Genomic DNA, 56,152 nt, shown 5'->3' on the forward strand with positions numbered 1-56,152 from the left:
GTGAACCGCCGTGGTACGGACCCGTATGCCCGGTGGTGTGAGAGGACGGGGGAGGCGACTCCCCCTCCTACTCGATTTCGGCGGGTGTACTTCCTCAGCCGGCCCGCTCGAACAGCAGGTTGTTCTCCAAATGGATGTGCTCCATCAGGTCCTCGCGGAATTCGCGCAGGCCGGCATAGAGCGCGCGCCAGGTGGTGCAGGCGCCCTTGGGCGGGGTGATATCGTCGGTCAGCAGCATCACCTGCTCCAGGTTCTCGCCGTGGTCGTCGTGCTCCTGGCGCATCACCGCGATCGGCCCCTGGGCCTGGGCGCCCAGGCCGCTGCGCAGCATGGGGAACAGGATCTGCTCCTCCTTCTGCATGTGGCTCTCCATCTCCTGATGGACTGCCATCAGCAGGTCGGCCAGCCCGTTGGGGCAGCTTTCGCGCTCGCCGTGGACCTGCTCTACCCGCCGCGCCATGCGGATCAGCTCGGGCAGCTGCTGACGGTGCACGTCGTGGTAGCGAGCCAGGATATGATCGATCAGCTCGTCATTGCTGGCTTCGCGCCAGTCGTGCTGTTCGCTGCTGGCGGCCGGCAGCGCCTCGAGCTCGGCGAGCAGTTTGTCCACATGCAGGCCGGCGCGCTCGGCGGCCTGGCGCAGGCTGATACGCCCACCGCAGCAGAAGTCGATGTTGTGGGTATGAAAGATGCGGGTCGCGCCGGGTAGCGACAGGGCGATGCGGCCAACGGTTTGTTCGAGCAGGTCCATGTGAAGTTCCTCTGTAAATGGGATGTCACCCTGTACAGAGCAAGCGCCGTGCCAGCTTTTAAATCCCTTTATTTTCAATGTCATGGGATAGATATGGTTAAAATCACCCTATCGTAGTAGGGTTGTATTGACCCTGTAAGGTGCTTTTTACCATGCTCGATGACTCCCTGCTGGCCGACCTGACCGCCGATCTGCCCAGTGCCGTACGCCTGCAGCGGCTGGTGCGCACGCTGCGAGAAGGCTTTCGCTGCGGTGCGGTGTGCCTGTTGCGACTCCACGATGACGTGCTGGCACCCGTGGCCGTGGATGGGCTGGTGCGCGAGGCGCTGGGGCGACGCTTCGAGGTGGCCCGTCACCCCCGCCTGGCCACCATCCTCACCAGTCGCCGTACCACCTTGTTCCCGCCCGATTCGACGCTGCCCGACCCCTACGACGGGCTGGTCGAGCAGCAGCCAGGCGAGCCCCTGCACGTGCACGATTGCATGGGCATCAGCCTGCACGTGGAGGGCGAGCCTTGGGGCGTACTGACCCTGGACGCCTTGGTCGCTGGCACCTTCGATGAAGCCGCACGCACGATGCTGGAGCGCTATGCGCTGCTTGTCGAGGCCGCGGTGCGCGTTTCGCGACTGGAGCAGGAGGTGCGTGCGCTGCGCATGTCGCAGCACGGAGTGGTTGAACATGCCGTATCAGGTGAGAGTGGTGAGATCCTCGGCCATAGTGCCGGGCTGCAGCGTCTGCTGCATGAGCTCGACGTGGTGGCCGACTCGGATCTGCCGGTGTTGCTGACGGGCGAGACCGGGGTGGGCAAGGAGCTCTTTGCGCGGCGACTGCATCAGCGCTCGCCGCGGGGTGATCAAGCGCTGGTACAGGTCAACTGCGCGGCGCTGCCCGAGACCCTGGCCGAGAGCGAGCTGTTCGGTCACGTGAAGGGCGCCTTTTCCGGCGCCACGGCGGATCGTGCCGGGCGCTTCGAGACGGCCGACGGGGGCAGCCTGTTTCTCGATGAAGTGGGCGAGCTGCCGATGGCGATCCAGGCCAAGCTGCTACGCGCGCTGCAGAACGGCGAGGTGCAGCGCCTGGGCGAGGACACCCCGCGCCGGGTCGACGTGCGAATTATTGCCGCCACCAACCGCCATCTGGCCGAGGGCGTACGCGACGGCTTGTTCCGCGCCGACCTTTATCACCGACTATCGGTTTATCCCGTTGCCATTCCACCACTGCGCGAGCGCGGTAGCGACGTGCTGGTACTGGCCGGTCATTTTCTCGAGATCAACCGTGCGCGACTCGGCGTACGCAGCCTGCGCCTGTCCTCGGCGGCCGAGGCGGTGTTGCTGGAATACGCCTGGCCCGGCAACGTTCGTGAGCTGGAGCACGTGATCAGCCGGGCGGCGATCAAGGCGCTGGGTCACGGCGCACGGCGCAACGATATCGTCACCCTGCAGCCAGAGTGGCTCGACCTTCCTCATGTCCAAGCGTTGAAAGCCACTCAAGGCATGGCGAACGGCCCCCCTGCACTCGACATCCAGGAGGTGACGGTGAACGACGTCGAACCGCTACGTCGCCAAGTCGAAACCGCCCAGCGCCGAGCGATTCGCGATGCGCTGGCGGCGTGCGGTGGCAATTGGGCGAATGCCGCTCGCCGGCTTGCCGTGGACCCCAGTAATCTGCACAAGCTGGCGCGCCGCTTGGGGATCAAATAGTTACGGATTGCAAGCCCTAGCGTTAAAATAAAGACCACATGTGGTGCTTGAACGTGGGTCGTCGGCTATATATGGTAGCCAAGGCCCCGGTTGGGGGCATTGGCACAGGCTTGACGCATATCAGTGCAGGCAGCCCGCGCCGAGCTTAGGATGGTCGGTTTGGTGGCCCTGTGCCGCGCTGAATCCACTGGTTCGCTCCACCGGAGAGTCGCTATGTTTCCGCTGCCCCTTGCTCGCTTGCCGCGCCCGCCCGCCCCGACCCGTCTGATTCGCACTCTTGATCCTCGTGTGCCGCTTACCTTGAAGCGGCAGCTGATCGAGCCGCTGCTCAACCGCACCTTCGCCGAGCCGCTGGCCGAGGGCGAGTTCGATGCGCTCGAAGGCCGCCGGATCTCGCTGCACGTCGATGACCTGGGCGTTCAATTGACCTTGACCCTCGAGGGGGAGCGCTTCCGGCTGACTCGCGAGGCGGGAGAGGCCACGATTCGCGGCGGCTGGCGCGAGTTTCTGTGCCTGGCAACCCGTCGCGAGGATCCTGATGCCCTGTTTTTCCAGCGTCGCCTGGTGATCGAGGGCGACACCGAGCTTGGCCTGATGGTCAAGAACCTGCTGGACAGCCGCGAGGAGGGCCTGGCCCAGGGCCGCCTCGGCGAATGGCTGGTGCGTTTCGAACGCATGGCGCGCCACGAACGTTGACCGATTTGACTTTTTGACCCTTACTGGAGATCCCTGCATGAGTACTTCCACCAAGGCCGTCAAGACATCCCACGAGGTGCCTATGCAAGCGCCCTCACGCGATATCTGGGACTCCAAGTATCGTCTCAAGGATCGTCATGGCCGGCCCGTTGACAAGGATGTGGCAGCGACCTGGGAGCGCGTGGCGCGCGCCCTGGCGGCGGTGGAAGGCGACAAGGCCGAGGAGTGGCTGCCCAAGTTTCGCTGGGCGCTGGAAAACGGTGCCATTCCCGCCGGGCGCATCATGTCCAACGCCGGCGCCGAGGACTACAAGCCGGCGGTGAGCCTGATCAACTGCACCGTCTCGCGCACCATCCGCGACTCCATGCACGACATTCTCTCCTCGGTGGTGGATGCCGGCATGACCCTCAAGGCAGGCTGCGGCATCGGCTACGAGTTCTCCACCCTGCGCCACAAGGGCGCCTTCGTGTTCGGCGCCGGCGCCGGTACCAACGGCCCGTTGGCGTTCATGGATATCTTCGACAAGATGTGCTTTACGGTAGCCTCGGCGGGCGGTCGCCGCGGCGCCCAGATGGGCACCTTCGACGTTGGCCACCCCGACGTGCGCAGCTTCATCGAGGCCAAGCGCGAGGCCGGCCGGCTGCGTCAGTTCAACCTCTCGCTGCTGATCACCGACGAGTTCATGGAAGCGGTGAAGAACGACGCCGACTGGCCGCTGGCCTTCCCGCTGCACGCCGGCGAGAAGGAGGATGTGAAGCCCGAGGACCTGATCTATCGCGACTGGCCGGTGATCGAGGACGCCTATACCGTCGATGCCGAAGGCCGCGTGGCCTGCCGCATCGTCGAAGTCATCAAGGCGCGCGAGCTGTGGGACACCATCATGCGTTCCACCTACGACTTCGCCGAGCCGGGCTTCATCCTGATCGACCAGGTCAACCGCATGAACAACAACTGGTTCTGCGAGGAGATCCGCGCCACCAACCCCTGCGGCGAGCAGCCGCTGCCGCCGGAAGGCGCCTGCCTGCTGGGTTCGGTCAACCTGACCCGCTTCGTCATCGACCCCTTCGGCAAGAAGCCACGCTTCGACTGGGAGCGCTACCGCAAGGTGGTGGCGATCTTCACCCGCATGCTCGACAACGTGGTCGAGATCAGCGGCCTGCCGCTCGAGGGTCAGCGCCGCGAGATCGAGGCCAAGCGTCGTCATGGCATGGGCTTCCTCGGCCTCGGTTCGACCCTGACCATGCTCAAGATCCCCTACGGCTCCGCCGAGTCGCTGGCCTTTACCGAGGAAGTTAGCCGCAACCTGGCCATCGAGGGCTGGAAGCAGGCGCTGGAACTCTCCCGCGAGAAGGGCATGGCGCCGATTCTTGCCGAGGACTTCGAGATCACGCCGAAGATGCTGCGTGAGCGTCCGGAACTCAAGAAGGACGGCTACGAGATCGGCGACAAGGTGCCGGGTCGTATCCTGCACGCCCGCTACAGCCGCTACATGCAGAAGGTCGCCGAGGTGGAGCCGGAGCTGGTCGCCGCGCTGGCCGAGCACGGCGCGCGCTTCACCCACCACAGCTCCATCGCGCCGACCGGCACGATCTCGCTGTCGCTGGGCAACAACGCCTCCAACGGCATCGAGCCGTCGTTCTCGCACCGCTACTTCCGCAACGTGATCCAGGCGGGCAAGAAGACCAAGGAGCAGGTCGAGGTGGTCTCCTTCGAACTGGCCGCCTACCGCCACTTCATCGCCAGCGACGCGGTGGAGAGCGACCTGCCGGACTACTTCATCACCGCCGACGCGGTCAGCCCCAAGCAGCACGTGGCGGTGCAGGCGGCGGCCCAGGTGTGGGTCGACTCGGCGATTTCCAAGACGGTGAACGTGCCCACCGAGTTCCCCTTCGAGCAGTTCAAGGACCTCTACCTGGACGCCTACGAGAGCAAACTCAAGGGCTGCACCACCTTCCGCTTCAACCCCGAGGCCTTCCAGGGTGTGCTGGTGCGCGAGGACGACCTCAAGAACACCACCTATGTCTTCGAGCTGGAGGACGGCGAGACGCTGGAGCTTTCCGGCGACGAGAAGGTGATCTACGACGGCGAGGAACACAACGCGGCCAATCTCTATGACGCGCTAAAAGAGGGAACTTATGGAAAGTGGTAACCGCCCGATCCGTCCCTGCGTCATGAAGACAAGTATTGAAGGAGCCTGCTGATGGCCGTCGAAATCAAGTCCAAGATCGTTTCCTACAGCGTCAAGAAGGCGGTGCAAGAGGCGCCGCTGGCCGACGAGAACCCGCTCACGGTACGCATTCCCTCGCGTCCGGAAGGGACGCTGGAGGCCGTCTCCGAGAAGATCTCCTACGTTGGCGCCGAAGGCCGCAAGAAGGTCTACCTGCTGGTCTCCTTCATGCCGGTAGAAGGCGTGCTCGACGGCAAGCGGGTGGTAATCGAGCGCCCGGTGGAGTTCTTCTTCCCCTCCGGCCAGCTCTCCAGCGAGCACCAGTGGATCACCGCCACCATGCGCAGCCTGTCGCTGGCCGCCCGCGGCGGCTACGTCACCCAGGCGGTGGCTGATCTGCGTAAGGTGGCGTGGGACAAGGGCCTGGTCCGCTGCGGCATGAACCGCTGGGGCAAGCCGATGTTTCACGACTCCGAAGTGGCCGCCATCGCCTGGTCGATCCAGCAGATCCTCTACCGCCGTGGGTTCCTCGATCAGGACGGCAACCAGGTGCCGGTGGAGGAGCTGGTGCGCCGCTACGCCCACCGCCTGACCCACGGCCATCCCTGGCAGCCCCCCACGCCTGAAGAGGAAGCCAAGGCCGAGAAGCAGGCCAAGGCGGCAGCCGCCGAAGAGAAGGGCGACGGCCCCACGGTAGTGGGCCACTGCCCGGAGTGCCGCGGCGAGCTGATCATGATGGATGGATGCCCGACCTGTTATGCAGGTTGCGGCTGGTCCAAGTGCGGTTGAAAACTGTCTGCGCTCGGCCATACGTCGTTAAAAATCGGCTCAAAGTACTCATTTACAGCTTGTAAACTCCGTCCTTGGACTCGCGACATCCCTGTCGCTCGCTCTTCGAGCAGCGGAGCTGCCCAAATCGGCTTTCCTGCCGATTTGTCGCCGATTTTTGCCTAGTCTGGCCATCGCTCGACAAGTTTTCCGTATAGCAGTAACTGGCTGCGCTCGGCCATCAAGGCCCAGAAGCCGGACTTGTTCCGGCTTCGTCGTGTCTGGGGTCAGGCGGCGACGATTCTGGGGCCGCCGTCGGCTTGCGGTAGGGTCATGTCGCCGTCGGTGATCACCACGTCGAAGTCGTCGAGCTGGGCGAAGTAGGCAGGGCGGATCTGGCCGACCTTGCTTTCGTCCACCACCAGCAGGCGCTGCTCGGCGCAGGCGATGGCGGCCTGCTTGGGCGCGACCTCGTGGAAGTGGAAGCAGCTCACGCCGCGCTGGGCGTGCACCCCGGCGGCCGAGATGAAGGCGCGGTTGATGCCCAGGCGGCCGATCACCGCGTTCATGTCGTCGCTGCCGAAGGAGCGTGAACTGGCATGGAATAGGCCACCGAGCAGCACCAGTCGCACCCCGGGCAGCAGGCTGACGGCGTTGGCGACGTTGAGTGCATAGGTCACCACCGTAAGGCGCTCGTGGCTGGCAAGCAGGTTAACCAGCGGAAGCAGGGTCGTACCGCAGTCGACGAACAGGGTGTCGCCATCGGCGAGGAAGCCGGCCGCTCGTTCGCACAGCCGGCGCTTGGTCATGGCATGGCTGTATTGCTGCCGGTCCAGGTCGTAGACCGGTGCGAACTGCGGGTTATCGGCCATCACGAGACGACCGCCAAGCAGCGTCATGGCGCCATCGCTTGCGTCGATGTCGCGACGAATCGTCATCTCGGAGACACCACACAGGCGGGCAGCGTCACGCAGATGAAGGGTGCCACCGCCAGCCAGCGCCTGCTGCAGGCGGGCCAGGCGCGAAACACTGCGGGCATTCAATGGCTTGCCTCCAAGTTTTCCTACCATGTGACGCAATGCGAAGGTTGCTTAGGTTGGCTCCCTATGCTGAGCCAGATGCCAGGCATTTTCCACTGCCGACACCAAGGAGACATGTCGCCTGGCTCACTTGGTGACGATTTCTGTTCATGGCTTTCCGCTCAGTTCATGCCCGTGTTGGCATTATCACATTCAATGTTATATTTTTAACATTGTGCGTGACATCCATCCACTTCCTACCCTATTCAGGTGCGGTTCCAGCCAAGGCCATCGCAGCACCAAAGGAAGGATCCCATGACTGCCATCATGAGCCTGGTCGGCATGGCGACGTTGATTGCCATCGCCCTCATCTTCTCCACCAGCCGCCGCGACATCCGCCTGCGAACCGTGGGTGGCGCCTTCGCCATTCAGGCCGGCATCGGCGCCTTCGTGCTCTACGTGCCGTTCGGTCAGGCGGTGCTGCAAGCGATTTCCGCCGGCGTCAGCCAGGTAGTGCTCTACGCCAACGACGGCATCGACTTCCTCTTCGGCGGTCTCGCCGATACCGACAACATCGGCTTCGTCTTCGCCATCAAGGTGCTGCCGGTAATCATCTTCTTCTCCTCACTGATCGCCGTGCTCTACTACATCGGCATCATGCAGTGGGTGATCCGCATCCTCGGCGGGGCGCTGCAGAAGGCGCTGGGCACCTCCCGCACCGAGTCGCTCTCGGCTACCGCCAACATTTTCGTCGGCCAGACCGAGGCACCGCTGGTGGTGCGCCCCTTCATCGCCCGAATGACCCCCTCGCAGCTGTTCGCGGTGATGTGCGGCGGGTTGGCCTCGGTGGCCGGCTCGGTGCTGGCGGGCTATGCGGCGCTGGGCATTCCCATGGAGTACCTGGTGGCGGCCTCGTTCATGGCCGCACCGGGTGGGCTGCTGTTCGCCAAGCTGATCATGCCCGAGACCGAGAAGCCGGTGGACGATGTGGAGGAGGCCAGCGAGGTGATCGAGGCCGAGGACAGGCCGGTCAACGTGCTCGACGCGGCGGCGTCGGGGGCCTCGTCCGGGCTGCGCCTGGCGGCCAACGTCGGCGCCATGCTGCTCGCCTTCATCGGTCTGATCGCGCTGGTCAACAGCATGCTCGGCGGCGTCGGCGGCTGGGTCGGCGTCGAGCAGCTTAGCCTGGAGCTGATCCTCGGCTGGCTGTTCGCGCCGCTGGCCTTCGTGCTCGGGGTACCCTGGGAGGAGGCCACCCTGGCCGGCTCCTTCATCGGCCAGAAAATCGTGGTCAACGAGTTCGTCGCCTACATCAACCTGTCGCCCTATATCGAGGGTGATGCGATGGTGGCGAACACCGGCCAGGCCATGAGCGGCCACACCATTGCCATCCTCTCCTTCGCCCTGTGTGGCTTTGCCAACCTCTCGTCGATTGCCATCCTGCTCGGCGGCCTGGGCAGTATCGCTCCCAGCCGGCGTCACGACATTGCCCGCTTCGGGGTCAAGGCGGTGCTGGCCGGCACCCTCTCCAACCTGATGTCGGCGGCCATTGCCGGGTTCTTCCTCTCCATCGGTGGAGTGATCTGATGGCCACCGTAAATTCTTTGCTTCGACAGGTAACGTCATGACCGAACTGCAGCAGGCCGCGCGCCAGGCCCTGGCGCTGATGGACCTCACCAGCCTCAACGGCGACGACAGCGACGCCGTAATTCACGAGCTGTGCGCCCGCGCCAACACGCCGGCGGGTCATCCGGCGGCGGTGTGCGTCTATCCCGCCTTCGTGCCAACCGCGCGTCAGGCGCTGGCCGAGCAGGGCCTGGCCGGCAAGGTGAAGGTGGCCACGGTGACCAACTTCCCCCACGGCGAGGCGGACGTGGAGCGCGCCGCGGCCGAGACCCGGGCGGCCATCGCCGCCGGCGCCGACGAGGTCGACGTGGTCTTTCCCTACCGTGCGCTGATGGCGGGCGACGCCGAGGTCGGCCGCGAACTGGTCGAGGCGTGCAAGCGCGAGTGCGGCGACGCCGTGCTCAAGGTGATCCTGGAAACCGGCGAACTCGAGGACGCCGGGCTGATCGACCGCGCCGGCATGCTGGCCATCGACGGCGGCGCCGACTTCCTCAAGACCTCCACCGGCAAGGTGGCGGTCAACGCCACCCTGAATGCCGCCAAGATCCTGCTCACCGCGATCAAGGCGAGCGGCCGCGACGTCGGCTTCAAGGCCGCCGGAGGGGTGCGCACCGCCGAGGATGCCGCCGCCTACCTGCAGCTTGCCGAGCGGGTGATGGGGGCCGAGTGGATCACTCCGGCGCACTTCCGCTTCGGTGCCTCGGGGCTGCTCGGCAGCCTGCTCGACACCCTGGGCGTCGAGCAGTAAGACAAGGGCTCGACGGGAGGCTACTGATGGCTTTCCGTGCGCTTCCTCAGGAGCTGATCCGCGCCAAGCGCGATGGCCAGGCGCTCTCGTCCGAGGAGATAGGCGAGCTGGTGGGCGGCATCAGTGACGGCAGCCTTTCCGACGCCCAGGTCGGCGCGCTGGCCATGGCAATCTATCTCAACGGCATGAATGCCGCCGAGACGGTGGCGCTCACCGAGGCGGTGCGCGACTCCGGTGAGGTGCTGACGTGGCGCGGCCTGGGCCCGGGGCTCGATCTGCCGGGGCCGGTGCTCGACAAGCACTCCACCGGTGGCGTGGGCGACCTCGTCTCGCTGGTGCTGGGGCCGTGGATCGCCGCCTGCGGCGGCTACGTGCCGATGGTTTCCGGTCGCGGCCTGGGCCATACCGGCGGCACTCTGGACAAGCTCGAGGCGATTCCCGGCTACGACATCGCCCCCACGCGGGAGCGCTTGCGCAAGCTGGTACGCGAAGCGGGCGTGGCCATCGTCGGCCAGACCGCCGAGCTGGCCCCGGCCGACCGGCGGCTCTACGCCATCCGCGACGTCACCGCCACGGTGGAGTCGCTGCCGCTGATCGTCAGCTCGATCCTCGGCAAGAAGCTGGCCTGCGGCCTCGACGCCCTGGTGATGGACGTCAAGAGCGGCAGCGGCGCCTTTATGCCCACTCACGAGGCGTCGTTCGAGCTGGCCAGCACCATCGCCGAAGTGGCCAGCCGCGCCGGCACGCCGACCACCGCGCTGCTCACCGACATGAGCCAGCCGCTAGCGCCCTGCGCCGGCAACGCCGTCGAGGTGCGCGAGGCGATTGCGTTGCTGACTTGTGAAAAGACGGGAGATAAGAGGGGCGGGCGTCTGCTGGAGGTAACCCGCACGCTTGCCGCCGAGCTGCTGCTGGCCGGCAGGCTGGCCAGCGACCATGAAGGCGCCCTGGCCCTGCTCGACGAGCGGCTCGCCAGCGGCGCTGCCGCCGAGCGCTTCGCGCGCATGGTGGCGGGCCTGGGCGGCCCCGCCGACCTGCTCGAACGCCATGACCGCCATCTGCCCCGGGCGGCAGTGGTGCGCCCCGTATACGCCGAGCGCAGCGGCCGGGTCACGCGCATGGACACCCGCGCCCTGGGCCTCGCCGTGGTGACGCTGGGCGGCGGACGCCGTGCGCCGAGCGATGCCATCGATCCTAGCGTTGGCCTGAGCGATATCGCCGCCATCGGCGAAGCGATCGACGGCGAACGCCCGCTGGCCTGGGTGCACGCCGGCAGCGAGGCCGATGCCGAGCGCGCCTCCGGCCAACTGCGCGCGGCCATCGAAGTGAACGACGTCGCGCTCGGCGACGTCGTACTGCCTACACTCATTCAAGACGTGATCCGTCGGGAGGCGCCATGACCCGTGCCATCGTGCTGGTACTCGACTCCTTCGGCATCGGCGCGGCCCCCGATGCCGAGCGCTTTGGCGACGCCGGGGCCGACACCCTGGGCCATATCGCCGCCGCCTGTGCTCATGGCCACTGTGACGGCGCTAGTCGCCGAGGACCGCTGGCACTGCCCAACCTGGGCCGGCTGGGGCTGTTCCACGCCCACCGCGAAAGCACCGGCGCCTGGGCCGAGGGCATCGAGGTACCGGTCGAAGTGATCGGCGCTTACGGCCACGCCGGGGAGATCTCCTCGGGCAAGGACACCCCCTCGGGCCATTGGGAGATCGCCGGGGTGCCGGTGCGCTTCGACTGGGGCTACTTCCTCGACCGCGAAGAGAGCTTTCCGCCCGAGCTGCTCGCAGCGCTGATCCGCGAGGGCGAGCTGCCCGGCGTGCTGGGCAACTGCCACGCCTCGGGCACCGAGATCATCGCCCGGCTTGGCGAGGAGCACATGGCCAGCGGCAAGCCCATCGTCTATACCTCGGCGGACTCGGTGCTGCAGATCGCTGCCCACGAGGAGTCGTTCGGCCTCGCGCGGCTCCACGCCCTGTGCGAGACCGCCCGGCGCCTCCTCGAGCCCTACAACATCGGCCGGGTGATCGCGCGGCCCTTCGTCGGCCAGAGCGCGGCGGACTTCACCCGCACCGCCAACCGCCGAGACTACAGCGTCGAGCCGCCCGCGCCCACGGTGCTGCAGAAGCTGTGCGACGACGGCGGCGAGGTGTTCGCCATCGGCAAGATCGCCGACATCTACGCCCACTGCGGGGTGACGCGCACGCTCAAGGCCAGCGGCCACGATGCGCTGATGGACGCCACCCTGGCCGCCCTGGACGAGGCCGGCGAGCGCTCGCTGGTGATGACCAACTTCGTCGACTTCGACACCCTCTACGGCCACCGCCGCGACGTGACCGGCTATGCCGCTGCGCTGGAGGCCTTCGACGCGCGGCTGCCCGAGCTGCTGGCCAAACTGCGCGACGACGACCTGCTGGTGATCACCGCCGACCACGGCTGCGACCCCACCTGGCATGGCACCGACCACACCCGCGAGCGGGTGCCGGTGCTGGCATTGGGGGCCGGGCTCGCTCCCGGCTCGCTTGGCGCGCGAGACACCTTCGCCGATATCGGCCAGAGCCTGGCGGCGCATCTGGGCCTGGCGCCCATGGCCGACGGCACGAGTTTTATTGCCTCTCCGCCTCAACCCGACCCTCTCGCTGCATAGGAGCCTGACATGGCGACTCCCCATATCCAAGGCGAACGCGGCATCTTCGCCGACACCGTGCTGATGCCCGGCGACCCGCTGCGTGCCAAGCACATCGCCGAGACCTTCCTCGAGGATGCCCGCGAGGTGAACAGCGTGCGCAACATGCTCGGCTTCACCGGCCGCTATCGCGGCCGCGACATCTCGGTGATGGGCCACGGCATGGGCATCCCCTCGGTCTCCATCTACGCCAAGGAGCTGATCACCGACTACGGCGTGCAGCGCCTGATCCGGGTCGGCTCCTGCGGCGCGGTGCGCGATGACGTGGCGGTGCGCGACGTGGTGATCGGCCTCGGTGCAAGTACCGACTCGGCGGTCAACCGCACCCGCCTCATGGGCCACGACTTCGCCGCCATCGCCGACTTCGAACTGACCCGCCATGCGGTGGACGCCGCCGCGGCCCAGGGCGTGCCGGTCAAGGTGGGCAACCTGTTCTCGGCGGACCTGTTCTACAACCCCCAGGGCGAGCTGTTCGAACTGATGAAGCGCTATGGCATCGTCGGCGTTGAGATGGAGGCGGCGGGACTCTACGGCGTGGCGGCGGAGTTCGGCGGCCGGGCAATGACCATCTGTACCGTCTCTGACCACATCCTCAAGGGCGAGTCGCTGCCCAGCGAGGCTCGCGAGCGCAGCTTCAACGAGATGGTCGAGGTGGCGCTGGAAGCGGTGCTGCGCGACGACGCGGCGGGGGCGGCATGAGCGACACCGTCGACCCGGCCATCGTTGGTGCTTTGATCGCCGTGCGCGGGAATGCCTACGCGCCCTACTCCGAGCACCCGGTGGGTGCCATGGTGGAAAGTGCTAGCGGGGCGCGTTTTTTCGGCGCCAACGTCGAGGTGGCCCACTACAAGGGGCTGTGCGCCGAGGCCTCGGCTATTGCCGCCATGATCAGCGCCGGCGAGCGGCGCCTGCATGCCGTTTACGTCATTGGCCCGGGGGCTCATCGCTGCACGCCTTGCGGTGACTGCCGTCAACGGATCAGAGAATTTGCCGGCGCCGACACCCAAATTTACGTGCTCGATGCCGAGGGCAAACTGCTCAAGCGCTACACCATCGATGAACTGCTGCCTGATGCCTTCGGGCCGGAGAACCTCAGCCACTGGAATTTATGATGCGTTGCTGTCAGGTGGCGGTGATCCTGCCTCCGCGAGGTAGTACCTCGAGACTTGGGCACAGACCCAGAAGATGACGGCAAGGATGATGAAGAACAGGCTGCCCGACACCAAGTTCCAACTGATGGGATACTGGTCGATGGCGACGAGATAGAACAGACCGGCCACCAGAGCGAACATCACGACGATGGCAGCTGCCCAGAAAAGAAAATACAGGGCGATTCCCAACTTGTTGAGCATGTCCCTCTCCTCAAGCGGTTCAAGGATTCCCCCTCAGCATAGTTCATCCCGATGACGGTGGGTTGCGCGCCGGTATCCTCGGTTGGCGAGTCGCATGAAGGCCGTGGTGTCGCCTGGGTTCACTCGCGCAGCTCTATATTTTCGAAGTGGGGAGCGAGACGCTTGACCAGGCCGGCGAGCATGCCTCGCGGCGGGGCGTTCTCCACCGGCTGGCAGTAGGCCGGATCGAGGCACTGGCGGGTGCGAGCCATCTGGATGGCGTAGTGGCGTACGCCGCAGTCGGCCAGGGTCAGCGCCAGGCGTTCCACGTCGTTCAGCTCGAAGTCGCGCCAATGCACGGTGGTGCGACATTCGAAGGCGACACCGCTGTCGAGCAGAGCCATCAGGCTCTGGCTGTTGCGCTGCCAAATGCCCGGCCGGCCGCAGATGCGGTCGAAGTCACCGCCGCGGCCCTTGACGTCGAGCCCCACCCAGTCGAGCCAGGGCAACAGGCGCGACAGCCGCCCCGGGTAGGAACCGGCGGTGTGCAAGCCGACCTTGAAGCCCATTGCCTTCACCTCGCGTACCGCCGCCGGCAGGGCGTTGTGCAGGGTCGGCTCGCCGCCGCTGAACACCACCGCCTCGAGCAGCCCCTGGCGGCTCTCCAGGAACTCCCGTACCGCCTGCCACTCGCTCTCATCGCCGCGGCGCGGCGCCATCATGTGGCCGTTGTGGCAGTAGCCGCAGCGCAGCGGACAGCCCTGCAGGAATACCACGCAGGCCAGGTGGTCCGGATAGTCCAGCGTGGTCATCTGGGTCATGCCGGCGACGGGTAAGCGGATGCCGTCGAGGGAGGCCAGGTGAGTCGGGTCGAGGTCGGTGGCGATCATCGAGAAGCTCCAATGCCGGGCGCAGGGCCCGGCCGCTCAGTCGGTCGAATATCAGGGCGTCAGGGCGGCGGCCCGCTCGGTGAAGTGGCGGCGCTCGCGGTGCTCGGCGCGCTTACCGACATTGAACTGGCTGGTTGGGCGGTGATAGCCCATCACGCGGGTCCATACCTCGCAGCGCTGGCGTTGTTCGGTGGGCAGGGTGTCGATGTTCGTCATGGGTTGGCTCCTTCCAGTGGTTGCAGAGACCGTGGGTTTATGCACGGCGATTGGTGAAAACGCTCAGGCCGGTACGGCCGCGGCGCGTCTTGCCAGCAGTGCTTCGTCGCACTTCGGGCAGAACTCGTGTTCGCCGGCCAGATAGCCATGTACCGGGCAGATCGAGAAGGTCGGCGTCACGGTGATGTAGGGCAGGCGGAAGCGCGACAGCGCGGTGTGTACCAGCTTGCGGCAGGCGGTGGCGCTGGAGAGCCGCTCGCGCATGTAGAGGTGCAGCACGGTACCGCCGGTGTAGCGGGTCTGCAGCGGGTCCTGGTGAATCAGCGCCTCGAAGGGGTCGTCGGTGTGCCCCACCGGCAGCTGGCTGGAGTTGGTGTAGTAGGGCGCCTCCGGCGTGCCGGCCTGCAGAATGCCAGGGAAGCGCTCGGCATCGGCGCGGGCGAAACGGTAGGTGGTGCCCTCCGCCGGGGTCGCTTCCAGGTTGTAGAGGTGGCCGGTCTCGGCCTGGAACTGCTGCATCCTGGTGCGCACGTGGTCGAGCACTTCGAGGGCGAGCTGGCGCCCTTCGGGGGCGGTGATGTCGTAGCGGTCGTCGCAGAAGTTGCGCACCATCTCGTTGAGCCCGTTCACGCCCAGGGTGGAGAAGTGGTTGCGCAGGGTGCCCAGGTAGCGCTGGGTATAGGGGTAGAGCCCCTCGTTCATCCACTGCTGGATACACTCGCGCTTGAGCTCCAGGCTGTCGCGGCCCAGCGCCAGCAGGCGGTCGAGTTCGCAAAGCAGGCCCGCCCGGTCGCCGGCGAAGCGATAACCCAGTCGTGCGCAATTGAGCGTCACCACCCCCAGCGAGCCGGTCTGCTCGGCGCTGCCGAACAGGCCGTTGCCACGCTTGAGCAACTCGGAGAGGTCGAGCTGCAGGCGGCAGCACATGGAGCGCACCATGTGCGGCTCCAGGTCGGAGTTGAGGAAGTTCTGGAAGTAGGGCAGGCCGTACTTGGCGGTCAGCGCGAACAGCCGTTCGGCATTGTCGCTCTCCCAGTCGAAGTCCGGGGTGATGTTGTAGGTGGGGATGGGGAAGGTGAACACCCGTCCCTGACGGTCACCGGCCTCCATCACCTCCAGATAGGCGCGATTGAGCAGGTCCATCTCCGCCTGCAGCTCGCCGTAGGTGAAGGGCTGCTCCTCGCCGCCGACGATTGGCACCTGATCGCGCAGGTCCGCCGGGCACACCCAGTCGAAGGTGAGGTTGGTGAACGGCGTCTGGCTGCCCCAGCGCGACGGTACGTTGAGGTCGTAGATGAACTCCTGGATCGCCTGCTTCACCGCTGCGAAGTCGAGGCCGTCCTTGCGCACGTAGGGGGCGAGATAGGTATCGAATGAGCTGAAGGCCTGGGCGCCGGCCCACTCGTTCTGCAGCGTGCCGAGAAAGTTGACCATCTGCCCCAGGGCGCTGGAGAGGTGGCGGGGCGGATCGCTCTCGGCGCGCCCGGGTACGCCGTTGAAGCCTTCGATCAGCAGCTGGCGCAGCGACCAGCCGGCGCAGTAGCCGCACAGCATGTCGAGATCGTGAATGTGCAGGTCGCCATCACGGTGGGCGGCGCCGACCTCGGCAGGGTAGACCTCGTCGAGCCAGTAGTTGGCGATCAGCTTGCCCGAGACGTTGAGGATCAGCCCGCCCAGGGAGTAGCCCTGGTTGGCATTGGCGTGCACGCGCCAGTCCGCGCGTTCGAGGTATTCGTTGACGGTCGAGGCGACGTCGATGCGGCGCGGGCCGGCCTGGCGGATGGGGGTGTTCACCGTAATCTCCCTATATGTGCTGCCGTTTTGCGTTTCTAACCACAACATATGGTGTGTGAAGGCTAAAGCCTTCGGCAGCGAGAGAAAATGATCCAGATCAGAAAAAGGCCAGTCGGAACGTCGGGAAACGACGAACCCCGCCGATTGGCGGGGTTCGAAGACGGGGGCAAAGGCGCTCATCGTGGGGCGGTTCAGCCGGCGGTCAGCCGGGTGTTGTCCATGCCCGGGCGACCGTGCCAGTAGCCGTCGCACACCTCGGCCTCGACCAGGGCCAGCGGGTCGGCGGTGGGCAGCTCGCCGCGGCGGGCGGCGTCGAAGGCCGCCACCACCTCGGCCATGCCCTCGGCGCGGGGGCTCAGCCGCGCCACGGCCACGCCCATTGCGGCCATGTCGCTGACCTCGTGGCGCAGGTCCTGACAGGCGCCAGAGAGGGTCTGTATGCCGTTGAGGGTGAACACCTCCTTGGATTCCTGTGAGCGCAGCGCCAGGCCTTCCGGGTACTTCTGGCACACGAACTGGCAGCGGTCCTTGGGCTTCTGGTGGCGCCGCGCGGTAAAGCAGCGCGACGACCAGGCCAGCGGCAGGTGGCCGTAGGCGAACACCTCGCAGGGCGCATCGAGCCCCTCGGCAGCGCAGTCGGCCAGCAGCCGGGCGAGATCGTCGCGAGACATCTCCACCGGCGCCTGCCAGCGGCGCATGCCGGCCCGGGCCATCACGCCGATGGCGGCCGGGTTGTAGAGGTTAAGTGCCGCCCCGGCAACGAAGGGCAGGCCGGCGGCGGCTAGGCGCTGCAGGGCGCTCTGGTCGTTGGCCTCGACCGTGAACTCGCCGTTGTCGCACAGCTTGCGCAGATCGCGCAGGTCGGCCTCGGACTCGATCAGGGTCTGGCTCGCCAGCACCACCTGCTTGCCGCTCTGGGCCAGCTCGCGGCCGATGCCGAGCCAGTCGTCGAGCTTCATGTCGCGGCGACGCGAGCAGACGGACTCGCCCAGGGTGACGATCTCCACCGGCCAGTCGGCGGCCTCACGGTAGAAGTCGGCGTAGCGCTCGCGGGTCCAGTAGAACAGCACTGGGCCCAGGGCGAGCTGCAGGGAATCGGATGACATGAAACCTCCTATTTCCAGCGGCGCTCGTAGGCACCCAGGGTGGTGGTGGCACCTTCGGAGACCTCGCCGAGGCCGGCCATCCAGGCGGGGTCGGGGTGGAAGCGCTCCGGCGTTCGCTCGAGGCGATCCAGCGCCTGGCGCCAGATACCGGCCACCTTCGACACATAGGCCGGGCTGCGCTGGCGGCCCTCGATCTTCACCGCGCTGATGCCCAGCTCTCGCAGCTCCGGCAGCAGCTCCAGAGTGTTGAGGCTGGTGGGCTCCTCGATGGCGTGATAGGTCTCGCCGCCGACCTCGAAGCGCCCCTTGCACAGGGTGGGGTAGCCGGCGCGCTCGCCCTCGCCGTAGCGATCGATCAGCACGCCGTTCAAGCGCGACTCCAGCCCCTGGGGCGTCTCCTCCCAGCGCACGTGGGCCGCTGGCGAGCAGACACCGCGGGTGTTGGGCGACTCGCCGGTGAGATAGGACGAGAGATAGCAGCGCCCCTCGGCCATGATGCACAGGCTGCCGAAGGCGAACACCTCCAGCTCCACCGGGCTCTGCTTCGCGAGATCACGCACCTGGGTGATGGAGAGCACCCGCGGTAGCACGGCGCGCTTGATGCCGAACTGGTCGTGATAGAAGCGCAAGGCCTCGTGGCTGGTGGCCGAACCCTGCACCGACAGGTGGCGGGCGAGATCCGGGTGGCGCCGTGCGGCGTAGTCGAGCAGCCCCATATCGGCCATGATCAGGGCGTCGACGCCGAGATCGGCGGCCTGGTCCACGGCGCGGGTCCACTGGTGCCAGCCGTCGGGCTGCGGGTAGGTATTGATGGCGCAGAACACCCGCTTGCCGCGGGCATGGGCGTAGTCGATGCCTTCGCGGGCGCGCTTGTCGGTGAAGTTCAGCCCGGCGAACTGCCGGGCGTTGGTGGCGTTCTGGAAGCCGAAGTAGACGGCATCGGCGCCTTCATCCACCGCCCGCTTCAGGGCCGGCAGGTTGCCGGCCGGGCAGACGAGCTCCATGTCGCTCTCCTCGCAGTCTGGGTAAACCCGACCATGCTAGTCGACTATGCTCGGGCGGCTCTTGATGAAGGTCATGGCGAAGCGGGATTGTCGCCGGAAGCTGACTTGGCGGCCCTGCCGAGGCAGGGCGCATGGGACCGGATGCCAGCATCACGCCGCATCGAGCGGCCGCGACGGGCCGAAGTGTTCGAAGTGGCGGCGATCCGCCTCGATGCCGAGCTCCGCCAGGGCCTGGTCGACTGCACTCATGAAGCCCTGCGGGCCTACGAAATAGCAGCGCGGGTTGGATTCCGGCAGGTAGCTCCGCAGCAGCTCGCGATCAAGGCGGCCGCGATGGTCGGCTTCATCGCCATGTTCATGGATGGCGACGGCCTTGAGCCGTGACGGATGTGCCTGGCACAGTGCATCGACTTCCTCGCGAAAGGCGTGGTGCCTGGCATCAAGGGCGGCGTGCAGATAGACCACCTGCCTGCCCTGGGCCAGGGCCTGTCGAGCCAGCGGCAGGAGTGGTGTCTGGCCCACGCCGCCGCTGACCAACAGCAGCGGCTCGTTGCCCTGCTGCAGCGTCAGCTCGCCGGCTGGAGGAAGCAGGTTCACGACATCGCCAACGTCCAGTTCGTCGTGAAAGTGGCGGCTTACCCGACCTTCGACTTCGCGCTTGATCGAGATGCGATAGGTCCGCCCGTTGGGCAAGTCCGACAGACTGTAGTGGCGATAGACCGGCTCGCCATTGATGTCGAGACGCACGCCGATGTACTGGCCGGGTTGGTGATCCGCCACCGGACCGCCGTCTTCGGGCTCGAGCACGAAGGAGCGGATCACGGCGCTCTCCTGGCGCGTGGTCGCGATGCGGAAGCGGCGCAGGCCGCGCCAGCCGCCTGGCTGCTCGGCAAAGGCCCGGTAGCGCCGCTCCTCCAGCTCGATCAGCAGGCCGGCCAGCTCATCGTAAAGGGCAGTCCAGGCCGCGGCGATCTCCGGGGTCAGGGCGTCGCCAAGCTCCTCGCCGATCGCGGCCATCAGGCATTCGCCGACGATGGGGTACTGGTCAGGCTGAATGCCTAGCGACACGTGCTTCTCGACCACCGTGGCCAGTACCTCCCGCGCTCTGGCAGGGTCCTGGCGCAGCTGCACGTAGGCCAGTACGGCGCCGGCCAGGGCGCGCTGCTGGGCACCGCTCTGCTGGTGCGCGGCATTGAACAGTGACGCCACCTCGGGGTAGCGCGCAAACATCAGGGGGTAGAAGCGCTGGGTGATGGCGTCTAGGTGCTGGGCAACCACCGGGGCGGTGGCTTCGATGAGCTGCTCCTGCTGCTGGGTGAGCATGCGTCTCTCCTTCGTCTGGGGGGGGTTATAATATGCATGTAAAATACATCTTTAATCCCGCACCATCCTGAGGCGTATTGTCGCGGTGTTCACGCGGGTTATCGGATAGGTCTAGAGCGCCCAGACCAGGGCCAGCAGCACGCCCCAGGCCATCAGGCCGAACGCAGTGACCGTGTAGGTCGCCGACATGACCATGATATCGTGCTTCTCGCGCTCGCAAAGCGCTTGAAGACCGTGATAGATCAGCCCACAGGAGACCATCAGCGCTAGCAGTACGCCGCTGACGATGAACAGCATGTCGGGCACGAACAGGGTCAGCGAGGCAAACCATAGCGGCAGTGGGGCCATTGCCGCCAGCAGATAGGCGTCGTTCAGCGAAAGTTTCAGCCGATGGGCGCCGGCCACGCCGTGGATCAGCCAGCCCATGATCAGGAAGGTGAGCAGCTCGGCGGTCAGCAGCGTCGGGGCGATCAGTGCCCAAGGGCGTTCGCTCAGGCCCGGCAGCAGGGCGTTGCCGTGCTGGTGGATGGCGTAGTGCAGCATGACAGGCGGCAGCAGCGACAGCGGCAGCACCACACGCAGGATCAGGGCATTCAGGGAAGGGCGCTGGCGCCGCAGCTGCTGCCAGCCACCCTCCTGGGTGAAGGGCAGTTGCAGGATATGGTTGATATCCATCAAGAGGCTCTCGCGTCAGGAAAAAATCATTGTTTTCCTTGGTTTAGCTGCGAGACGAGAGCCTGTCAATACCCCCTTCCTACAAGCCTATCTTGTGGGCCCGGTGGGTGAAGAAGATGCCACTGGGCGACTCGGCCGGCAGCCTGGCCAGCTCCTCGAAGGTGCGGGTGTCGTAGATCACCACCTCGTTGCTGTCGCGAGCCGAGATCCAGATCTGCTCGCCGCGTGGAGTGAACTCCTTGTGCAGGATGGATTTGCCCGGCTCCAGGGTCTCGATCACCTCATGGGTCTGGGTATCTATCACCTGTACCTTGTCGTTGAGTGGATGGGCGAAGGTGACCCACACCTGACGCTCGTCGGGGCGGCTCATGACGAAGATTGGCTGGCCATGCACTTCGATGCGGTTAGTCAGCGACCAGTCGCTGGTGTCGGCCACCAGCACCTCGTTGCGGCCCACGGCGGGGAAGAAGGCCTGGGTACCGGCCATGGCCCAGCCCTCCAGGTGGGGCATCTTGAACACCGGCAGGCGCTCCTCGCCGCGACCGTAGTCGGGCAGGATGCGCTTCACGCCGTTCTCCGGGTGCCACAGATCGAGCAGCGCCATGCCGTCCTCGCCGAACAGGCCGGCGATGTAATAGCGGCCGTTGGCGGTGATAAGGGCGTCATAGGGCATGCTGCCCACGTCGCGATACTTGGTCAGCTCGGGCTCCTCGGTGGACATGTCCAGGGTCCATATCTCGCCGGCCTCGAACAGGCTGAAGACGAAGATGTTGCCCGGAACGTCCACCACGCCCACCACCTTGGCCTGGTCGGTGGTGCCGTCGGGGCGCTCATAGGTGGCCGGCACGTCGATGACGAGCTCCATGGTCTCGGTGTCGAACACCTTCACTCCGCCCGGCTCGTAGTTGCCCACCGCAACGAAGCGGCCATCCTGGGAGATGGCGCCGCCGATGCTGTTGCCCCCCTGGATGATGCGCCCGTCGACCTCGCCGGTGAGCAGGTCGAGGCGGGTCAGCCCGCCGTCACGACCGAAAACGAAGGCGCGGCGGGCGTCGCGGGTGAACTTGACCGAAGCGTGGGAAAGGTCGCCAAAGCCTTCGACATGCCTCAATACCTTCCGCTGGGTGGTGTCGACCAGCGCCACGCTGCCGGTGGCGCGTTCGATGACCACGCCGAGATCCCCCGTGCCGCGAAGCTCCGGCCCCGCAGAGGGAGTCTCGGCCTGGGCCTGGCCGGCGGTCATCAGGGCCAGGGCACTGGCGGCAAGCAGTGTCTTCAGCGGATGTGGCATAGGCATGGCAGATCTCCGGGTCAGTCTTGTTGCAGCGTTTCCAGGGAGTTGTCGGTACGCAGGTGGTCGGCAATCCAGCGCGCCTCCGCATCGCTGAGCAACGTTTTCCAGCCTGGCATGGCGCTACCGGGTATGCCGTGCTGGATGATGTAGGTCAGCGCCTCGGGGCTGAAGGCTTCCATACGGTCTCGGGGCAGCGCCGGCCCTAGCCCACCACGCAGGGTCATGCCGTGGCAGGAGCCACAGTCCTGGTAGAGCAATGTTTTCAGCTCTGCCTGGCGCTCGGAATCGAGCGTGTCTGCGCGGGTCTCCGCCAGGGCGGCGGCTGGGAACAGCAAGCCGATGAGCAACAGGGACAGGGCCGGCAGGTGCATGGGGAAGCCTCTCGGTGCAACGAATGGAAAGCAATCCTGGGCTCGAGCGGAGCGCAGCGTTCCCGCAGTGTTGCGTTCCGACACCGCCATTGTTTTGACGAATGTCAATGGCTTGGCAAGTAGCGGCTGGAAGCCGGGTTTAAAGGCGCTTTGAAAATACCTCTTTTGACTTGCGTCAACAGCAGCGTCAATGGCCACTTTCGTAGCTGAACTCACATGTAAGATACCGCTTAAGACCATGCATCCACCATCGTCAGGTAATTGCCCATGGCTGCACTCGACGAACTCGACCGTCGCCTCATCGATGCCTTTCAGCGCGGCTTGCCGCTGGACTCCCGGCCCTTTGCCGCCATGGCCGAGCGCCTGGGAGTGAGCGAGGCGGCAGTGATCGAGCGCCTGAGAGAGCTGCAGCAGAGCCAGGTGTTGAGCCGGGTAGGGCCGGTCTTCGACCATGCCCTGGCCGGAGCCAGCCTGCTGGCGGCGGTGGCGGTGCCCGAGGCCGAGCGCGATGCGGCGGCCGCGGTGATCAATCGTTCGCCGGGCGTCAACCACAACTACGCTCGCGAACACGACTTCAACCTCTGGTTCGTGATGACGGCGGCCGATGAGGTCCAGCTCGAGTCCCGCCTCGAAGCATTGGAAGAGGAGCTGGGCGTGCCGGTGCTGCGCTTGCCGATGCTCGAGGGCTTCCACATCGACCTCGGTTTCCCGATTCCCTGGGCTGAGCTGGAGACGCCATGAACAGCCTTTCGATGCCCTCCACCTTGCCCCATCGGGGGGCTTCGCCAGAGCGGCTTCGGGCGCTGCTCGAGCGAGGCTTGCCGCTCACCGAGCAACCCTGGCTGGCGTTGGCCGAGCAGTGCGGTATGAGCGAAGACGAAGTGCTGGGCTGGGTCGAGCGCTGGCAGCACGAAGGCTTGATCAAGCGCCTGGGACTGGTGGTGCGTCATCATGCGCTGGGCATTCGAGCCAACGCCATGGTGGTCTGGGATCTGCCCGACGACATCGTGTCGGAGGTGGGGCGGCGGCTGGCCAAGGAGTCCGCCGTGACGCTTTGCTACCGCCGACCGCGGCGCCTGCCCGACTGGCCCTACAACCTGTTCTGCATGATCCACGGCACGCAGCGTGATCGCGTGCTGGCGTCGCTGGCCGACATCATCGAGCGGCAGCAATTGCATCAAACACCCCATCGCGTGCTGTTCAGCCTCAAGGCCTACAAGCAGCGCGGCGGTCGCTACACCCGTGAGGACGACAGCCATGAGCGTCGAGCTTGCCCACCGGCCTGAGCCGGCCGACCTGGATAGCGCCGATCGGCGCATCATCAACCGCCTGCAGGATGGCCTGCCAGTGGTCGAGTCGCCCTATGCCGAAGTGGCGGCGGAACTCGAGCTCTCCGAAGGCGAACTGCTCTACCGCCTGGAGCGGCTGCTGGATGACGGGGTGCTGAGCCGTTTCGGCCCCATGTACCACGCCGAACGCCTGGGCGGCGGCCTGACCCTGGCCGCGCTGGAAGTGCCGGAAGCCGACTACGAGCGAGTCACCGCGGCGGTCAACGCCTTTCCCGAGGTGGCTCACAACTATCGTCGCGAGCATCGCCTCAACATGTGGTTCGTGCTGGCCACCGAGACGCCCGAGCGTATTGCCGAGGTGATCGTGGCGATCGAGGCCGCCACTGGCCTTGCGGTCTTCAACATGCCCAAGCAGGAGGAATTCCATGTCCGTCTCCACCTGCCCGTCTGAGCCGGCCGAGGCCGCCGAGGGCGGCCTCGACGCCATCGACCGCGCCATCGTGCTGGCCACCCAGTCGGGCCTGCCGCTGGTACCGGATCCCTGGGGAGCGGTGGCCAGGCCGCTCGGCCTCACAGGCGAAGTTGTCCGCGCACGCATGCAGCGCATGCAGGAAAGCGGCGTGATTCGAAGGATCGCGGCGGTGCCCAATCACTACCGGCTGGGCTATGTGGCCAATGGCATGACGGTGTGGGACGTGGACGATGCCCATATCCAGCGACTGGGTCGCGAAGTCGCGACGATCCCGGGCGTCAGCCACTGCTACCGGCGACCGCGTCACCTGCCCGAGTGGCCCTACAACCTGTTCGTGATGCTGCACGGCAAGAGTCAGGCCGAGGTCGAGCGCCAGGCCGAGGCGCTGCGCGAGCGGCTCGGTGAGGCCTGCCGCGACCACCGCATCCTTTACAGCTCCCGCATTCTCAAGAAGACCGGCTTGCGGCTTGCACGCCAGCCCGGTCCGCCGCGCTGAGACCCGCGCCGCGCCAGAGGAGGTACCTATGTTCCGCGTCACCCGCTACGTCAAGTCGCTGCTGGAACCCACGCCAGTGCCACCGGCCCACAAGCCCCCCGGTCCGGTGGTGATCTGGAACCTGATTCGCCGCTGCAACCTGACCTGCAAGCACTGCTATACGGTGTCGGCGGACATCGACTTCAAGGGCGAACTCTCCACCCAGGAGGTCTTCAGCGTACTCGATGACCTCAAGCGTTTCCGCGTACCGGCACTGATCCTCTCCGGCGGCGAGCCGCTGATGCGCCCGGATATCTTCGAGATATCGCAGCGGGCCAAGGAGCTCGGCATCTACACCGGGCTTTCCACCAATGGCACCCTGATTGACGAGAGCAACATCGAGCGTATCGCCGAATGCGGCTACGACTACGTGGGTATCAGCATCGATGGTCTCGAGGCCACCCATGACGACTTCCGCCGTCGCAAGGGGGCGTTTCGCGAGTCGATGCATGCAGTGAAGCTGTGCAAGCAGCACGGCATCAAGGTGGGGCTGCGCTTCACCCTGACCCAGCAGAACTACGAACAGCTCGATGACATCCTGGCGCTGATCGACGAGCACGACGTCGACAAGTTCTACCTCTCGCACCTCAACTACGGCGGGCGCGGCCATCGTCACCGCAAGCAGGATGCCTGGTACCAGATGACCCGCGACGCCATGACCCGGCTGTTCGATCACTGCCGGGCGGAGCTCGAGCGCGGCATAGAGCGCGAATACGTCACCGGCAACAACGATGCCGACGGCCCCTTCCTGCTGATGTGGGCGCGCGAGCACTTCCCCGAGCAGGCGGAGGCGCTCGAGCAGCGCCTGGTCAACTGGGGCGGAAATGCCTCGGGTGAGCATATCGCCAACATCGACAACCTGGGCACGGTGCATCCGGATACGTTCTGGTGGGACCACGATATCGGCAATGTGCGCCAGCAGCCGTTCTCCGAAATATGGAGCACTACCCAAGATGAGCTGATGCAGGGCTTCCGCCAGCGCCCGCGTCCGCTCAAGGGGCGCTGTGCCGACTGCCGCTTCCTCTCGATCTGTAACGGAAACACCCGGGTACGGGCATGGAAAGTCACCAACGACCCCTGGGAAGAGGATCCCGGTTGCTACCTCAGCAACGAGGAGATTGGCGTCGAAGCGGACCGCCAGCGGCGCGTAGCGGCGCCCCATGACGCCATTCAGAGCGTCGAGCTCTAGGCCGTGAACATAAATCAAATGAGTTGACGCTTCGGGGAGAGGCCGACCATGACCACACATCGCCATTCGAGACACCTGAGTTTCGACCTTGACGAGGCGCCGCTGGCGCCCGGCGAGGTCGCCATCGTCGGCGCCGGTCCCGGCGACCCCGGGCTGCTGACACTGCGTGCACTGTCACTTCTGCAGCAGGCCGACTGCCTGGTGTTCGATCGCCTGGTGTCGCCGGAGGTATTGGCGTTGGCGCGCCCAGAGGCGAAGCGCTACTACGTGGGTAAGGCCTCGAGCCACCATTCGCTGCCCCAGGAGGAGACCAATGCCCTGCTGGTCAGGCTGGCCCGTGATGGAGAGCGCGTGCTGCGGCTCAAGGGCGGCGACCCCTATATCTTCGGCCGCGGCGGTGAGGAAGCCGAGTACCTGATCGAGAACGGCATCGGTTTTCGCGTGGTGCCGGGAATCACCTCTGCCTCCGGCTGTTCCACCTATGCCGGTTTCCCGCTGACCCACCGCGATCATGCCCAGAGCGTGACCTTTGTCACCGGGCATGCCAAGGCCGACGGCGAGCTGACCCTGGATTGGGCCGCCCTGGCAGTTCCCCACCACACTGCGGTGTTCTACATGGGGCTGGCCAATGCCGAGCTGATCAGCCGTGAGCTGCAGTGCCATGGTCTGCCCGCAGACCACCCGGTAGCGCTGGTGGAGCGCGGCACGACCCCAGAGCAGCGTCATGTGCTGGCGACCCTGGGGAATCTGGTGGAGGTGATCGAACGCGAATCGCTCAAGCCGCCCACTCTGATCGTGGTGGGGGAGGTGGTGCGTCTGGCCGATGCCCTGGCTCCGGGCATGACGCGCCTGACGCGAACCGATACCGATATCGAGCCATCCATGGCCATGAGGAGGCTGGCGCTGTGAGATCAACCAAGTTTCTGCTGGCCGCCACGCTCGGCCTGGCCCTCCCAGCCGTGCCGGCCCTGGCCGACGAGCCCGATCCCAACGTGCTCTACAATCATCACTGCGCGGTGTGTCACGGCGTGAGCCGCCTGGGCGGCATCGGCCCGGCGCTGCTGCCTGACAACCTCTCGCGGCTCAAGCCCGCCGAGGCCGTCGAGGTAATCCGCGACGGTCGAGCCGCAACCCAGATGCCTGCCTATGACGCATTGCTTGGCGAAGCCGAGATCGCCGCCCTGGCCGAATGGATCTATGAGCCGCCCGAGGTCGAGCCCAGCTGGACCGACGAGGACATCCTGGCCAGTCACGTGGTCAATCACGAGTACGGCACACTGCCTGACGAGCCGGTCTTCGAGGTCGAGGATCTCAAGAACCTGTTCATCGTGGTGGAGATTGGCGACCATCACGTCAGCCTGCTCGATGGCGATACCTTCGAGCGCATCACCCGCTTCCCCAGCCGCTATGCGCTGCACGGTGGCCCCAAGTACACGCCGGACGGCCGCTACGTCTACTTTGGCTCTCGTGACGGATGGGTGACCAAGTACGATATCTACAATCTCGAGGTGACCGCCGAAGTGCGCGCGGGCATCAACATGCGCAACATTGCCGTCTCTGCCGATGGCAACTACGTGCTGGCCGGCAACTACCTGCCGCATACCCTGGTGCTGTTCGATGCCCGTAACCTCGAACTGATCGCCTCCATCCCGGTGGAAGGCCTCAACGGTGAAACCTCTCGTGTCAGCGCCGTCTACACGGCGCCGCCGCGCAACAGCTTCGTCGCCGCCCTGCGCGACATTCCCGAGGTATGGGAGATCCGCTGGCCCGAGGAGCGCGCCGCCGGTGACGAGGCGCTGGTGGGCGACTTCGCCCTGCACCGCATGGAGGCGCCGGACTATCTCGACGACTTCTTCTTCGACATGGAGTACCGCTATCTGGTCGGTGCCGCCCGCGGCGGCAAGGGCGGGCAGGTGTTCGACATGGACGAGGAGGTCAAGGTCGCCGACCTGCCGCTGGAAGGCATGCCGCACCTGGGTGCCGGTATCACCTGGGAGCTCGATGGCCGCCGCGTCATGGCGATTCCGCATATTGACCAGGGGCTGGTGTCGGTTTTCGACATGACCGATTGGTCGCTGATCACCAATATCGAGACCGATGGTCCCGGCTTTTTCATGCGTAGCCACGAGAACTCGCCCTACGCCTGGGTGGATGTCTTCTTCGGTCCCAATCACGACCGGGTGCACGTGATCGACAAGCAGAGTCTGGAGATCGTCGAGACCCTGATTCCCGAGCCGGGCAAGACCGCTGCCCACGTGGAGTTCGATCGCCGCGGCGAGACGCTGCTGCTCAGCGTCTGGGATGACGACGGCTACCTGCTGTGGATCGACGGCAATACCCTGGAGGAGATCGACCGCATGCCCATGAAGCGTCCCTCGGGCAAGTACAATGTGTGGAACAAGACCCAGTACGAAGAGGGAACAAGTCATTAAAGCTCATTGGCTGCGTGGCGATTAAAAAGAAGCATTCTTGATACTCGTCATGAAGCCGCCCGGCGCGAATCGCCATAATGGATTCATCCAAGCGTTCAAGTCGGGTATCACGTCATGAAATCAGCCGCAGCCGCTCCCAGCCAGACGCACCTGCCCGTGGCGCGTCTGGCCTTCCGTCCCTTCTTCCTGTTGGCCGCACTGTTCAGCGTGCTGTCCATGGTGGTGTGGTTCGCCTTCTGGCATGGCGACATCCTGCTGAGGCCCCATGGTGGACTGATGTGGTGGCACCAGCATGAGATGATCTTCGGCTTCGGCGCCGCCGTGGTGGTGGGCTTCCTGCTCACCGCAGTGCAGAACTGGACCGGTCGCAAGAGCCTGAGTGGCGCACCGCTGCTCGGCCTGGTGGCGCTCTGGCTGGCGGCACGACTGCTGTTGGCCTACCCCATGGGACTGCCGACGTGGCTGCTGATCACCCTTGACGTGGCCTTCCTGCCGCTGGCGGCGCTGGCCATGGGACGGCTGGTGGTGGCGGCCCGGCTGTGGCGCAACCTGATGTTCGTTCCGGTGCTGCTGCTGCTGGCAGGCGCCAACCTGGCGATGCATCTGGGTGTGGCCCTGGGTAAATTCGAGCTGATTCGCGAGGGCGGCTATCTTGGCGTGCTGTTGATTGCCATGCTGATGGTGCTGCTGGGCGGGCGGGTCATCCCCTTCTTTACCTCGCGCAAGCTGGGGCGGCCCCAGCCGCAGCCGGTCGTGTGGCTGGAGAAGCTCACCCTGGTCTCGATGCTGGCGGTGGTAGTGCTGCAACTGCTGGTACTGCTCGGCGTACCGGTTCCGTCACCTCTCCTGGCGGCGGTCATGCTGGTTGCGGCTGTGGCCAGCCTGGTGCGTCTGGTGCGCTGGGAGGGGCATCTTACCCTGCACGAGCCGCTGCTGTGGGGCCTGCACCTGAGCTATGCCTTCGTGCCGGTCGGCCTGGCCATGTGGGCCATGGCGCTGATGGGTGCGTTTCGCGTCGAGCTGGCCTTGCATGCGCTGGCCATCGGTGGCATTGCGGCGATGATGCTGGCGATGATGGCGCGGGTATCGCTGGGGCACACCGGGCGTGAGATTCGTACCTTGCCGGGCATCGGTGTAGGCCTTGCGTTGATGTTCGCCGGTGCTCTGCTGCGCTCGCCGGTGCTGGCGATGTTCCCCCAGATTACCCACTGGACCTACAACCTGAGCATCATCTTCTGGTGCATCGCCTATCTCATCTTCCTGTTTCACTATACCCTGCCCTTATTGAGCGCCCGCGTGGACGGGCAGGAAGGATAGCCGGGAGAGCGCTAGGGACGGAGCCAGCCGATGATCGAGCACTACTTTCTGATCAAGCACCTGCACATGACCACGGCGGTGCTGAGCATCGCCTTCTTCATCCTGCGCGCCTGGTGGTCGGTGCGCGAGATCTCCCTACTGCAGCGGCGCTGGGTGAAGATCCTGCCCCACATCAATGACACCCTGCTGCTGCTGCTCGGTGTCATGCTCATGACCATGCTCTCCATGTGGCCGCATCAGCACCCGTGGCTGGCCGCCAAGCTGCTGGGCCTGCTCGGCTACATCCTGCTCGGTACCGTGGCGATCAAACGCGGGCGTACGCCGCTGACACGCGGCCTGGCCGCGCTGGGCGCCATCGTGGTCTTCTTCTATATCATGGGCACTGCCATGACCAAGGACGCCTGGTTCTTCCTACCCTGAGGGGGCGGTGTGATTCTTGGGCCGGCTTTCTTCGACGCGACAGGCTTCTATACTGAAGGCCTGGCGAGACATTCACCGCAGTACGAGGAAAACCGCATGGCAAATCAAGATCTTCCTTCCGGTGCCGGCAAGGTGGCCGATGACTATCCCGAAGTGTGGCGGGCCTTTGCCTCGCTGGGCAAGGCGTGTGCCGAGTCGGGCCCGCTGGATGCCCGTACACGGCGCCTGGTCAAGCTGGCTCTGGCGGTGGGCGGAGGCTCGGAAGGCGCCGTGCATTCGCATATGCGACGCGCCATGGATGAAGGCATCGAGCCAGAAGCGCTCAAGCAGGTCGCGATGCTCGCGATTCCGACCCTGGGGCTGCCGGCGGGAGTCGCGGCTCTAACCTGGATCGAGGACATCACCGACGCCAGAGACTAGACGGTTACTATTGGCGGGCCTGCTCGGCCCGCCGTGCGACAATCGGCCGCTATTCCCCAGGCCTGTAATTCCGCGACTCCCTTTCCTCATGCCTGCCGATTTGACGAAGGTCAATGCCGCTTCCACCCCGGGGCTGTACTCTTAAGATGCATTGAAGATGCTTGTTTAAGGGGTGGGGCTCGCCGACTTCGGTCGCTGGTCCCTGAAGTGTCACCAGCAAGGGGGAAAGGCCCATGACCGAAGGCCTCACCAAGGCGGCGGCCCGTAATATCTTTTACGGGGGCTCGCTGTTCTTTTTCCTGCTGTTTGCCGCACTGACGGCACACAGTCATTTCTACATCGTCAACACCTCGACCCAGCCCATGTCGGACTCCGTTCGTCTGGGCAAGCATGTTTGGGAAGAGCACAACTGCATCAACTGCCACACCATCCTCGGCGAAGGTTCCTACTTCGCGCCCGAGGTAGGCAACGTCTGGACTCGCTTTGGTGGTCGCGACAATCCCGAGGGTGCACGCATGGCGCTCGAGGCATGGATGAATGCCCAGCCCACCGGTGCCCCCGGCCGTCGTCAGATGCCTGCCTTCGACATCAATGATGAAGAGATGCAGGCCTTGATCGACTTCCTGGAGTGGACCGATTCCATCGATACCAAGGGCTGGCCGCCGCACCCGGCAGGCTGATCCAAGTTCCAGGAACCAAGGAGTCGAACGATGAAATATGAAACGCAGAAGGTGGCCTTGCCCTTCTTCATGCTGGCCATGGCGCTATTCGCGCTACAGATCCTCTTCGGGCTTGCGGCCGCGGCAGCCTATGTGTGGCCGCACTTCATGGCCGAGGCGATGCCCTTCAACATCACCCGTACCAGTCATACCAACCTCTTGATCGTGTGGCTCTTGATCGGCTTCATGGGTAGCACTTACTACCTGATGCCGGAAGAGGCCGAGAACGAGATCTACAGTCCCAATCTGGCCTACTTCCAGCTACTGCTGTTTGCCATTGCCGGTGCCGGTGCGCTGATCAGCTACCAGTTCGGCATCCACGAGGGGCGGCACTATCTCGAGCAGCCGCTGTGGGCGAAGATCGTAATCACAGTCTCGTTCTTGATGTTCCTGTTCAACACCAGCATGACCATGCTCAAGGGCCGCAAGACCGCCATCAACATGGTGCTGATGCTGGGCCTGTGGCTGGCCGCGGTATTCTGGCTCTTCGCCTTCTACAACCCCGACAACCTGGCGCTGGACAAGCTGTGGTGGTGGTGGATCGTGCACATCTGGGTTGAGGGTGTGTGGGAGCTGATCATGGCCTCGCTGCTTGGCTACCTGCTGATCAAGATGACCGGCGTCGACCGCGAGATCATCGAGAAGTGGCTCTACGTCATCGTCGGTCTGGCGCTGTTCTCGGGCCTGCTGGGTACCGGTCACCACTACTACTGGATCGGCACTCCCGCCTACTGGCAGCCGATCGGCAGCATCTTCTCCACGCTCGAGGTGATCCCGTTCTTCGCCATGGTGGTATTCGCCTTCTACATGTTCTGGAAGGGCAGCCGCAACCACCCCAACAAGGCCGCCATGCTGTGGACCCTGGGCTGTGCCGCCGTGGCCTTCTTCGGCGCTGGCGTGTGGGGCTTCATGCACACCCTGTCGTGGATCAACTTCTACACTCACGGCACCCAGATCACCGCGGCTCATGGCCACCTGGCCTTCTATGGCGCCTACGTGATGCTGATCATGGGTATCATCACCTATGCCATGCCGCAGATCCGCCGCGTGCAGCCCTATAACCAGGTGCTCAACATGTGGGCCTTCTGGATCATGACCTCGGCCATGTGGTTCATGACCTTCACCCTGACTTTCGCCGGTGTGGTGCAGACCCACCTGCAGCGGGTGCTGGGCATGAACTTCATGCAGGTACAGGCGCAGCTCGAGCTGTTCTACGTGATGCGCTTCGGCACCGGCGTCTTCGTTGCCCTGGCCGCCGCCATGTTCTTCTACGCGGTCTTCGGGCCGGCGCGCCAGCAGGTAGGCGCTCACGTCAAGCACCCCTCCATCATCGACCATGAGGCCGCCACCAAGTGAGCCACTGACGGGGCGCATGCCGCCCCGTCCGAGAAGGCTGGCAAGCCCACCCGCGAGCCGGCCTTCTCGACCCACGCCCCCTGGAGATCGCCATGTCTCAATCTGCTATCGCTGCTTCAGCCACTACCGCCTTCCAGCGTGACCTGCCCTACTACGAACCGGTCGGCAACGAGTGTTCGCTGTTCGAGCAGGCATACCGGCAGCGCCTGCCACTGCTGCTCAAGGGGCCGACTGGCTGCGGCAAGACCCGTTTCGTCAGTCACATGGCGGCGAAACTGGGCCGTCCGCTGTTCACTGTTTCATGCCACGATGACCTGACCGCCGCCGACCTCACCGGTCGCTACCTGCTGCAGGGTGGCGAGACCCGCTGGGTAGATGGCCCGCTGACCCGCGCCGTGCGTGAGGGGGGGATCTGCTACCTCGATGAGGTGGTAGAAGCGCGCAAGGACGTCACCGTGGTGCTGCACCCCCTGACCGATGACCGCCGCCTGCTGCCGCTGGAGAGAACCGGCGAGCTGCTCGAGGCGCCGGACGATTTCATGCTGGTAGTCTCCTACAACCCCGGCTACCAGCACATTCTCAAGTCGCTCAAGCCGAGTACCCGCCAGCGCTTCGTGGCGATGTCGTTCGACTTTCCCCCGCCTCGGGTGGAGTGCGATATCGTCGCCCGCGAGAGCGGCCTGTCGCATGAGCGCTGCGCCGCCCTGGTCAACCTGGCCGGTCGCCTGCGCGAACTCAAGGGCCAGGACCTGGAGGAGGGCGTCTCCACTCGCCTGCTGGTCTACTGCGCCACCCTGATTAACGCCGGCATGCCGATCCTCGAGGCCACCCGCGCCACCCTGGTCGAGCCACTCTCGGACGATCTGGACGTGCAGGAAGGGTTGCTGGAGTCGATTCGCGCCACTTTCGGCTGAGGAAGCACTGACACATTACTGCGCTCGATATCCTGATCGCCGGCGGTGCTCGGAATCCTCGTGTAGCAGGCTACACTCCGGTTGACTCGGAACCTTCGGTTCCTCGCCCCTTCGGGGTCATCCTCCGGATGTTTGTCGCTTCGCTCGGTTCTGCGCTCCGGCGGCGCCCAGCCTATCTTCGCTCGTGACATGTCTCAGCGCTCCCTTAATAGGAGTAGGAGGATTGGCCATGCAGTTTCTCGAGCTCGAAGAGTTCGTCGGTCGCCACTGGCATCGCTGGGCCTCCAGTGCGGCCAGCTACCAGCGCTATCCGGAAGCGGCCGTTTCCATGGAGCAGATGCGCCACGTGCTCGGCGTATTCTTTCGCGCCAGCGGCGGCGAGGCGGGCGTGGAAGTGGCGGCGATCGTCGCGCGTAGCTCGAACCACCGGCTGTCGCTGCGCCAGCGGCTTGGCTTCGACGACGAGGCCATCGACCAGGCGCGGCGCGACGAGGAGAACCTGCTGCTGCCGCCGCGCATCGATCTCTTTCCTGACGCCGAACTCAACCGTGACCTCTACTTCTGGCTGGTTGCCTACCTGGCAGTGGCGCACAAGCCACCGCTGCAGGGCGACCCGCTGCGTGATGACCTGGCCCGCCTGCGTGAGGCAGTACGCGCTCGGGACGCAGCGCTCGAGCGATTCCCCGGGCTTGCCGAGCGCTATCGCCGGCTGAGCCTGGCGCTGCTGCTGGTGCGCCCGGAACGTAAGCGCCTGCCACCGATGGAGCTGGCGCTGGAGCAGGCGCTGCGCGTGGTGCTCGGCGAGGAACTCGAGCTCGAAGGCTGGGCGAGGGCAATTCAATGCGCCGTGCAGGACCCGTCACTTCCCCTGGACGAGTTCAAGGCCCCTCGCGGCTATCGCCCGCCGCTACCGGTGCCGCTGTGGGGGCAGGTGGTGACACTCGGTACCGGAGCGGGGCGCGACGAGAGTCAGGAAGACCCCCACGAGGGCGAGACCAACAGCGCCCAGACCGTCAGCGACGGCAAGCGCAAGGCCGAGCGCAAGCGCCAGGACCAGACCGAGCGCGACGATCCGCTGATCGCCAACCGCTTCGAGAAGATGCTCTCCTGGACCGAGATGGTGAACCTCAACCGTCTGGTGGAGGACAACGAGGACGAGGAAGCCAAGCGCGCCGCCGAGCAGATGGAGGAGATCATCCTCAGCCCGCACAAGCAGCGGGCGGCAACGCGTATCAAGGTCGACCTCGACCTGCCGCCGGACGAGGCGGTCGGCGAGCGCCTGCGCGGCAAGCACCCCTATCACGAGTGGAACTACCGCAAGCAGCGCTACCTGCCCGACCACTGCCTGGTGCACACCGAACTGCAAAGCGAGGAGGGCGAGCAGTGGGAGCCCGACGCCGCCACCCAGCGGCGTATCCGCCGCGTGCGGCGTGAGTTCGAGGCGCTGCGCCCACGCCGCGAGACCCTGCGCGGTCAGTACGACGGCACCGAGCTCGACATGGACGCGGTGATCCGCTCACGCTGCGACCTGGCCGCCACCGGCGAGTCCAGCGACCGGCTCTACCAGGCCACACGCCAGCAGGCCCGCGACCTTGCCGTATCGATTCTGGTCGATGTGTCGCTCTCCACCGACGCCTGGCTGGAGGATCGCCGCGTGCTCGATGTGGCCAAGGAGGCGTTGCTGGTGCTGGGCCATGGCCTGGCCGGCTGCGGCGACGACTACAGCATCCACTGCTTCACCTCGCACCGGCGGCATCGGGTGTGGGTCAATACCCTGAAGACCTTCGACGAGCCCATGGGCGAGCGGGTGGCCAGGCGCGTCTCGGCGCTCAAGCCCGGCCACTACACCCGCATGGGCCCGGCCATTCGTCATGTGGCCAAGGAGCTCTCCGAGCGGCCCAACCGCCACCGGCTGCTGCTGCTGCTCACCGACGGCAAGCCCAATGACACTGACTACTACGAGGGCCGCTACGGCATCGAGGACACCCGCCGGGCGGTGCTCGAGGCGCGCCAGCAGGAGGTGCGGGTGTTCGGCGTGACCATCGACAGCGAGGCGCACCAGTATGTCTCTCACCTGTTTGGTCGCGGCAGCTACGCCATCATCAACCGGCCGGAGCATCTCTCTCTCGCATTGCCCGGCATATACCGCCAGATCATTGGCCACTAAGGGGAGAAAGATCATGACCGCCAATCGCCCCGCTATCGCCCTCGTCCTCGGTCTACTGGCCGCCTTCGCGGTGGTCATTCCGCTGGTGTGGGTGATCAACACCCAGGACTGGGGCATCCTGATGATGTTCGTTGCTCCTTTCGCCGTCTACGGCCTGATCCGCCTGGGTCGAAGGCTGGCGGAGTGGGCCGGTGTCGGACCACCGCCACCCTCGTATTGAACCTGTGCCACAGCCAACGGCGCCGCTATCCTCGATAGCTGCGCCGTTTCGTTGAGTCCTTACACGGGCCAGACTACGCCAGTTGGGCAACGAGATACCCCGATGCCACCAGCACCAGCGTGGCCAGCACCAGCCCGACGAAGGCGCCGCGCCAGGCCGGCGAGGCATCACTGAGACCTAGGTAGACCATCAGCACCCGATGAGCCTTGAAAAAGGTGGTGGCCAGCAGCAGGCCCGCCGACCACAGCGGCAGGGCGGCCAGGCGGGCTTCTCCGCCGAGTTGGGCGGAGAGCATGGTGATCAGGGTCAGTCCCATCAGCACCGCCCAGGTGATCAGCAGCCGGCGCGTGGCGGCGTTGCGAAGGGCGTTCTGCATGGCTCCCATGGGCTCACCTCAGCAGGTAGATGATCGGGTAGAGCAGGATCCAGATCAGGTCGACCATGTGCCAGAAGGCAGCAGCGGTCTCCACGTTGGCGTGGGAGATGCGCCACGCGACCAGGGCGATCAGCCCCAGGCCGAACAGCACGTGGGCGAAATGGAACCCGGTCAGCAGGTAGTAGAAGGTGAAGAAGGTGTTGGTCTCGGGCATGAGCCCTTGGCCGAGCTTGTCGGCGTACTCCACCACCTTGACCACGCAGAACACCACGCCCAGGGCGAAGGCAGCCCACAGCCACTGGCGGCAGCGTCGCACGTGCCCCGCCTTGATGGCCTGAACCGCCAGGGCAGCGAACAGACCGCTGGTCAGCAGCACCATGGTGTTGAGGCCGCCGGCCACCGGGTCGAGGAGCTGCTGGGAGGCGTCGAAGACTTCCCGCTCCCCGGCGCGCAGCCAGGCGAACAGGCCGAAGAAGGCGGCGAAGACCACCATCTCGCTGAGGATCAACACCCACATCAGCGGGTTGCCGGGAAGCGCCGAGAGCGGCCCCCAGCCCGGGTTGGGCAGCGGCCGCGGGTCAGATGTCGGGTAGCGGTCCGTCACTCAGCCCTCCGCGGCGACGGGGGTTCTCTCGAACTCGGCGCGAACGGCAGGCGTCGTCAGCTTCCAGCCGGCCCAGGCGAACAGCACCACCAGCACCGTAGCTACCATGATCAGCACGGACAGGGCGCCGATCAGGCCCGTCACCGAATCCTCGGAGCTGGCCATGTTGCCTGTATCGGCCATGAAGCCGAACGTCAGCGGGGTCAGGGCAGCACCGCCCAGTACGCCGACGAAGCCGGCCGCCATCAGGCCGAGGAAGGCCGGTCGTGCCCAGCGCCGCCGTTGCAGCAGCGCGACGGAGAGCGCCAGGGTCACGGCAGCTCCCACCATCAGCAGGCTGGCGAAGGTATTGCTGCGTTCGATCAACCAGGCCGCCCCACCGGTGAGCCCGCCGCTGCCGGCTTCCACGCCCAGTGAGGCGACCAGCGCATCGCCGGGCAGCAGCGGCAGGGTGAGCAGGGCCACTGTCAGCGTGGAGAAAGCAATGAAGCCCCAGGCGAGGCCGGTGACGGCGCTCGAGCGCGGTGACAGACTGGGATCAAGCGAAACGGCAGTGGTCATATCGTTTGCTCCTCAATCTTCCAGCGAGACCTTGGCCCCGCCGAACAGCAGGCTGCGAGGGTCATCGATGGCACGGTCGTTCAGCAGCCGGTTGATGCCCACGCCACTGCGACCGATGGTCCAGCCCAGGCAGGCAGTGAAGAAACCGTAGCCCAGCACCCAGGAAGCCCAGGAGGGCGCGCCGATCAAGCCCAGCAGGTACCAGGCGGCCAGCACCCCGGCACCGGCCAGGGCGCCGAGCCAGAAGGTACGGATCTGGAACTGAAGGTGACTTGCCACCCAGTCGGCGGTATTGCGCCGGCGCAGATGCGCGAGCAGTACGCCGATGGGCGCGGTCACCACCGCCATGATGCTGCCCAGGTAGAGAACGTAGATGACGGCCGCCAGGGCGCGGCCTCGCGTATCGAGCGGTGCGTCGGTTTGCGCATTGGAGTACGAGATGGTGGACATCGCTCCCTCCCGTGGGTGTGTCGACAGTTAAGGGGTATTGAGAATGCTTGTTATGGCTACTATGCCTTGCGCGGTGCTGGCTGACCTTGCCTTGGGTCAAACTCCACCTTGTTAGCAAGAAGGTTGGCAATACACATACTCCCGAGAGGCTGGAGCCGCTATCACTCCGGAGGGGGCCTGAACGGAACTCCGTTCAGGGGTTACCAGGGTTATGAATTCTTGCGGAGTCGCCTATCTGGGGTTACTATAACTCCAAAATGCACGGCAAGGAGCCGGGTGTGAAGAGTGCAGACCTCATCAAGGAACTGGAAGCGGATGGTTGGAGGTTGGACAGGATCAAAGGAAGCCATCATCACTTTCGCCATCCCCACAAGCCCGGCACCATTACCGTGCCTCACCCCAAGAAAGACCTGAAGAAGGGCTTGATACAGGGAATCAGGAAGCAAGCCGGCCTCAAGTGAGGCAGGTAGCCCCGGCCACCACACAGGAGCGATACTCCATGCACTATCCCATTGCGATCGAGGTTGGTGACGAGCAACACGCTTATGGCGTGGTCGTGCCCGATCTGCCGGGCTGCTTCTCTGCTGGCGACACTTTCGACGAGGCAATCGCCAATGCCCGTGAGGCCATAGAAGGACATCTCGAAAGCCTGGCAGAGCACGGCGACCCCATTCCCTCGGCTACCGCTATTCAGCAGCATCTGGAGAATTCCGACTTCGCCGGGTGGGTGTGGGCCGCGGTCGAGATCGACATGACCCCTTACCTGGGCAAGAGCCACAAGATCAACGTCACCCTGCCCGATCTGCTGATCAAGCGCATCGACAGCACCGTGGCGAAGCATGGCGATTACAAGAGCCGTTCCGGCTTCCTGGCCCGTGCGGCGCTGCATGAACTCGAGCGTCACGCCGACTAAAGCTTCGCTCTGAGGAAATAAGCCTCACAAAAAAAGCGGCGACCGAAGTCGCCGCCTGGGTGAGCCTTACAGGGCTCGGTTCAACCCCCCATCATGTCTTGCCTTGCGCCTGGGCTTTGGCCAGTTCCTGCTCTTCGATCATGCGGTCCACCGAGGAGACGTAGTACTCCTCGTCGAACGCGCCTTCCGGTTCCTTCAGCCAGATCAGGCAGATCAGCCAGCTGAGGAAGGCGCCGCCGGCGATGATGAAGAAGAACTGGGTCGGGGTGACGAAGGTGAAGATGGTCAGGTATACCACCGCCCCCACGTTGCCGTAGGCGCCGGCCATGCCCGAGATCTGGCCGGTGATGCGGCGCTTGATCGAGGGAATGATACCGAAGGTGGCGCCCTCCGCCCCCTGCACGAAGAAGGAAGTGAAGATGGTGATGGCAATGGCGATGATCAGCGGCCAGCTGGAGTTGAGCAGGCCCATCAGCACGAAGCCGATGCCGATGCCGAACATGTAGCTGAGCATTACGAAGCGGCGGTTGCCCATGCGGTCGGAGACCAGACCGCCCATGGGGCGTGCCACCAGGTTGATGAAGGCGAAAGACGCGGCGATCATGCCCGCGGCGGCGGCGGTCAGTCCCCAGGTCTCCTCGAAGAACATCGGCAGCATGGAAACCACCGCCAGCTCGGCGCCGAAGTTGGCGAAGTAGGTGCTGTTGAGCGCAGCCACGCTGGTGAAGGAGTACTTGTCATCCTCCGGCACGCCTTTCTTGAGGATCGGTACGTTGACCCGCAGGATCTGCACGATCTGGTAGATCACTACCGCGGCAATGACCAGATAGCAGATCAGGGCGCCGGTGGAGGAGAGGTAGCCCATGCCCTCGATGCGCCATACCAGGATGGCCAGACAGCCCACCAGCGGGATGGTCCAGAGGATCAGCATGATCATGTCGCGCCAGGAGCTCACCTCCATGGCGGCGGCCTTGCGCGGCTTGCGGTGCGCCTTGGCGTCGGGGCCGTCGGTGATGGCGAACCAGTAGAACACGCCGTAGGCGGCCATCACGATGGCGCTCATGCCGATGGCGTAGCGCCAGCCGTCGGGTCCGCCGAACATCGTCAGGGCGATGGTGGGCAGGGTCATGGCGGCCACGGCGGAGCCGAAGTTGCCCCAGCCGGCGTAGAAGCCCTCGGCGAAGCCGATGTCCTTGGGTTTGAACCACAGCGCGGTCATGTGGATGCCGACCACGAAGCTGGCGCCGATGGAGCTCAGTACCAGACGCGAGATCAGCAGCTGCGACATGGTGTTGCCGAAGGCGAACACCAGCGCCGGGATCGCCATAGTCACCATCAGCACAGAGAACACCCGGCGCGGGCCGAAGCGGTCCAGCGCCATGCCGACGATGATGCGTGCCGGGATGGTCAGCGCCACGTTGACGATGGCGAACAACCGGATGTCGTCTCGGGTCAGCCAGTCGACGCTCTTGAGCATGCTCGATGCCAGGGGCGCCATGTTGAACCACACATAGAAGGTGATGAAGAACGCGATCCAGGTCAGGTGCAACGCCCTGATTTCCGGACTGCGAAACTTGAAGACGGCGGACACTTTCATGGTCGTATCATCCTGAAGTGAAAGCGAAATTGGCCACTTATGACGGGGTGGCCGTCATGGGCTCGGCAGGATCAAGAGCGGACATTCGACGCGTCGGGCCAGGAAAGAGCTGACCTTGCCGAAGGTCATGTAGTCGAGTTCGTCGACGAAATAGCTCAACGACTGGGCAATGATGCCGCCGTCGGGCTTGCTGCTGTGACGGGCGATGACCAGCAAGTCCGGTTCGTGCTTCTTGGTGGCTTGCAGCAGCATCTTGCGAGCGTCGCCTTCGGCCAGGACCCAGTCGACATCGAAGCCTTCCTGAAGCGCGAAATCGGCGCCCTCCATGAGGGCGGCCTTCATCTCCTCGTAGCCCTGCTGGAACAGCTCCTCGTTGGCATCGGTGGAGTCACCGGGGTTTTCCGCCACCCCGACCAGGATCAGTGTGGGGGCATTGCAGCGAAACAGGCTGACGGACTGTGCCAAAGCCAGCTTGGCGTTGCGTGAGCCGTCATAGGCGATCATGATTTTCATGGATTCCCTCCCTTGAAGGGCAGGTTGGGGCCGTACCCCTGGGATGTTCCCGGGGCACGGCTGACGGCGTCAGGGATTTTTGACGTAGGCGTTGGGGCGCAGGTAGAACCACCAGTTGATCACCAGGCACAGCGCGTAGAAGATCGCGAAGCCGTACATGGCGAGCTCGGGGGTGCCGGCACGGATCTGGCCACCCATCACCACCGGGGCGATGAAGGCGCCGTAGGCGGCCACGGCGGAGGTCCAGCCCAGTACCGGGCCCTTCTGCTGGGCGTCGAAGATCACGCCGATGCTGCGGAAGGTGGAGCCGTTGCCGATGCCGCTGGCGGCGAACAGGATCACGAACAGCAGCATGAACAGGGCAAAGTAGCTGTTGGGATCGGAGGAGTTGTAGGCCAGCATCATCACGTAGCCGGTCACCGCCGAGGCCACCACCATGATCACCGAGATCACCTGGGTGACGATGGAGCCGCCCACCTTGTCGGAGACCCAGCCACCGAAGGGGCGGATCAGGGCGCCGACGAAGGGCCCGATCCAGGCCCAGGTCAGGGCGCTGGGGGCATCGGGGTTGACCACGCGGGTGACACTACCGTCCGCGGCCACTTCCATCATGTTGCCGAAGATGACGTTGATCGACAGCGGCAGTGCCGCCGAGAAGCCGATGAACGAGCCGAAGGTCAGGATGTAGAGCACCGTCATCGACCAGGTGTGCTTGTTCGAGAAGATGGCGAACTGCTTCTGGATGTTGGGCTTGATCTCGCCGGGGATCAGGCGCATCAGGGCCAGGGTCAGCAGGATGGTCACCGGCAGGGCCACCCACATGCCCAGCCACTGCAGGGTGACGATGCCCACCACGGTGGCCACGATGCCCACGCCGTAGAGGCCGAGGATCTTTCCGAAGGCCTGCGCCGGCGTGCCCGGGTTGGGCGTGATCGGGCGCAGGTTGTTCATGCCGAACCAGCCGAGGAAGGCCAGCGGCACCAGGAACACCAGCCAGATGAAGCCGGCATTCTGGATCCAGGTTTCGGTGCCGGCATCGATGCGGCCAATCAGAGTGCCGCTGGAGCTCTGCAGCTCCATGGAGCTGCCGGCCAAGGCGCCGAAGAGTCCCACGGTCATCACCAGCGGAATCAGGATCTGCATGGAGGTGACGCCGAAGTTGCCCAGGCCGGCGTTCATGCCCAGGGCGTAGCCCTGCTTCTTCTTGGGGAAGAAGGTCGAGATGTTGCTCATCGAGGCGGCGAAGTTACCGCCGCCGATGCCCGAGAGCAGCGCCAGGACCTGGAACACCCAGAACGGTGTGTCGGGGTTCATCAGCGCGACCCCGGTGCCGAAGGCGGGAATCATCAGCAGCGCGGTGGTGAGGAATACCGTGTTGCGTCCCCCGGCGATACGGATCATGAACGAGGCGGGAATGCGCAGGGTGGCCCCGGAAAGGCCAGCTATCGCGGTCAGCATGAACAGCTGATCGACGCTGAAGGGAAAGCCCAGGTTCTGCATCTGGGTGGTGATCATGCCCCACATCATCCACACCGCGAAGCCCATCAGCAGGCTGGGGATGGAGATCCACAGGTTGCGGGAGGCGACCTTCTTGCCCTCCTGCTCCCAGAACTGTTCGTTTTCGATATCCCAGTGCTCGATGTCGGCATTCTTAGGCTTGCCGGCACCGAGCTTGCCGATATCGGCGCTCGATTTAGCCATGACGTTTCCCCTTGAGTTTCCGCTGACCCCGCTTGCGACATCCGTCCTGACCGGGATCAATTCAGGTTCGGTTGAGGCAAAGATACGCCTCGTGAAAGTGCCGCGAAACCGGATGAAAAAGCTGGAAAATCAGGGAAATACCCCTTGAGAGGTAGCAGGGGTATTAAGCTAAGTCATTGTTTTTTCGACAAGGGGGACAGGCGCGAGGCAAGAAAAAAGCGCCTTGCCGGCGCCTGGAAGTCTTTGGAGGTATCCACACAGAATCGGCTTCCCTATCCCCGTCTATCTGCCGTCGATTCCTTCTTGCACGGCCCAAACCGCGGCCTCCACCCGCGAGCGCAGATTGAGCTTCTTCAGCAGGTGCTTCACGTGCACCTTCACCGTGCCCTCGGAGATGTCGAGCTTGCGGGCAATCAGCTTGTTCGAGAGACCGGCGGCCAGCTCGCGCAGGATCTCGCGCTCGCGCTGGGTCAGGCTGTGGATATCCGGCGTGGCCGGTGCCGTGCGCTGGTTGCGCAGCGCCTCGGCCAGTAGCGCTGTGAGGCTCTCGCTCACCACCATGCGTCCCAGTGCCGCCTGGCGCAGCTGACGCACCATCTCCTCGGGCTCCATGTCCTTGAGCAGGTAGCCGTCGGCACCGCCGCGCAGCGCTGCCACCAGGTCTTCCTCGTTGTCGGAGACGGTGAACATCACGATACGTCCGGCGAAGCCCGACTCGCGCAGTGCCTTCAACGTCTGGATACCGTCCATGCCAGGCATGTTGAGGTCGAGCAGGATCATGTCGGGGTCGAGCTCGGCGGCCAGGCGTACACCTTGCTGTGGCTCGCCGGTATCGCCGACCAGCTCGAGGTCGTCCTCCAGCTCGAGCAGTTGGGCCACGCCGCGGCGCAAGAGCGGGTGGTCGTCGATGATCAGGATACTGGCGGGGGTCTCGCTCACTGACTGGCCCATGGGTCTCAGTTTCCTTGGTCGTGAAGAGTGGGTTCGATAGCCGGTTGGCGGGTGATCAGGCGTGCCGTCTGTGGGGTGAAAATCACTTCCACACAGGTGCCGCCCTCGGTCCGGTTGGAGAGCTTGAGCTCCCCGCTCAGGGTGTGGGCCCGATCGCGCATGATGACCAGCCCATAGTGCATGGGCGGCGAATCGTCGCTCTCGAGGCCCACGCCGTCGTCCTCGATGCGCAGGAAAATGCGCGCCTCGTGGAATTTCACCGTGACGGCGGCCCAGTGCGCCTGGGCGTGCTTGTGGATATTGCTCAACGCCTCGCGGGCGATCTGCAGTACGTGGATCTCCTCGTTGGGGTTGAGCAGGTGGGGCGGCAAGTCGTAATGCAGCTCCACCGGCGCACCCATGCGCTCGGAGAACTCGGCGGTGGTCTGCTGCAGGGCCGACTGCAGGCCGGGGCCCTCGAGCTTGAGGCGGAAGGTGGTCAGTAGTTCGCGCAGCTGGCGATAGGCGCTGTTGAGCCCGGTGCGAAGCTCGTCGAACACCGCCGCCTGCATTTCCCGAGGCGCGTTCTTTTGCTGCATTCGCTCCAGCCTCGCCACCTGCATCTTGAGGTAGGAGAGCGACTGGGCCAGGGAGTCGTGCAGCTCGCGGGCGATGATGGTGCGCTCGTTCATCAGCGAGATCTGCTGCTCCTCCTCGATACGGCGCTGCAGGTAGACCGCCGTGGCCAGCTGGTCGGCCATGGCGTTGAGCAGGCGGCGCACGCTGTCGGAGAGGCGCTCCCCCTTGGGGTGCCATACCTCCAGGGTGCCCAGCATCTCGTCGCCCACGCTCACCGGCAGCAGCACGCAGTCGCCCTCCTCGGTGTCGGTCAGGCGTATGGGCCGGGGGGCGATCAGGCAGGCATGGCAGTCGTGGTCGCGGCAGTAGTCGGGCCGCCGTGCCGCGTGGGTGGCAAGAATCGGAATCGAGCGGTCGTCATGGGGATCATTGAGAGACAGCCGAATGGGGCCGATACCGAGTAGCTCGGCCACCCGGCGCAGCATCGGTGCGGCGCTGGTGCACAGGTCGTTGCCGCCGCCGTAGAGCGAGCGGCTTTCGTCATGCAGCACCTGCATGACCTGATTGCTGCACTCCAGCTCCTGGGTCTTGCGTTTCACCCGTTCCTCGAGATCGGCATAGCTCTCCCCCAGCTCCTGCGACATGGTGTCGAAGGTGCGGCCCAGCATGGCCAGCTCATCGCTGCCCTGAAGCTTGGTGCGCAGGGAAAAATTGCGCCGGGCGGCCTCGCGGGCCAGCACCATCAGCTGGCGCAGCGGTGCTACCAGGTTGTGGCGAATGTCGTAGAGCGCGATGGCGACGACCACGGCCGTCAGCCCCAGGAACAGGATCTGCAGGGCGCTGAGCAGGCGGATCTTGGCCTCGGTGTTCTGCTCGAGCTGATTGACCATGGCGTCGATCTCGCCTACCAGGCCATCCAGGGTGCGGTTGAGCTGCTCGGTGCGCACGTACTGGCTGACTACCGCTTCGCTCACCTGAGGCGCCAGTTCGTTGTGCCAGCGGCTGAGGATTTCGCGGTACTGGCGGCGCAGCTCGTGAGCCTCGGAGACGGGAATCGCGCCGGTCAGCTCGTCGCTGGCAAGGCGTTGCTCGAAGCGCTGCTTGAGTACATGGACCTCGGCACGGTGCTCCAGCGAGGGCACGCGCTCGTAGCGCTGCAGGGCGGCCACGATCTGGTAGGTGTTCATGCGCAGCGAGCCGGCGACGTTGATTGCCGCGGCATCGCCGCGGCTGCCACCGGCGACGGCCATGGTCACCACGATGCTGATCAGGGCCATGGCGCTGATCGCCAGCAGCGAGGCGACGATACGGGCCACGAGGGAGCGTTGCAGCAGTTTCATGTAAGGCGTGAGGTCTCCGGTCCGGTTGAGGCCACTATACCTCAGAGGGTAACCACTATACGCCAACGGAGCTAAGGGCTGAGTCATCCAAAAGAGATACCTCCTATGCCCTTTTGACGCCTTGGCAGGGGGGAACGAGAATCTCTTCGACTTCTCCACGAGACGACCGTTCATGATGACAGTGGAAGGCGGCTCTCAGGCAGGCGTGCAGGTCGACTACCGTTCGCTGGTGGTCGTGCTGCTGTCGCCGCTGGCTTTTGCCCTGGTGTTCGCCAGCTGGACCATCTTCGCCGTGCTGGGCGTCGAGCTGAAGCAGGTACTCCATTTCGGCGAAGTGCAGTTTGCCCTGTTGCTGGCCATGCCGATGCTGACCGGTGCGCTGGCGGCCATGCCCATGGCGGCGTTGGCACGTCGGGCCGGCGGCCGGCGGGTGATGATCGGCAGCCTGCTGCTGATATGCCCGTTCCTGTGGGCGATTGCCTACTCTGACGCCTACCTGCACTTTCTGCTGGCCGGCGCCGGGCTGGGGCTGGGGGCCGGCTCGCTGGCCGCCGGGCTGGTCTACGTCGCCTCGCTATGTCCGCGTCGGCATGCCGGCCTGGCGCTGGGACTCTACGGCGCCGGCATGCTCGGTGCGGGGCTCACCTACTTCCTGTTGCCGTTGATCAGCCAGGCCTACGGCTGGCCCATGGCGCCCAAGCTCTACCTGCTACCGGTGCTGCTGGTGGCGCTTCTGCTGTGGGTATTCGCCGAGGATGCACCGAGGAAGGTCTCCCTATCGGCTGAAGCGCTCGATGATCTCGAGCCCTCGCCCGAGTACGTCCGGGTTTGTCGGCGCTGGCTGCCGCCGCCGGCGGTGTGCCGTCTGGCGCTCTACTACAGCTTCTTCTACGGCGCCTTCGTGGCGCTGGCACTGTGGCTGCCGGGGTATCTGGCGGTGCAGTATCAGCTCTCGCTCAAGCTGGCCGCCTTGTGGGCGTTGGCCTTCACCCTGCCAGGCGGGGTGGGCCAGATCGTCGGTGGAGCGCTGGCCGACCGGCGTGATTTCCGCGACCTGCGCTGGTGGGTCAGCGCCTGCGTCATGGTGTGCCTGTTCCTGCTCTCCTACCCCGACTTCACCATGCAGATCCACGGCGTGCACGGCGACCTGTCGCTGCACTTTTCCATGCCGCTGTACGGCTTCACTGCGCTGCTGGCGGTGATGGGGCTGGCCATGGGCATCGGCAAGGGCAGCCTGATGTGCCTGCTCTACCGCGAGCACGGCGATGACATGGTTCGTTCGGGTGGCCTCGCACTGGCCCTGGGCGGGCTGTTCGCCGCGGTACTGCCGTTGATGTTCGTCTTCGGCAACGAATGGATCGGCATTCGTACCGCGGGATTCATGTTCCTCTATGCCGCACTTGCGGTGTGCATGCTGGCGATGCTGTGGGATAGCGCTCGCGCCCAGGCCGGCACGCGTCACCAGCGGGACTAACCCCCTTTCCCTGGGCCATCTATCACCTTGTGGGTAGAGGGGGTGTATATGGAGGTAACCTGGCAGTAATCCGCTTTTCGATGCTCCAGAATTCGCTTCAAGAACCTGCCCCGGCGGTCGTGTGGAACACGTCGCACGACACGGCAGGCGGGGTGGCCCGGGTGCCACGCAACACTTCAAGAAGCCTGGAGATCGACCATGAGTCACTTCTTAGATCGGCTGAATTTCTTCCGCAAGGCCCGCGAGCCCTTCGCCAACGAGCACGGCGAGACCCGCGAGGAGTCGCGTGGCTGGGAGGACGGCTACCGTCAGCGCTGGCAGCACGACAAGGTCGTGCGCTCCACCCACGGCGTCAACTGCACCGGCTCCTGCAGCTGGAAGATCTACGTCAAGAACGGCCTGGTCACCTGGGAGACCCAGCAGACCGACTATCCGCGCACCCGCCCGGACCTGCCCAACCATGAGCCGCGGGGCTGCCCGCGCGGCGCCAGCTACTCCTGGTACATGTACAGTGCCAACCGCCTCAAGTACCCGCTGATCCGCAAGCCGCTGCTCAAGCTGTGGCGCGAGGCCAAGCAGCAGCACGGCGACCCGGTCGACGCCTGGGCCTCTATCGTCTCCGACCCGGCCAAGACCAAGCAGTACAAGCGTGCCCGCGGCATGGGCGGCTTCGTGCGTGCCAACTGGGACGAACTCAACGAGCTGATCGCCGCCTCCAACGTCTACACCGCCAAGCAGTTCGGCCCCGACCGCATCATCGGCTTCTCGCCGATCCCCGCCATGTCGATGGTCAGCTACGCCGCGGGCAGCCGCTACCTGTCGCTGATCGGCGGCGTGTGCATGAGCTTCTACGACTGGTATTGCGACCTGCCGCCGGCCAGCCCGCAGACCTGGGGCGAGCAGACCGACGTGCCCGAGTCGGCCGACTGGTACAACTCCGGCTACATCATCGCCTGGGGTTCCAACGTGCCCCAGACCCGTACCCCGGACGCCCACTTCTTCACCGAAGTGCGCTACAAGGGCACCAAGACCGTCTCTATCACCCCGGACTACGCCGAGGTCTCCAAGCTCACCGACGAGTGGCTGTCGGTCAAGCAGGGCACCGACGCCGCCCTGGGCATGGCTATGGGACACGTCATCCTCAAGGAGTTCCACCTCGACAAGCCCAGCGCCTACTTCACCGAGTACGTGCGCAAGTACTCCGACATGCCTTTCCTGGTCGAGCTCGAAGCGCGTGAGGACGGCAGCTTCGTGCCCGGCAAGCAGCTGCGTACCAGCGACTTCGACGGCAACATGGGGCAGGACAACAACCCCGAGTGGAAGACCGTGGCGTGGGACGAGCTGTCCGATAGCCTCGTCGTGCCGAATGGCTCCATCGGTTTCCGCTGGGGTGAGAACGAAGAGAACCAGGGCAAGTGGAACCTCGAGGAGCGCAGCGCCGACGGCGCCGAGATCAAGCCGCTGCTGACCCTGGCCGAGCGCCATGACGACGTGGCTCGTGTGGCGTTCCCCTACTTCGGCGGCATCGCCCACGAGCACTTCGACCACGTGGCCGGCAACGAGCTGCTGTTCCACAGCCTGCCCGCCAAGCGCCTGAAGAAGGCCGACGGTACGGAAATTCTCGCCGTCACCGTGTTCGACCTGATGTGCGCCAACTACGGCATCGACCGCGGCTTCGGTGAAGACGACGGTGCCACCTCCTACGACCAGGTCCGCCCCTACACCCCGGCCTGGCAGGAGAAGATCACCGGCGTGCCTGCCGAGCAGGTCGCTCGTATCGCCCGTGAGTTCGCCGACAACGCCGACAAGACCCAGGGTCGTTCCATGGTCATCGTGGGTGCCGCGATGAACCACTGGTACCACATGGACATGAACTACCGCGGCCTGATCAACATGCTGGTCATGTGCGGCTGTATCGGCCAGAGCGGCGGCGGCTGGGCCCACTACGTGGGTCAGGAGAAGCTGCGCCCGCAGACCGGCTGGACCCCGCTGGCCTTCGGCCTCGACTGGCAGCGTCCGCCGCGCCACATGAACTCCACCTCGTTCTTCTACAACCACTCCTCCCAGTGGCGCTACGAGAAGCTCGAGGTCAAGGAGATCCTGTCGCCGCTGGCCGATCCCAGCCAGTACACCGGCAGCCTGATCGACTTCAACGTGCGCTCCGAGCGCATGGGCTGGCTGCCCTCCGCGCCGCAGCTCAACAGCAACCCGCTGCGTCTGGCCAAGGCCGCCGAGGCCGCCGGCATGTCGACCAAGGACTACGCCGTGCAGCAGCTCAAGAGCGGCGAGCTGGCCTTTGCCGCCGAGGACCCGGACAACGAGCAGAACTTCCCGCGCAACCTGTTCGTGTGGCGCTCCAACCTGCTGGGCAGCTCGGGCAAGGGTCACGAGTACATGCTCAAGTACCTGCTGGGTACCCGACACGGTATCCAGGGCAAGGACCTGGGCGAAGCCGGCGGCCAGAAGCCGGAAGAGGTCAAGTGGCACGACGAGGCGCCGGAAGGCAAGCTCGACCTGGTGGTCACGCTCGACTTCCGCATGTCCTCCACCTGTCTCTACTCCGACGTGGTGCTGCCGACGGCCACCTGGTACGAGAAGAACGACCTCAACACCTCGGACATGCACCCGTTCATCCACCCGCTGACCGCGGCCACCGACCCGGCGTGGGAGTCGCGCAGCGACTGGGACATCTACAAGGGCATCGCCAAGGCGTTCTCCGAGGTGTGCGTGGGCCATCTGGGCGAGGAGACCGATCTGGTCACCCTGCCGCACCAGCACGACTCCCCGGCGGAGCTGGCCCAGCCCGAAGTGAAGGACTGGAAGAAGGGCGAGTGCGAGCCGATCCCCGGCAAGACCATGCCGGCGCTGATCGAGGTCAAGCGCAACTACCCGGAAACTTACGAGCGCTTCACCTCCGTGGGCCCGCTGCTCGAGAGCATCGGCAACGGCGGCAAGGGCATCGCCTGGAATACCGAATCCGAAGTCGAGCTGCTGGGCAAGCTGAACTACCGCAAGACCGAAGGCCCGCACAAGGGACGACCGAAGATCGAGTCGGCCATCGACGCCGCCGAGATGATCCTGACCCTGGCGCCGGAGACCAACGGTGCGGTGGCGGTCAAGGCGTGGGGCGCACTGTCCAAGATCACCGGACGCGACCACACCCATCTGGCCACGCCCAAGCACGAGGAGAAGATCCGCTTCCGCGACATCGTCGCCCAGCCGCGCAAGATCATCTCGAGCCCGACCTGGTCCGGCCTGGAAGACGAGCACGTCTCCTACAACGCCGGCTACACCAACGTGCACGAGCTGATTCCGTGGCGCACCGTGAGCGGCCGTCAGCAGTTCTACCAGGATCACCCCTGGATGCGCGCCTTCGGCGAGAGCCTGCTGACCTACCGTCCGCCGATCAACACCAAGACCATCACCGGCTTTACGATGCCGGAGGACAACGGCAACCCGACCAAGGCGCTGAACTGGATCACGCCGCACCAGAAGTGGGGCATCCACTCCACCTACAGCGACAACCTGCTGATGCTGACCCTCAACCGCGGCGGCCCGGTGGTGTGGATGTCGGAGAACGACGCCCAGGAGATCGGCATCGAGGACAACGACTGGATCGAGCTGTTCAACGCCAACGGCGCCATCACCGCTCGGGCCATCGTCAGTCAGCGGGTCAAGGACGGCATGGTGATGATGTACCACGCCCAGGAGCGCCAGGTGAACGTGCCGGGCTCCGAGGTCACCAAGACCCGCGGCGGCATGCACAACTCCGTGACCCGGGTATGCCCGAAGCCGACCCACATGATCGGCGGCTACGCGCAGCTCTCATACAGCTTCAACTACTACGGCACCGTTGGCTCCAACCGCGATGAATTCGTCCTCATCCGCAAGATGAAGAACGTCGACTGGCTGGATGGCGAAGGCAACGACAGCGTTCAGGAGACCGTGAAATGAAGATTCGTTCCCAAGTAGGCATGGTCCTCAACCTCGACAAGTGCATCGGCTGTCACACCTGCTCGGTCACCTGCAAGAACGTCTGGACCAGCCGTGAAGGTCTTGAGTACGCCTGGTTCAACAACGTCGAGACCAAGCCCGGTATCGGCTATCCCAAGGAGTGGGAGAACCAGGACAAGTGGAAGGGCGGCTGGATGCGCCGCAAGGACGGCAAGATCGAGCCGCGCATCGGCGGCAAGTGGCGGGTGCTGGCGAACATCTTCGCCAACCCCGACCTGCCCGAGATCGACGAATACTACGAGCCGTTCGACTTCGACTACCAGCACCTGCATACCGCCAAGCAGGGCGAGCATCAGCCGGTGGCGCGCCCCCGCTCGCTGATCTCCGGCGAGCGCATGAAGAAGATCGAATGGGGCCCCAACTGGGAGGAGATCCTCGGCACCGAGTTCGCCAAGCGCCGCAAGGACAAGAACTTCGAGCAGGTGCAGGCCGACATCTACGGCCAGTTCGAGAACACCTTCATGATGTACCTGCCGCGCCTGTGCGAGCACTGCCTCAACCCGGCGTGCGTGGCCTCGTGCCCCAGCGGCGCGATCTACAAGCGCGAAGAAGACGGCATCGTCCTGATCGACCAGGACAAGTGCCGCGGCTGGCGGATGTGCATCTCCGGCTGCCCGTACAAGAAGATTTACTACAACTGGAAGACCGGCAAGTCCGAGAAGTGCATCTTCTGCTACCCGCGCATCGAGGCGGGCATGCCGACCGTGTGCTCCGAGACCTGCGTGGGCCGCATCCGCTACCTCGGCGTGCTGCTGTATGACGCCGACCGCATCGAGGAAGTGGCCAGCTCGCCGGACGTGCGCGACCTCTACCATCGCCAGTGCGAAATCTTCCTCGATCCCAACGATCCCGAGGTGATCGCCCAGGCCAAGAAGGACGGCATTGCCGACAACGTGATCAAGGCCGCTCAGGAGAGCCCGGTCTACAAGATGGCCATGGACTGGGGGCTGGCGCTGCCGCTGCACCCCGAGTACCGCACTCTGCCGATGGTCTGGTACGTGCCGCCGCTGTCGCCGATCCAGTCGGCCGCCGAGGCCGGCAAGGTCGAGTACGACGGCGTGCTGCCCAAGATCGAGTCGCTGCGCATCCCGGTGCGCTACCTGGCCAACATGCTCACCGCCGGTGAGGAGGAGCCTGTGGTGCTGGCGCTCAAGCGGCTGATGGCGATGCGCGTGTTCATGCGCAACCGTCACGTCGAAGGCAAGCACGACACCGAGGTGCTCGATGCCGTGGGCCTGAGCGAAGCCCAGGTCGAAGAGATGTACCGCTATCTTGCCATTGCCAACTACGAGGATCGCTTCGTGATCCCCACCAGCCACCGCGAGATGGCCACCGAAGCGTTCCCCGAGCGCGGCGGCTGCGGCTTCAGCTTCGGCGACGGCTGCCACGGCGAGAGCAAGCCGAGCCTGTTCAACGGCCGCAAGCAGACCAGCGCCCTGGTCAAGCCCGTCGACGTCTTCGACCCGAAGACCGGTAGCAAGGAGACTCACCATGGCTGAAGCAGCGCTCCAGATGTCCCATGAAGACATGATTCAGCCCGAGCTCGGCATGCGCAGCCTGCGCGTGCTGGCCCGCCTGCTGGACTACCCCACCGAGGCGCTGCAAGGCGCGGTGGATGAACTGATCGAGGCGCTCTACGTCGAGCGCCGCCTCCCGGCGGCGCTGCGGGGTGACCTGATGAGCTGGTGCCAGCGCATCAGCGAGGCCGACCTGCTCGAGCTGCAGTCCGAGTACGTGGCGCTGTTCGACAAGGGCCGTGCCCACTCGCTGCTGCTGTTCGAACACGTGCACGGCGAGTCCCGCGACCGCGGCCAGGCCATGGTCGACCTGATCGACGAGTACAAGGCCGCCGGCTTCGAGCTCGATGCCCGCGAACTGCCCGACTACCTGCCGCTGTTCCTGGAGTACCTCTCCACCCGCAGCGACGAGGAGATCGGCCGCTGGCTGGGCGAGATCCGCCACATCCTGGCGCTGCTCACTGCACGCCTGGAAGAGCGCGGTGCCGATCAGGCCCTGGTGACCCGTGCGCTGCTGGCGCTGATCGGCGCCGAGGAGGACGTCGAAGCGCAGCGTGAAGCCGTGCTCGGCGAGAAACGCGACGACACCCCCGAGGCGCTGGACGAAGTGTGGGAAGAGGAAGCGGTGCGCTTCTCCGCCAAGTCCGACGAGGACTGCGCGCTGCAGTCCGCCGAAGGACGCCGCCTGGCCGAGCGCAAGCGGCAGACCCAGGGCGAGGCGATTCGCATCCTCGACCCGGTCGATGCCGCCAAGAAACACTAACGGAGACCTGTCATGAACTACATCGATTCCCTGCTGTTCGGGCTCTACCCCTACCTCGCCGGCAGCGTCTTCCTGATCGGCAGCCTGCTGCGCTACGACCAGGGGCAGTTCACCTGGAAGACCGGCTCCAGCCAGATGCTGTCGTCGAAGAACATGCGCATGGCCAGCAACCTGTTCCACATCGGCATCATCGTGATCTTCTTCGGCCACCTGGCCGGGCTGCTCACGCCGAGCTGGGTCTACAGCCCGTTCATCAGCGCCGGTACCAAGCAGGTCATCGCCGTGGTGGTGGGCGGTATCGCCGGCGTGATGTGTCTGGTGGGCGGCGCCATGCTGTTCCATCGTCGTCTCACCAACCCGAGGGTGCGTGCCTCTTCCAGCACCATGGACACCGTGATCATCGGCCTGCTGGTGCTTCAGGTGGCGCTCGGCCTGCTCACCATCCTGCCCACACTGGGTCACCTGGACGGCGCCAAGATGCTGCAGTTCTCCGGCTGGGCGCAGTCCATCGTGTTTTTCCAGGGCGGAGCTGCCGCATACCTCGAGGGCGTGGGCCTGATCTACAAGCTGCACATCCTGGTGGGCCTGACCATCATCCTCGTCTTCCCCTTCACCCGTCTGGTTCACGTGTGGAGCGTGCCGATGGGCTACGTGACGCGGCGCTATCAGCTCGTCCGTCGTCGCACCGGCGGGGTCTGACAGGTTCAAGCCGGCTGTGCTCGCTTTGTTTCGCGAGCAATGGCACCACTCAAGGGCCGGGGAAAGGTGGACGAGGAGGTCTTTTGCCATGGATGGCAAAAGTAGCGCCCAGGGACGGGTTCACAGCGCCTCCTCGGAAACCTTGTCCCCGGGCCTGCCCCGGCAAGATTATTGAGGTAAATGACATGCAAATGATCGAGATCGCACAGCTGCCGGGCCGCTACGCTGCGCCCCCCGTCAAGGTAGGCGACAAGCCCATCGACGAGGACAGCATCGCCCGCGAGATGCAGTATCACCCGGCGGCGACCGCCGACGAGGCGAAACTGCTGGCCGCCCGCGCCCTGGTGGTGCGCGAACTGCTGCGCCAGCGTGCCGTCGAACTCGGTCTGCTGGCCGCCGATTCCCGTGACGAAGGCGAGCATGACGCCGCCATTGCCACGCTGCTGGAGCGGGAGCTGGAGGTGCCGGAGCCCGAGGAAGAGGCCTGCCGCCGCTTCTTCGATGCCGACCCCGAGCGCTTCAGCGAGCCGACCCGCATTGCCGTACGCCATATCCTGCTGGCGGCCGCGCCCGATGACGCCGACGCGCGGGATGCCCAGTACCGTCTGGGCGAACAGCTGATCGAGGAGCTCGCGGTGATTCCCGAGCGCTTCACCGAATTCGCCATGCGCCACTCCGCCTGCCCGTCGCGGGACGAAGGCGGCGAGCTGGGCTGGCTGGCCCAGGGCCAGACCGTGGCCGAGCTGGATCGCGCGCTGCAGCACCTGCCAGAGGGGCTGCACGACCGTCCGCTGGCATCACGCTATGGCTGGCACGTGGTGCTGATCGACGAGCGTGTCGGTGGCCAGCGCCTGCCCTTCGACCAGGTCGCTGAGCGTGTTCGCCACACATTGCGCGAACAGGCCACTCGGCGCGCCTTGCGCCACTATCTGCTGGTGCTCGAAGCTGAAATCGGCGTCGAGGGGATAGCGCTCGACGACGACAGCGCCAGCTCGCTGATGCAGTAGAAGTGCCTGCGCGGCGATTTCACCACGTATTCGTTCACAGCCCGCCCGGCGGGCGATGAGGAGCCGTCATGTCTCATGTTCACGCCAACGCTCGCTTCGTGCCGCTCGGCATCGCCGTGCTCACCGTCTCCGATACCCGTGGCTTCGACCGCGACGGCAGCGGCGACCTGCTCAGCGAGCGCCTGTCGGAGGCCGGCCATGCGCTGGTAGAGCGGCGCATCGTGCCAGACGATATCTACCGAATCCGTGCGGTGGTTTCCAAGTGGGTGGTGCGCGATGACGTGCAAGTGATCCTGGTCAACGGAGGCACCGGCTTCACCACCCGCGACACCACGCCGGAGGCACTGCTGCCGTTGTTCGACCGCGCGGTGGACGGGTACGGCGAGCTGTTTCGCCAGCTCTCCTATGACAGCATCGGCACTTCCACCGTGCAGTCGCGTGCGGTGGGCGGTGTCATCAACCGCACCCTGGTGTTCGCCATGCCCGGTTCGCCCAAGGCCTGCGCCACCGCCTGGGACGGCATCCTCGAAAGCCAGCTCGATGCCCGCACCCGCCCCTGCAATTTCGTCGCCATGGTGATGCCCGAGCAGCAGGCCTGCGGCACCCGTGAGCAGCCGGTAGTGCCTGACCGCGGTCAAGGAGTGCGCGCATGAGCTGTGCCACCCTTGCCAAAGGATTGCTCGACCTGGAAGTGGCGAGGGCGCGCATGATCGCGGCGGCCGAGCCGGTGCGGGGCGAGGCGCTGGTGGCCCTGGAGCAGGCCGCCGGACGGGTGCTGGCCCGTGACCTGACGGCTCGTCTCGACATGCCCGGTATCGACAACAGCGCGATGGATGGGTATGCACTGCGCCTGGCGGAACTCTCCGCTGCAGGGCTGCCGGTGGTCATGCGGGTAGCGGCGGGTGCCGACGTTCAGACCCTACCCGAAGGCGGCTGCGCACGTATCTTCACCGGTGCGCCGGTGCCCAGGGGGGCCGACTGCGTGGTGCCCCAGGAGCGGGTGCGGCTGGACGAGGCGGGGAGGATGCACGTCGTCGGCGAGGCCAAGCCGGGGGCCAACATCCGCCGACGCGGCGAGGAGTACCGCGAAGGCGACCCGCTGCTGTCGGCAGGCTGGACGCTGGATGCTCCGGCGCTGGCGATGCTGGCCAGTCAGGGCATTGCCGAGGTGCCGGTATTGCCCAGCCTGAAGGTGGCGCTGATTTCCACCGGCGACGAGCTGATCGAGCCGGGGGAGCCTTACGTTCCCGGGCAGGTCTACAACAGCAACCGGGTGATGCTCAAGGCGCTGCTGCAACAGGATGCGTGCGATGTCGTCGACCTGGGCGTCATTGCCGACGACCCCGATGCGCTGCGCGAAGCCTTTGCTTTCGCCCGCGACAACGCCGATCTGGTGGTGTGCACCGGCGGTGTCTCGGTGGGTGAAGAGGACCACGTCCGGCCCGTGCTCGATGAGCTTGGCGGGCTGTTCTTCCACGGCGTGGCAATGAAGCCGGGCA

General features: G+C 65.2%; 56 protein-coding genes (1 of these 56 cut by a window edge). 35 read left to right on the forward strand and 21 right to left on the reverse strand.

Annotated features, from left to right (window positions below; translation table 11 throughout):
- Window positions 1-94 precede the first annotated feature (94 nt).
- Window positions 95-751 (reverse strand): iron-sulfur cluster repair protein YtfE, encoded by a 657-nt coding sequence (gene ytfE / locus H1D44_RS12145; RefSeq protein WP_181515124.1) that lies wholly within the window; start codon window positions 749-751, stop codon window positions 95-97.
- Window positions 752-903: 152 nt separating this feature from the next.
- On the opposite strand from ytfE, the gene norR reads away from it, so the two are divergent.
- From norR to H1D44_RS12165, 4 genes are all read left to right on the forward strand, one after another.
- The gene (norR, locus tag H1D44_RS12150) at window positions 904-2,451 is read left to right on the forward strand and encodes a nitric oxide reductase transcriptional regulator NorR (RefSeq protein ID WP_181515125.1); all 1,548 of its coding nucleotides are present in this window, start codon (window positions 904-906) and stop codon (window positions 2,449-2,451) included.
- Window positions 2,452-2,664: 213 nt separating this feature from the next.
- Complete coding sequence (ubiT, locus tag H1D44_RS12155) at window positions 2,665-3,147, forward strand: ubiquinone anaerobic biosynthesis accessory factor UbiT (RefSeq protein WP_181515126.1); 483 nt, start codon at window positions 2,665-2,667, stop codon at window positions 3,145-3,147.
- Window positions 3,148-3,184: 37 nt separating this feature from the next.
- The gene (locus H1D44_RS12160) at window positions 3,185-5,296 is read left to right on the forward strand and encodes an adenosylcobalamin-dependent ribonucleoside-diphosphate reductase (RefSeq protein WP_181515127.1); all 2,112 of its coding nucleotides are present in this window, start codon (window positions 3,185-3,187) and stop codon (window positions 5,294-5,296) included.
- Between the two features lie 51 nt (window positions 5,297-5,347).
- On the forward strand, window positions 5,348-6,103 hold the full coding sequence (locus H1D44_RS12165) for a ribonucleoside-diphosphate reductase (RefSeq protein WP_181515128.1): 756 nt from the start codon (window positions 5,348-5,350) through the stop codon (window positions 6,101-6,103).
- Window positions 6,104-6,369: 266 nt separating this feature from the next.
- On the opposite strand, the gene H1D44_RS12170 is transcribed toward H1D44_RS12165, so the two are convergent.
- Window positions 6,370-7,125, reverse strand: a complete 756-nt coding sequence (locus H1D44_RS12170; protein WP_181515129.1) for a DeoR family transcriptional regulator — start codon at window positions 7,123-7,125, stop codon at window positions 6,370-6,372.
- Between the two features lie 291 nt (window positions 7,126-7,416).
- Here H1D44_RS12170 and H1D44_RS12175 point away from each other — a divergent pair, with 291 nt between their 5' ends.
- From H1D44_RS12175 to cdd, 6 genes are read left to right on the forward strand one after another with little or no spacing between them, the layout of a single operon-like run.
- Window positions 7,417-8,688 (forward strand): NupC/NupG family nucleoside CNT transporter, encoded by a 1,272-nt coding sequence (locus H1D44_RS12175; RefSeq protein WP_181515130.1) that lies wholly within the window; start codon window positions 7,417-7,419, stop codon window positions 8,686-8,688.
- Between the two features lie 37 nt (window positions 8,689-8,725).
- Complete coding sequence (gene deoC, locus H1D44_RS12180) at window positions 8,726-9,475, forward strand: deoxyribose-phosphate aldolase (RefSeq protein ID WP_181515131.1); 750 nt, start codon at window positions 8,726-8,728, stop codon at window positions 9,473-9,475.
- Between the two features lie 26 nt (window positions 9,476-9,501).
- Entirely contained in the window at window positions 9,502-10,875 is a 1,374-nt protein-coding gene (gene deoA / locus H1D44_RS12185; RefSeq protein WP_181515132.1) for a thymidine phosphorylase, read from the forward strand.
- Entirely contained in the window at window positions 10,872-12,122 is a 1,251-nt protein-coding gene (locus H1D44_RS12190) for a phosphopentomutase (protein WP_181515133.1), read from the forward strand. The genes deoA and H1D44_RS12190 overlap by 4 nt, the downstream gene beginning before the upstream one ends.
- A gap of 9 nt (window positions 12,123-12,131) precedes the next feature.
- Entirely contained in the window at window positions 12,132-12,860 is a 729-nt protein-coding gene (deoD, locus tag H1D44_RS12195) for a purine-nucleoside phosphorylase (protein WP_181515134.1), read from the forward strand.
- Window positions 12,857-13,273 (forward strand): cytidine deaminase, encoded by a 417-nt coding sequence (gene cdd / locus H1D44_RS12200; RefSeq protein WP_181515135.1) that lies wholly within the window; start codon window positions 12,857-12,859, stop codon window positions 13,271-13,273. Before deoD ends, cdd begins: the two co-directional genes overlap by 4 nt.
- On the opposite strand, the gene H1D44_RS12205 is transcribed toward cdd, so the two are convergent.
- From H1D44_RS12205 to H1D44_RS12250, 10 genes are all read right to left on the reverse strand, one after another.
- Entirely contained in the window at window positions 13,268-13,513 is a 246-nt protein-coding gene (locus H1D44_RS12205) for a hypothetical protein (RefSeq protein ID WP_181515136.1), read from the reverse strand. The two genes, cdd and H1D44_RS12205, sit on opposite strands and share 6 nt — an antisense overlap.
- A 119-nt stretch (window positions 13,514-13,632) precedes the next feature.
- On the reverse strand, window positions 13,633-14,382 hold the full coding sequence (locus tag H1D44_RS12210; protein ID WP_181515137.1) for an anaerobic ribonucleoside-triphosphate reductase activating protein: 750 nt from the start codon (window positions 14,380-14,382) through the stop codon (window positions 13,633-13,635).
- Between the two features lie 51 nt (window positions 14,383-14,433).
- Window positions 14,434-14,598 (reverse strand): anaerobic ribonucleoside-triphosphate reductase, encoded by a 165-nt coding sequence (gene nrdD / locus H1D44_RS12215; RefSeq protein WP_181515138.1) that lies wholly within the window; start codon window positions 14,596-14,598, stop codon window positions 14,434-14,436.
- Window positions 14,599-14,661: 63 nt separating this feature from the next.
- Window positions 14,662-16,392, reverse strand: coding sequence for a ribonucleoside triphosphate reductase (locus tag H1D44_RS12220; protein WP_181515139.1), 1,731 nt, complete (start codon window positions 16,390-16,392; stop codon window positions 14,662-14,664).
- Window positions 16,393-16,583: 191 nt separating this feature from the next.
- Complete coding sequence (locus H1D44_RS12225; protein ID WP_181515140.1) at window positions 16,584-17,498, reverse strand: U32 family peptidase; 915 nt, start codon at window positions 17,496-17,498, stop codon at window positions 16,584-16,586.
- Between the two features lie 8 nt (window positions 17,499-17,506).
- Window positions 17,507-18,502, reverse strand: a complete 996-nt coding sequence (ubiU, locus tag H1D44_RS12230) for a ubiquinone anaerobic biosynthesis protein UbiU (RefSeq protein WP_181515141.1) — start codon at window positions 18,500-18,502, stop codon at window positions 17,507-17,509.
- Window positions 18,503-18,652: 150 nt separating this feature from the next.
- Entirely contained in the window at window positions 18,653-19,825 is a 1,173-nt protein-coding gene (hmpA, locus tag H1D44_RS12235) for an NO-inducible flavohemoprotein (protein WP_181515142.1), read from the reverse strand.
- A gap of 111 nt (window positions 19,826-19,936) precedes the next feature.
- The gene (locus H1D44_RS12240) at window positions 19,937-20,500 is read right to left on the reverse strand and encodes a Yip1 family protein (protein ID WP_181515143.1); all 564 of its coding nucleotides are present in this window, start codon (window positions 20,498-20,500) and stop codon (window positions 19,937-19,939) included.
- Between the two features lie 79 nt (window positions 20,501-20,579).
- A complete protein-coding gene (locus H1D44_RS12245) occupies window positions 20,580-21,797 on the reverse strand; it encodes a cytochrome D1 domain-containing protein (protein ID WP_275299092.1) in 1,218 nt (405 codons plus the stop codon).
- Window positions 21,798-21,811: 14 nt separating this feature from the next.
- Complete coding sequence (locus H1D44_RS12250; protein ID WP_181515144.1) at window positions 21,812-22,165, reverse strand: c-type cytochrome; 354 nt, start codon at window positions 22,163-22,165, stop codon at window positions 21,812-21,814.
- Between the two features lie 267 nt (window positions 22,166-22,432).
- Between H1D44_RS12250 and H1D44_RS12255 the strand changes: the two genes are divergently transcribed.
- From H1D44_RS12255 to H1D44_RS12325, 15 genes are all read left to right on the forward strand, one after another.
- The gene (locus tag H1D44_RS12255; RefSeq protein WP_181515145.1) at window positions 22,433-22,906 is read left to right on the forward strand and encodes an AsnC family transcriptional regulator; all 474 of its coding nucleotides are present in this window, start codon (window positions 22,433-22,435) and stop codon (window positions 22,904-22,906) included.
- Window positions 22,903-23,451, forward strand: coding sequence for a siroheme decarboxylase subunit beta (gene ahbB / locus H1D44_RS12260; protein WP_220128072.1), 549 nt, complete (start codon window positions 22,903-22,905; stop codon window positions 23,449-23,451). The genes H1D44_RS12255 and ahbB (H1D44_RS12260) overlap by 4 nt, the downstream gene beginning before the upstream one ends.
- Window positions 23,423-23,905 (forward strand): AsnC family transcriptional regulator, encoded by a 483-nt coding sequence (locus tag H1D44_RS12265; RefSeq protein WP_181515146.1) that lies wholly within the window; start codon window positions 23,423-23,425, stop codon window positions 23,903-23,905. The genes ahbB (H1D44_RS12260) and H1D44_RS12265 overlap by 29 nt, the downstream gene beginning before the upstream one ends.
- The gene (ahbB, locus tag H1D44_RS12270) at window positions 23,880-24,422 is read left to right on the forward strand and encodes a siroheme decarboxylase subunit beta (RefSeq protein ID WP_181515147.1); all 543 of its coding nucleotides are present in this window, start codon (window positions 23,880-23,882) and stop codon (window positions 24,420-24,422) included. The genes H1D44_RS12265 and ahbB (H1D44_RS12270) overlap by 26 nt, the downstream gene beginning before the upstream one ends.
- 28 nt (window positions 24,423-24,450) lie before the next feature.
- Window positions 24,451-25,650: a heme d1 biosynthesis radical SAM protein NirJ gene (gene nirJ / locus H1D44_RS12275; protein WP_181515148.1), complete on the forward strand. Its 1,200-nt coding sequence runs from the start codon at window positions 24,451-24,453 to the stop codon at window positions 25,648-25,650.
- A 48-nt stretch (window positions 25,651-25,698) separates the two neighbouring features.
- Window positions 25,699-26,559: a uroporphyrinogen-III C-methyltransferase gene (cobA, locus tag H1D44_RS12280; RefSeq protein WP_181515149.1), complete on the forward strand. Its 861-nt coding sequence runs from the start codon at window positions 25,699-25,701 to the stop codon at window positions 26,557-26,559.
- On the forward strand, window positions 26,556-28,082 hold the full coding sequence (locus tag H1D44_RS12285; RefSeq protein ID WP_238984507.1) for a cytochrome D1 domain-containing protein: 1,527 nt from the start codon (window positions 26,556-26,558) through the stop codon (window positions 28,080-28,082). Before cobA ends, H1D44_RS12285 begins: the two co-directional genes overlap by 4 nt.
- Window positions 28,083-28,196: 114 nt before the next feature.
- Complete coding sequence (locus tag H1D44_RS12290; RefSeq protein WP_181515150.1) at window positions 28,197-29,399, forward strand: NnrS family protein; 1,203 nt, start codon at window positions 28,197-28,199, stop codon at window positions 29,397-29,399.
- A 30-nt stretch (window positions 29,400-29,429) separates the two neighbouring features.
- Window positions 29,430-29,819 carry a SirB2 family protein gene (locus H1D44_RS12295; RefSeq protein ID WP_181515151.1) on the forward strand — a complete coding sequence of 130 codons (390 nt, stop codon included), beginning with the start codon at window positions 29,430-29,432 and terminating at the stop codon, window positions 29,817-29,819.
- 96 nt (window positions 29,820-29,915) lie between these two features.
- Window positions 29,916-30,239, forward strand: coding sequence for a carboxymuconolactone decarboxylase family protein (locus tag H1D44_RS12300; protein WP_181515152.1), 324 nt, complete (start codon window positions 29,916-29,918; stop codon window positions 30,237-30,239).
- Window positions 30,240-30,472: 233 nt separating this feature from the next.
- Window positions 30,473-30,919 (forward strand): c-type cytochrome, encoded by a 447-nt coding sequence (locus H1D44_RS12305; RefSeq protein ID WP_181515153.1) that lies wholly within the window; start codon window positions 30,473-30,475, stop codon window positions 30,917-30,919.
- A gap of 30 nt (window positions 30,920-30,949) precedes the next feature.
- A complete protein-coding gene (locus tag H1D44_RS12310; RefSeq protein WP_181515154.1) occupies window positions 30,950-32,314 on the forward strand; it encodes a cbb3-type cytochrome c oxidase subunit I in 1,365 nt (454 codons plus the stop codon).
- A 92-nt stretch (window positions 32,315-32,406) separates the two neighbouring features.
- Window positions 32,407-33,228, forward strand: a complete 822-nt coding sequence (locus H1D44_RS12315; RefSeq protein ID WP_181515155.1) for a CbbQ/NirQ/NorQ/GpvN family protein — start codon at window positions 32,407-32,409, stop codon at window positions 33,226-33,228.
- A 229-nt stretch (window positions 33,229-33,457) separates the two neighbouring features.
- A complete protein-coding gene (locus tag H1D44_RS12320) occupies window positions 33,458-35,395 on the forward strand; it encodes a nitric oxide reductase activation protein NorD (RefSeq protein ID WP_181515156.1) in 1,938 nt (645 codons plus the stop codon).
- 13 nt (window positions 35,396-35,408) lie between these two features.
- Window positions 35,409-35,615: a hypothetical protein gene (locus H1D44_RS12325; RefSeq protein WP_181515157.1), complete on the forward strand. Its 207-nt coding sequence runs from the start codon at window positions 35,409-35,411 to the stop codon at window positions 35,613-35,615.
- 73 nt (window positions 35,616-35,688) lie between these two features.
- Here H1D44_RS12325 and H1D44_RS12330 read toward each other — a convergent pair whose 3' ends face one another.
- The 4 genes from H1D44_RS12330 to H1D44_RS12345 are packed head-to-tail and all read right to left on the reverse strand — an operon-like array spanning window position 35,689 to window position 37,606.
- The gene (locus H1D44_RS12330; protein ID WP_181515158.1) at window positions 35,689-36,000 is read right to left on the reverse strand and encodes a cytochrome C oxidase subunit IV family protein; all 312 of its coding nucleotides are present in this window, start codon (window positions 35,998-36,000) and stop codon (window positions 35,689-35,691) included.
- A 4-nt stretch (window positions 36,001-36,004) separates the two neighbouring features.
- On the reverse strand, window positions 36,005-36,595 hold the full coding sequence (locus H1D44_RS12335) for a cytochrome c oxidase subunit 3 (RefSeq protein ID WP_181515159.1): 591 nt from the start codon (window positions 36,593-36,595) through the stop codon (window positions 36,005-36,007).
- Window positions 36,596-37,156 carry a hypothetical protein gene (locus tag H1D44_RS12340; protein ID WP_181515160.1) on the reverse strand — a complete coding sequence of 187 codons (561 nt, stop codon included), beginning with the start codon at window positions 37,154-37,156 and terminating at the stop codon, window positions 36,596-36,598.
- 12 nt (window positions 37,157-37,168) lie between these two features.
- The gene (locus H1D44_RS12345; RefSeq protein WP_181515161.1) at window positions 37,169-37,606 is read right to left on the reverse strand and encodes a DUF4870 family protein; all 438 of its coding nucleotides are present in this window, start codon (window positions 37,604-37,606) and stop codon (window positions 37,169-37,171) included.
- 278 nt (window positions 37,607-37,884) lie between these two features.
- On the opposite strand from H1D44_RS12345, the gene H1D44_RS12350 reads away from it, so the two are divergent.
- Together H1D44_RS12350 and H1D44_RS12355 are read left to right on the forward strand one after the other, a co-directional pair.
- The gene (locus H1D44_RS12350) at window positions 37,885-38,067 is read left to right on the forward strand and encodes a type II toxin-antitoxin system HicA family toxin (protein WP_181515162.1); all 183 of its coding nucleotides are present in this window, start codon (window positions 37,885-37,887) and stop codon (window positions 38,065-38,067) included.
- Window positions 38,068-38,105: 38 nt separating this feature from the next.
- The gene (locus tag H1D44_RS12355) at window positions 38,106-38,519 is read left to right on the forward strand and encodes a type II toxin-antitoxin system HicB family antitoxin (RefSeq protein ID WP_181515163.1); all 414 of its coding nucleotides are present in this window, start codon (window positions 38,106-38,108) and stop codon (window positions 38,517-38,519) included.
- Window positions 38,520-38,610: 91 nt separating this feature from the next.
- Here H1D44_RS12355 and H1D44_RS12360 read toward each other — a convergent pair whose 3' ends face one another.
- From H1D44_RS12360 to H1D44_RS12380, 5 genes are all read right to left on the reverse strand, one after another.
- Window positions 38,611-40,116: an MFS transporter gene (locus H1D44_RS12360; protein WP_181515164.1), complete on the reverse strand. Its 1,506-nt coding sequence runs from the start codon at window positions 40,114-40,116 to the stop codon at window positions 38,611-38,613.
- A 54-nt stretch (window positions 40,117-40,170) separates the two neighbouring features.
- Window positions 40,171-40,629 (reverse strand): universal stress protein, encoded by a 459-nt coding sequence (locus tag H1D44_RS12365; protein WP_181515165.1) that lies wholly within the window; start codon window positions 40,627-40,629, stop codon window positions 40,171-40,173.
- 69 nt (window positions 40,630-40,698) lie between these two features.
- The gene (locus H1D44_RS12370; RefSeq protein ID WP_181515166.1) at window positions 40,699-42,330 is read right to left on the reverse strand and encodes an MFS transporter; all 1,632 of its coding nucleotides are present in this window, start codon (window positions 42,328-42,330) and stop codon (window positions 40,699-40,701) included.
- 282 nt (window positions 42,331-42,612) lie between these two features.
- Complete coding sequence (gene narL, locus H1D44_RS12375) at window positions 42,613-43,281, reverse strand: two-component system response regulator NarL (protein WP_181515167.1); 669 nt, start codon at window positions 43,279-43,281, stop codon at window positions 42,613-42,615.
- A 5-nt stretch (window positions 43,282-43,286) separates the two neighbouring features.
- Window positions 43,287-45,179, reverse strand: coding sequence for a histidine kinase (locus tag H1D44_RS12380; protein WP_181515168.1), 1,893 nt, complete (start codon window positions 45,177-45,179; stop codon window positions 43,287-43,289).
- 172 nt (window positions 45,180-45,351) lie between these two features.
- Here H1D44_RS12380 and H1D44_RS12385 point away from each other — a divergent pair, with 172 nt between their 5' ends.
- The 8 genes from H1D44_RS12385 to H1D44_RS12420 form a co-directional block, all read left to right on the forward strand.
- Window positions 45,352-46,653: an MFS transporter gene (locus H1D44_RS12385; protein ID WP_181515169.1), complete on the forward strand. Its 1,302-nt coding sequence runs from the start codon at window positions 45,352-45,354 to the stop codon at window positions 46,651-46,653.
- A gap of 198 nt (window positions 46,654-46,851) precedes the next feature.
- Window positions 46,852-50,607, forward strand: a complete 3,756-nt coding sequence (locus H1D44_RS12390) for a nitrate reductase subunit alpha (protein ID WP_181515170.1) — start codon at window positions 46,852-46,854, stop codon at window positions 50,605-50,607.
- Window positions 50,604-52,166, forward strand: coding sequence for a nitrate reductase subunit beta (gene narH / locus H1D44_RS12395; protein WP_181515171.1), 1,563 nt, complete (start codon window positions 50,604-50,606; stop codon window positions 52,164-52,166). Before H1D44_RS12390 ends, narH begins: the two co-directional genes overlap by 4 nt.
- Entirely contained in the window at window positions 52,159-52,947 is a 789-nt protein-coding gene (narJ, locus tag H1D44_RS12400; RefSeq protein ID WP_181515172.1) for a nitrate reductase molybdenum cofactor assembly chaperone, read from the forward strand. The genes narH and narJ overlap by 8 nt, the downstream gene beginning before the upstream one ends.
- 12 nt (window positions 52,948-52,959) lie before the next feature.
- Window positions 52,960-53,646 (forward strand): respiratory nitrate reductase subunit gamma, encoded by a 687-nt coding sequence (gene narI / locus H1D44_RS12405; RefSeq protein WP_181515173.1) that lies wholly within the window; start codon window positions 52,960-52,962, stop codon window positions 53,644-53,646.
- A gap of 185 nt (window positions 53,647-53,831) precedes the next feature.
- Complete coding sequence (locus H1D44_RS12410; protein ID WP_181515174.1) at window positions 53,832-54,653, forward strand: peptidylprolyl isomerase; 822 nt, start codon at window positions 53,832-53,834, stop codon at window positions 54,651-54,653.
- A gap of 68 nt (window positions 54,654-54,721) precedes the next feature.
- Window positions 54,722-55,306, forward strand: coding sequence for a molybdenum cofactor biosynthesis protein B (gene moaB / locus H1D44_RS12415; RefSeq protein WP_181515175.1), 585 nt, complete (start codon window positions 54,722-54,724; stop codon window positions 55,304-55,306).
- Window positions 55,303-56,152, forward strand: partial view of a molybdopterin molybdotransferase MoeA gene (locus H1D44_RS12420; RefSeq protein ID WP_181515176.1) — the 5' portion only. 392 nt of this gene lie beyond the right edge of the window; 850 of the gene's 1,242 nt are visible here — the first part of the coding sequence; its start codon is at window positions 55,303-55,305; the stop codon falls past the right edge of the window. The genes moaB and H1D44_RS12420 overlap by 4 nt, the downstream gene beginning before the upstream one ends.

Source organism: Billgrantia kenyensis (assembly GCF_013697085.1).
GTDB classification, from domain to species: Bacteria; Pseudomonadota; Gammaproteobacteria; order Pseudomonadales; family Halomonadaceae; genus Halomonas; species Halomonas kenyensis.

Coding starts and splice junctions, on each gene's coding strand:
- ytfE (WP_181515124.1), bottom strand. CDS start 751: ATGGACCTGCTCGAACAAACCGTTGGCCGCATCGCCCTGTCGCTACCC.
- norR (WP_181515125.1), top strand. CDS start 904: ATGCTCGATGACTCCCTGCTGGCCGACCTGACCGCCGATCTGCCCAGT.
- ubiT (WP_181515126.1), top strand. CDS start 2,665: ATGTTTCCGCTGCCCCTTGCTCGCTTGCCGCGCCCGCCCGCCCCGACC.
- H1D44_RS12160 (WP_181515127.1), top strand. CDS start 3,185: ATGAGTACTTCCACCAAGGCCGTCAAGACATCCCACGAGGTGCCTATG.
- H1D44_RS12165 (WP_181515128.1), top strand. CDS start 5,348: ATGGCCGTCGAAATCAAGTCCAAGATCGTTTCCTACAGCGTCAAGAAG.
- H1D44_RS12175 (WP_181515130.1), top strand. CDS start 7,417: ATGACTGCCATCATGAGCCTGGTCGGCATGGCGACGTTGATTGCCATC.
- deoC (WP_181515131.1), top strand. CDS start 8,726: ATGACCGAACTGCAGCAGGCCGCGCGCCAGGCCCTGGCGCTGATGGAC.
- deoA (WP_181515132.1), top strand. CDS start 9,502: ATGGCTTTCCGTGCGCTTCCTCAGGAGCTGATCCGCGCCAAGCGCGAT.
- H1D44_RS12190 (WP_181515133.1), top strand. CDS start 10,872: ATGACCCGTGCCATCGTGCTGGTACTCGACTCCTTCGGCATCGGCGCG.
- deoD (WP_181515134.1), top strand. CDS start 12,132: ATGGCGACTCCCCATATCCAAGGCGAACGCGGCATCTTCGCCGACACC.
- cdd (WP_181515135.1), top strand. CDS start 12,857: ATGAGCGACACCGTCGACCCGGCCATCGTTGGTGCTTTGATCGCCGTG.
- H1D44_RS12205 (WP_181515136.1), bottom strand. CDS start 13,513: ATGCTCAACAAGTTGGGAATCGCCCTGTATTTTCTTTTCTGGGCAGCT.
- H1D44_RS12210 (WP_181515137.1), bottom strand. CDS start 14,382: ATGATCGCCACCGACCTCGACCCGACTCACCTGGCCTCCCTCGACGGC.
- nrdD (WP_181515138.1), bottom strand. CDS start 14,598: ATGACGAACATCGACACCCTGCCCACCGAACAACGCCAGCGCTGCGAG.
- H1D44_RS12225 (WP_181515140.1), bottom strand. CDS start 17,498: ATGTCATCCGATTCCCTGCAGCTCGCCCTGGGCCCAGTGCTGTTCTAC.
- ubiU (WP_181515141.1), bottom strand. CDS start 18,502: ATGGAGCTCGTCTGCCCGGCCGGCAACCTGCCGGCCCTGAAGCGGGCG.
- hmpA (WP_181515142.1), bottom strand. CDS start 19,825: ATGCTCACCCAGCAGCAGGAGCAGCTCATCGAAGCCACCGCCCCGGTG.
- H1D44_RS12240 (WP_181515143.1), bottom strand. CDS start 20,500: ATGGATATCAACCATATCCTGCAACTGCCCTTCACCCAGGAGGGTGGC.
- H1D44_RS12245 (WP_275299092.1), bottom strand. CDS start 21,797: ATGCCTATGCCACATCCGCTGAAGACACTGCTTGCCGCCAGTGCCCTG.
- H1D44_RS12250 (WP_181515144.1), bottom strand. CDS start 22,165: ATGCACCTGCCGGCCCTGTCCCTGTTGCTCATCGGCTTGCTGTTCCCA.
- H1D44_RS12255 (WP_181515145.1), top strand. CDS start 22,433: ATGGCTGCACTCGACGAACTCGACCGTCGCCTCATCGATGCCTTTCAG.
- ahbB (WP_220128072.1), top strand. CDS start 22,903: ATGAACAGCCTTTCGATGCCCTCCACCTTGCCCCATCGGGGGGCTTCG.
- H1D44_RS12265 (WP_181515146.1), top strand. CDS start 23,423: ATGAGCGTCGAGCTTGCCCACCGGCCTGAGCCGGCCGACCTGGATAGC.
- ahbB (WP_181515147.1), top strand. CDS start 23,880: ATGTCCGTCTCCACCTGCCCGTCTGAGCCGGCCGAGGCCGCCGAGGGC.
- nirJ (WP_181515148.1), top strand. CDS start 24,451: ATGTTCCGCGTCACCCGCTACGTCAAGTCGCTGCTGGAACCCACGCCA.
- cobA (WP_181515149.1), top strand. CDS start 25,699: ATGACCACACATCGCCATTCGAGACACCTGAGTTTCGACCTTGACGAG.
- H1D44_RS12290 (WP_181515150.1), top strand. CDS start 28,197: ATGAAATCAGCCGCAGCCGCTCCCAGCCAGACGCACCTGCCCGTGGCG.
- H1D44_RS12295 (WP_181515151.1), top strand. CDS start 29,430: ATGATCGAGCACTACTTTCTGATCAAGCACCTGCACATGACCACGGCG.
- H1D44_RS12300 (WP_181515152.1), top strand. CDS start 29,916: ATGGCAAATCAAGATCTTCCTTCCGGTGCCGGCAAGGTGGCCGATGAC.
- H1D44_RS12305 (WP_181515153.1), top strand. CDS start 30,473: ATGACCGAAGGCCTCACCAAGGCGGCGGCCCGTAATATCTTTTACGGG.
- H1D44_RS12310 (WP_181515154.1), top strand. CDS start 30,950: ATGAAATATGAAACGCAGAAGGTGGCCTTGCCCTTCTTCATGCTGGCC.
- H1D44_RS12315 (WP_181515155.1), top strand. CDS start 32,407: ATGTCTCAATCTGCTATCGCTGCTTCAGCCACTACCGCCTTCCAGCGT.
- H1D44_RS12320 (WP_181515156.1), top strand. CDS start 33,458: ATGCAGTTTCTCGAGCTCGAAGAGTTCGTCGGTCGCCACTGGCATCGC.
- H1D44_RS12325 (WP_181515157.1), top strand. CDS start 35,409: ATGACCGCCAATCGCCCCGCTATCGCCCTCGTCCTCGGTCTACTGGCC.
- H1D44_RS12330 (WP_181515158.1), bottom strand. CDS start 36,000: ATGGGAGCCATGCAGAACGCCCTTCGCAACGCCGCCACGCGCCGGCTG.
- H1D44_RS12340 (WP_181515160.1), bottom strand. CDS start 37,156: ATGACCACTGCCGTTTCGCTTGATCCCAGTCTGTCACCGCGCTCGAGC.
- H1D44_RS12345 (WP_181515161.1), bottom strand. CDS start 37,606: ATGTCCACCATCTCGTACTCCAATGCGCAAACCGACGCACCGCTCGAT.
- H1D44_RS12355 (WP_181515163.1), top strand. CDS start 38,106: ATGCACTATCCCATTGCGATCGAGGTTGGTGACGAGCAACACGCTTAT.
- H1D44_RS12360 (WP_181515164.1), bottom strand. CDS start 40,116: ATGAAAGTGTCCGCCGTCTTCAAGTTTCGCAGTCCGGAAATCAGGGCG.
- H1D44_RS12365 (WP_181515165.1), bottom strand. CDS start 40,629: ATGAAAATCATGATCGCCTATGACGGCTCACGCAACGCCAAGCTGGCT.
- H1D44_RS12370 (WP_181515166.1), bottom strand. CDS start 42,330: ATGGCTAAATCGAGCGCCGATATCGGCAAGCTCGGTGCCGGCAAGCCT.
- narL (WP_181515167.1), bottom strand. CDS start 43,281: ATGGGCCAGTCAGTGAGCGAGACCCCCGCCAGTATCCTGATCATCGAC.
- H1D44_RS12380 (WP_181515168.1), bottom strand. CDS start 45,179: ATGAAACTGCTGCAACGCTCCCTCGTGGCCCGTATCGTCGCCTCGCTG.
- H1D44_RS12385 (WP_181515169.1), top strand. CDS start 45,352: ATGATGACAGTGGAAGGCGGCTCTCAGGCAGGCGTGCAGGTCGACTAC.
- H1D44_RS12390 (WP_181515170.1), top strand. CDS start 46,852: ATGAGTCACTTCTTAGATCGGCTGAATTTCTTCCGCAAGGCCCGCGAG.
- narH (WP_181515171.1), top strand. CDS start 50,604: ATGAAGATTCGTTCCCAAGTAGGCATGGTCCTCAACCTCGACAAGTGC.
- narJ (WP_181515172.1), top strand. CDS start 52,159: ATGGCTGAAGCAGCGCTCCAGATGTCCCATGAAGACATGATTCAGCCC.
- narI (WP_181515173.1), top strand. CDS start 52,960: ATGAACTACATCGATTCCCTGCTGTTCGGGCTCTACCCCTACCTCGCC.
- H1D44_RS12410 (WP_181515174.1), top strand. CDS start 53,832: ATGCAAATGATCGAGATCGCACAGCTGCCGGGCCGCTACGCTGCGCCC.
- moaB (WP_181515175.1), top strand. CDS start 54,722: ATGTCTCATGTTCACGCCAACGCTCGCTTCGTGCCGCTCGGCATCGCC.